The 57,671-nt window shown below is 50.4% G+C and carries 49 protein-coding genes and 2 pseudogenes (2 of these 51 running past the window's edge); 35 read left to right on the top strand and 16 right to left on the bottom strand.

Annotated elements, in window-relative coordinates; genetic code table 11:
* Window positions 1–643 carry the 5' portion of a DeoR/GlpR family DNA-binding transcription regulator gene (locus R70723_RS18155; protein WP_039874007.1) on the bottom strand. It extends 113 nt beyond the left edge of the window, so 643 of the gene's 756 nt are visible here — the first part of the coding sequence; it begins with the start codon at window positions 641–643; its stop codon lies beyond the left edge, outside the window.
* Window positions 644–677: 34 nt separating this feature from the next.
* Window positions 678–1,511 (bottom strand): 5-dehydro-4-deoxy-D-glucuronate isomerase, encoded by an 834-nt coding sequence (gene kduI, locus R70723_RS18150; protein ID WP_039874006.1) that lies wholly within the window; start codon window positions 1,509–1,511, stop codon window positions 678–680.
* Window positions 1,512–1,700: 189 nt separating this feature from the next.
* On the opposite strand from kduI, the gene R70723_RS18145 reads away from it, so the two are divergent.
* The 4 genes and pseudogenes from R70723_RS18145 to R70723_RS18130 all read left to right on the top strand — a co-directional run bounded on the left by R70723_RS18145 (window position 1,701) and on the right by R70723_RS18130 (window position 6,673).
* A complete protein-coding gene (locus tag R70723_RS18145) occupies window positions 1,701–3,389 on the top strand; it encodes a hypothetical protein (RefSeq protein ID WP_039874004.1) in 1,689 nt (562 codons plus the stop codon).
* 227 nt (window positions 3,390–3,616) lie between these two features.
* Complete coding sequence (locus tag R70723_RS34085; RefSeq protein WP_052421376.1) at window positions 3,617–3,868, top strand: SRPBCC family protein; 252 nt, start codon at window positions 3,617–3,619, stop codon at window positions 3,866–3,868.
* Window positions 3,869–5,034: 1,166 nt separating this feature from the next.
* A pseudogene (locus R70723_RS32160) lies at window positions 5,035–6,204 on the top strand (right-handed parallel beta-helix repeat-containing protein); the annotation flags it as partial.
* Window positions 6,205–6,421: 217 nt separating this feature from the next.
* On the top strand, window positions 6,422–6,673 hold the full coding sequence (locus R70723_RS18130; protein WP_039878962.1) for a YolD-like family protein: 252 nt from the start codon (window positions 6,422–6,424) through the stop codon (window positions 6,671–6,673).
* An 85-nt stretch (window positions 6,674–6,758) separates the two neighbouring features.
* Here R70723_RS18130 and R70723_RS18125 read toward each other — a convergent pair whose 3' ends face one another.
* The gene (locus R70723_RS18125) at window positions 6,759–7,505 is read right to left on the bottom strand and encodes an amidohydrolase family protein (protein ID WP_039874003.1); all 747 of its coding nucleotides are present in this window, start codon (window positions 7,503–7,505) and stop codon (window positions 6,759–6,761) included.
* 83 nt (window positions 7,506–7,588) lie between these two features.
* Between R70723_RS18125 and ybaK the strand changes: the two genes are divergently transcribed.
* Window positions 7,589–8,062, top strand: a complete 474-nt coding sequence (gene ybaK, locus R70723_RS18120) for a Cys-tRNA(Pro) deacylase (protein ID WP_039874002.1) — start codon at window positions 7,589–7,591, stop codon at window positions 8,060–8,062.
* 72 nt (window positions 8,063–8,134) lie between these two features.
* On the opposite strand, the gene R70723_RS18115 is transcribed toward ybaK, so the two are convergent.
* A complete protein-coding gene (locus R70723_RS18115) occupies window positions 8,135–8,881 on the bottom strand; it encodes a YdcF family protein (RefSeq protein ID WP_039878960.1) in 747 nt (248 codons plus the stop codon).
* Between the two features lie 219 nt (window positions 8,882–9,100).
* Between R70723_RS18115 and R70723_RS18110 the strand changes: the two genes are divergently transcribed.
* The 9 genes from R70723_RS18110 (at window position 9,101) to R70723_RS18070 (ending at window position 21,252) form a co-directional block, all read left to right on the top strand.
* The gene (locus tag R70723_RS18110) at window positions 9,101–10,705 is read left to right on the top strand and encodes a response regulator (protein ID WP_039874001.1); all 1,605 of its coding nucleotides are present in this window, start codon (window positions 9,101–9,103) and stop codon (window positions 10,703–10,705) included.
* A gap of 35 nt (window positions 10,706–10,740) precedes the next feature.
* Window positions 10,741–12,498: a cache domain-containing sensor histidine kinase gene (locus tag R70723_RS18105; RefSeq protein ID WP_144027043.1), complete on the top strand. Its 1,758-nt coding sequence runs from the start codon at window positions 10,741–10,743 to the stop codon at window positions 12,496–12,498.
* 27 nt (window positions 12,499–12,525) lie between these two features.
* Complete coding sequence (locus R70723_RS18100; RefSeq protein ID WP_039873998.1) at window positions 12,526–13,845, top strand: ABC transporter substrate-binding protein; 1,320 nt, start codon at window positions 12,526–12,528, stop codon at window positions 13,843–13,845.
* Between the two features lie 212 nt (window positions 13,846–14,057).
* The gene (locus R70723_RS18095) at window positions 14,058–15,410 is read left to right on the top strand and encodes an ABC transporter substrate-binding protein (RefSeq protein ID WP_039873997.1); all 1,353 of its coding nucleotides are present in this window, start codon (window positions 14,058–14,060) and stop codon (window positions 15,408–15,410) included.
* A 106-nt stretch (window positions 15,411–15,516) separates the two neighbouring features.
* On the top strand, window positions 15,517–16,449 hold the full coding sequence (locus tag R70723_RS18090) for a carbohydrate ABC transporter permease (RefSeq protein WP_039873996.1): 933 nt from the start codon (window positions 15,517–15,519) through the stop codon (window positions 16,447–16,449).
* A 1-nt stretch (window position 16,450) separates the two neighbouring features.
* Window positions 16,451–17,287, top strand: coding sequence for a carbohydrate ABC transporter permease (locus R70723_RS18085; RefSeq protein ID WP_179088021.1), 837 nt, complete (start codon window positions 16,451–16,453; stop codon window positions 17,285–17,287).
* Window positions 17,288–17,392: 105 nt separating this feature from the next.
* Window positions 17,393–18,244, top strand: coding sequence for an RCC1 domain-containing protein (locus R70723_RS18080; protein WP_039873995.1), 852 nt, complete (start codon window positions 17,393–17,395; stop codon window positions 18,242–18,244).
* Between the two features lie 108 nt (window positions 18,245–18,352).
* Window positions 18,353–19,267: a PadR family transcriptional regulator gene (locus R70723_RS18075; RefSeq protein ID WP_039873994.1), complete on the top strand. Its 915-nt coding sequence runs from the start codon at window positions 18,353–18,355 to the stop codon at window positions 19,265–19,267.
* A 779-nt stretch (window positions 19,268–20,046) separates the two neighbouring features.
* Window positions 20,047–21,252, top strand: coding sequence for a chromate transporter (locus R70723_RS18070; RefSeq protein ID WP_047171159.1), 1,206 nt, complete (start codon window positions 20,047–20,049; stop codon window positions 21,250–21,252).
* A 24-nt stretch (window positions 21,253–21,276) separates the two neighbouring features.
* On the opposite strand, the gene R70723_RS18065 is transcribed toward R70723_RS18070, so the two are convergent.
* Entirely contained in the window at window positions 21,277–21,816 is a 540-nt protein-coding gene (locus tag R70723_RS18065) for a GNAT family N-acetyltransferase (protein ID WP_039873991.1), read from the bottom strand.
* An 86-nt stretch (window positions 21,817–21,902) separates the two neighbouring features.
* Between R70723_RS18065 and R70723_RS18060 the strand changes: the two genes are divergently transcribed.
* Together R70723_RS18060 and R70723_RS18055 are read left to right on the top strand one after the other, a co-directional pair.
* Window positions 21,903–23,501, top strand: a complete 1,599-nt coding sequence (locus tag R70723_RS18060) for a S8 family serine peptidase (RefSeq protein WP_039873988.1) — start codon at window positions 21,903–21,905, stop codon at window positions 23,499–23,501.
* Between the two features lie 83 nt (window positions 23,502–23,584).
* Window positions 23,585–24,040 carry a VOC family protein gene (locus tag R70723_RS18055; protein WP_039873987.1) on the top strand — a complete coding sequence of 152 codons (456 nt, stop codon included), beginning with the start codon at window positions 23,585–23,587 and terminating at the stop codon, window positions 24,038–24,040.
* Window positions 24,041–24,168: 128 nt separating this feature from the next.
* On the opposite strand, the gene R70723_RS18050 is transcribed toward R70723_RS18055, so the two are convergent.
* Both R70723_RS18050 and R70723_RS18045 read right to left on the bottom strand, forming a co-directional pair.
* On the bottom strand, window positions 24,169–24,429 hold the full coding sequence (locus R70723_RS18050; RefSeq protein WP_442950337.1) for a LysR family transcriptional regulator substrate-binding protein: 261 nt from the start codon (window positions 24,427–24,429) through the stop codon (window positions 24,169–24,171).
* A 566-nt stretch (window positions 24,430–24,995) separates the two neighbouring features.
* On the bottom strand, window positions 24,996–25,715 hold the full coding sequence (locus R70723_RS18045) for a sensor domain-containing protein (RefSeq protein ID WP_052421375.1): 720 nt from the start codon (window positions 25,713–25,715) through the stop codon (window positions 24,996–24,998).
* Window positions 25,716–26,518: 803 nt separating this feature from the next.
* On the opposite strand from R70723_RS18045, the pseudogene R70723_RS34080 reads away from it, so the two are divergent.
* Both R70723_RS34080 and R70723_RS33475 read left to right on the top strand, forming a co-directional pair.
* Window positions 26,519–26,602 (top strand): annotated as a pseudogene (locus R70723_RS34080) (2-oxoglutarate dehydrogenase E1); the annotation flags it as partial.
* A 199-nt stretch (window positions 26,603–26,801) separates the two neighbouring features.
* Window positions 26,802–26,972: a hypothetical protein gene (locus tag R70723_RS33475; protein WP_156123829.1), complete on the top strand. Its 171-nt coding sequence runs from the start codon at window positions 26,802–26,804 to the stop codon at window positions 26,970–26,972.
* Between the two features lie 136 nt (window positions 26,973–27,108).
* Here R70723_RS33475 and R70723_RS18035 read toward each other — a convergent pair whose 3' ends face one another.
* The 3 genes from R70723_RS18035 to R70723_RS18025 form a co-directional block, all read right to left on the bottom strand.
* The gene (locus R70723_RS18035; protein WP_039873980.1) at window positions 27,109–27,627 is read right to left on the bottom strand and encodes a GNAT family N-acetyltransferase; all 519 of its coding nucleotides are present in this window, start codon (window positions 27,625–27,627) and stop codon (window positions 27,109–27,111) included.
* 366 nt (window positions 27,628–27,993) lie between these two features.
* Window positions 27,994–28,509: a GNAT family N-acetyltransferase gene (locus tag R70723_RS18030; RefSeq protein ID WP_039873978.1), complete on the bottom strand. Its 516-nt coding sequence runs from the start codon at window positions 28,507–28,509 to the stop codon at window positions 27,994–27,996.
* A gap of 118 nt (window positions 28,510–28,627) precedes the next feature.
* On the bottom strand, window positions 28,628–29,011 hold the full coding sequence (locus R70723_RS18025; protein WP_039873975.1) for a nuclear transport factor 2 family protein: 384 nt from the start codon (window positions 29,009–29,011) through the stop codon (window positions 28,628–28,630).
* Window positions 29,012–29,298: 287 nt separating this feature from the next.
* Between R70723_RS18025 and R70723_RS18020 the strand changes: the two genes are divergently transcribed.
* Together R70723_RS18020 and R70723_RS18015 are read left to right on the top strand one after the other, a co-directional pair.
* Entirely contained in the window at window positions 29,299–30,072 is a 774-nt protein-coding gene (locus tag R70723_RS18020) for a nucleotidyltransferase domain-containing protein (protein ID WP_039873972.1), read from the top strand.
* 96 nt (window positions 30,073–30,168) lie between these two features.
* On the top strand, window positions 30,169–30,588 hold the full coding sequence (locus R70723_RS18015; RefSeq protein WP_039873969.1) for a GNAT family N-acetyltransferase: 420 nt from the start codon (window positions 30,169–30,171) through the stop codon (window positions 30,586–30,588).
* 68 nt (window positions 30,589–30,656) lie between these two features.
* On the opposite strand, the gene R70723_RS18010 is transcribed toward R70723_RS18015, so the two are convergent.
* Window positions 30,657–32,009 carry an MATE family efflux transporter gene (locus tag R70723_RS18010; protein ID WP_039873967.1) on the bottom strand — a complete coding sequence of 451 codons (1,353 nt, stop codon included), beginning with the start codon at window positions 32,007–32,009 and terminating at the stop codon, window positions 30,657–30,659.
* Between the two features lie 132 nt (window positions 32,010–32,141).
* Here R70723_RS18010 and R70723_RS18005 point away from each other — a divergent pair, with 132 nt between their 5' ends.
* On the top strand, window positions 32,142–32,825 hold the full coding sequence (locus R70723_RS18005) for a TetR/AcrR family transcriptional regulator (protein WP_039878956.1): 684 nt from the start codon (window positions 32,142–32,144) through the stop codon (window positions 32,823–32,825).
* Between the two features lie 337 nt (window positions 32,826–33,162).
* On the top strand, window positions 33,163–37,947 hold the full coding sequence (locus R70723_RS32155) for a LamG-like jellyroll fold domain-containing protein (RefSeq protein ID WP_052421374.1): 4,785 nt from the start codon (window positions 33,163–33,165) through the stop codon (window positions 37,945–37,947).
* A gap of 116 nt (window positions 37,948–38,063) precedes the next feature.
* Here R70723_RS32155 and R70723_RS34405 read toward each other — a convergent pair whose 3' ends face one another.
* Together R70723_RS34405 and R70723_RS17985 are read right to left on the bottom strand one after the other, a co-directional pair.
* Window positions 38,064–38,480, bottom strand: coding sequence for a DUF1720 domain-containing protein (locus R70723_RS34405; protein WP_076418291.1), 417 nt, complete (start codon window positions 38,478–38,480; stop codon window positions 38,064–38,066).
* Between the two features lie 123 nt (window positions 38,481–38,603).
* Complete coding sequence (locus tag R70723_RS17985) at window positions 38,604–38,918, bottom strand: winged helix-turn-helix transcriptional regulator (protein ID WP_039873962.1); 315 nt, start codon at window positions 38,916–38,918, stop codon at window positions 38,604–38,606.
* A 198-nt stretch (window positions 38,919–39,116) separates the two neighbouring features.
* On the opposite strand from R70723_RS17985, the gene zwf reads away from it, so the two are divergent.
* The 4 genes from zwf (at window position 39,117) to R70723_RS17965 (ending at window position 43,850) form a co-directional block, all read left to right on the top strand.
* Window positions 39,117–40,655 carry a glucose-6-phosphate dehydrogenase gene (gene zwf, locus R70723_RS17980; protein WP_039873959.1) on the top strand — a complete coding sequence of 513 codons (1,539 nt, stop codon included), beginning with the start codon at window positions 39,117–39,119 and terminating at the stop codon, window positions 40,653–40,655.
* A 63-nt stretch (window positions 40,656–40,718) separates the two neighbouring features.
* The gene (gene gnd / locus R70723_RS17975) at window positions 40,719–41,612 is read left to right on the top strand and encodes a phosphogluconate dehydrogenase (NAD(+)-dependent, decarboxylating) (protein ID WP_039873957.1); all 894 of its coding nucleotides are present in this window, start codon (window positions 40,719–40,721) and stop codon (window positions 41,610–41,612) included.
* Between the two features lie 168 nt (window positions 41,613–41,780).
* The gene (locus R70723_RS17970) at window positions 41,781–42,455 is read left to right on the top strand and encodes a response regulator transcription factor (protein ID WP_039873955.1); all 675 of its coding nucleotides are present in this window, start codon (window positions 41,781–41,783) and stop codon (window positions 42,453–42,455) included.
* A gap of 114 nt (window positions 42,456–42,569) precedes the next feature.
* The gene (locus tag R70723_RS17965; RefSeq protein ID WP_039873953.1) at window positions 42,570–43,850 is read left to right on the top strand and encodes an L-cysteine desulfidase family protein; all 1,281 of its coding nucleotides are present in this window, start codon (window positions 42,570–42,572) and stop codon (window positions 43,848–43,850) included.
* A 102-nt stretch (window positions 43,851–43,952) separates the two neighbouring features.
* Here R70723_RS17965 and R70723_RS17960 read toward each other — a convergent pair whose 3' ends face one another.
* The gene (locus tag R70723_RS17960; protein WP_039873952.1) at window positions 43,953–44,708 is read right to left on the bottom strand and encodes a DeoR/GlpR family DNA-binding transcription regulator; all 756 of its coding nucleotides are present in this window, start codon (window positions 44,706–44,708) and stop codon (window positions 43,953–43,955) included.
* Between the two features lie 387 nt (window positions 44,709–45,095).
* Between R70723_RS17960 and R70723_RS17955 the strand changes: the two genes are divergently transcribed.
* From R70723_RS17955 to rhaD, 4 genes are all read left to right on the top strand, one after another.
* On the top strand, window positions 45,096–46,247 hold the full coding sequence (locus tag R70723_RS17955) for an iron-containing alcohol dehydrogenase (protein WP_039873951.1): 1,152 nt from the start codon (window positions 45,096–45,098) through the stop codon (window positions 46,245–46,247).
* Between the two features lie 30 nt (window positions 46,248–46,277).
* Window positions 46,278–47,750 (top strand): rhamnulokinase, encoded by a 1,473-nt coding sequence (gene rhaB / locus R70723_RS17950; RefSeq protein ID WP_039873949.1) that lies wholly within the window; start codon window positions 46,278–46,280, stop codon window positions 47,748–47,750.
* A gap of 115 nt (window positions 47,751–47,865) precedes the next feature.
* Complete coding sequence (gene rhaA / locus R70723_RS17945; RefSeq protein WP_039873946.1) at window positions 47,866–49,122, top strand: L-rhamnose isomerase; 1,257 nt, start codon at window positions 47,866–47,868, stop codon at window positions 49,120–49,122.
* A 91-nt stretch (window positions 49,123–49,213) separates the two neighbouring features.
* On the top strand, window positions 49,214–50,059 hold the full coding sequence (gene rhaD / locus R70723_RS17940) for a rhamnulose-1-phosphate aldolase (protein WP_039873943.1): 846 nt from the start codon (window positions 49,214–49,216) through the stop codon (window positions 50,057–50,059).
* 40 nt (window positions 50,060–50,099) lie between these two features.
* On the opposite strand, the gene R70723_RS17935 is transcribed toward rhaD, so the two are convergent.
* On the bottom strand, window positions 50,100–50,624 hold the full coding sequence (locus R70723_RS17935; protein ID WP_144026994.1) for a hypothetical protein: 525 nt from the start codon (window positions 50,622–50,624) through the stop codon (window positions 50,100–50,102).
* 147 nt (window positions 50,625–50,771) lie between these two features.
* Here R70723_RS17935 and R70723_RS17930 point away from each other — a divergent pair, with 147 nt between their 5' ends.
* Window positions 50,772–51,848 carry an NADH:flavin oxidoreductase gene (locus R70723_RS17930; protein ID WP_179087994.1) on the top strand — a complete coding sequence of 359 codons (1,077 nt, stop codon included), beginning with the start codon at window positions 50,772–50,774 and terminating at the stop codon, window positions 51,846–51,848.
* 188 nt (window positions 51,849–52,036) lie between these two features.
* Window positions 52,037–53,233, top strand: a complete 1,197-nt coding sequence (locus tag R70723_RS17925; protein WP_039873938.1) for a beta-ketoacyl-[acyl-carrier-protein] synthase family protein — start codon at window positions 52,037–52,039, stop codon at window positions 53,231–53,233.
* Window positions 53,234–53,267: 34 nt separating this feature from the next.
* Here the strand turns inward: R70723_RS17925 and R70723_RS17920 are convergent, their stop codons facing one another.
* On the bottom strand, window positions 53,268–54,881 hold the full coding sequence (locus R70723_RS17920; RefSeq protein ID WP_039873936.1) for an alpha/beta fold hydrolase: 1,614 nt from the start codon (window positions 54,879–54,881) through the stop codon (window positions 53,268–53,270).
* 435 nt (window positions 54,882–55,316) lie between these two features.
* On the opposite strand from R70723_RS17920, the gene miaB reads away from it, so the two are divergent.
* From miaB to R70723_RS17905, 3 genes are all read left to right on the top strand, one after another.
* The gene (gene miaB, locus R70723_RS17915; RefSeq protein WP_039873934.1) at window positions 55,317–56,924 is read left to right on the top strand and encodes a tRNA (N6-isopentenyl adenosine(37)-C2)-methylthiotransferase MiaB; all 1,608 of its coding nucleotides are present in this window, start codon (window positions 55,317–55,319) and stop codon (window positions 56,922–56,924) included.
* Window positions 56,925–56,942: 18 nt separating this feature from the next.
* Window positions 56,943–57,401, top strand: coding sequence for a YlbF/YmcA family competence regulator (locus tag R70723_RS17910; RefSeq protein WP_039873931.1), 459 nt, complete (start codon window positions 56,943–56,945; stop codon window positions 57,399–57,401).
* 138 nt (window positions 57,402–57,539) lie between these two features.
* On the top strand, window positions 57,540–57,671 hold the 5' portion of the coding sequence (locus R70723_RS17905) for an NUDIX domain-containing protein (RefSeq protein WP_039873930.1). 639 nt of this gene lie beyond the right edge of the window; 132 of the gene's 771 nt are visible here — the first part of the coding sequence; its start codon is at window positions 57,540–57,542; the stop codon falls past the right edge of the window.

Genomic DNA, 57,671 nt, shown 5'->3' with positions numbered 1-57,671 from the left:
GCGCGGTCTGTCCGAACTTGTGATGGTCGCAGGCGGCGAATACCTTGCGGGCGGTGGATACCAGCGCCTGCTTGAAATCAATCAAATCACCGGTGTAGATAGACAATCCGTGCTCGATGTGCACGGCTGTAGCCGACAGGAAAGCTTTCTGTATATTTAGCTTTTGGACATAGGCAACGGCTTCAGGACCGGCCAGCATGTTGCGGACACGGTACCCCCCGGGAACGACCAGACGGATGTTTTCTTTTGGAACGAGCTCGCTGATGATGTACACATCATTGGTAACAACCGTCAGGGACATATTGTCCAGACGCCGGGCAATTTCAAGCGTCGTGCTTCCGCCGTCCAGGGCAATGATGTCGTCCTTCTCGATATGGGTAATGGCGCGCAGGGCAATCTCCGTCTTATCATCGGCATATTTATCCAGCGGGTTCTTGAGCGGGAGGATGCCGAACTGATCGCTTTGGGCCAGCACAGCACCGCCGTGCACCCGCATAATCAGCCCCTGCTCCTCCAGCTTGCTGAGGTCCTCGCGAATGGTTTTGCCGCTAACCTGGAGTTTGTCACTAAGCTCATTAACCGTAACATCCTTCTGATTCAGCATAACTTCCATAATCATCTCGTGCCGCCGTATCGGGTTCATCCGCCTGCCTCGTCTTTCCGAAATTGGTTATGTTCTATTTCAGCTCTTTCATGCTTACAGGGTCCATGTCATCATAGCGCTTGTTGTCTCCGGCCATGCTCCAGATGAAGGTATAGTTGTGAGTACCTACTCCGCTGTGAATAGACCAGCTTGGAGAAATAACAGCCTGCTCGTTGTGCATTACGATATGGCGGGTTTCCGTCGGTTCGCCCATCAGGTGGAACGCGATCGAATCGTCCGGCAGATCGAAGTAGAAGTAGGCTTCCATCCGGCGCGGGTGAGTGTGGGACGGCATTGTATTCCACATGCTGCCCGGCTTCAGCTGGGTCATACCCATAACGAGCTGAGCGCTCTGTACGCCGTTGGTATGGATGAAGCGGTGGATCGTACGCTCGTTGGAATTTTCCAGTCCGCCGAGTGCGCCGGATTCGGATTCTTCCAGTGTAGTTTTAGTAGTAGGGTAGGACTGGTGTGCAGGAGCCGAGTTCAGATAGAATTTGGCTGGCTTTGCGCTGTCAGCGCTTTTGAATACAACATCCTTGGCGCCTTGTCCCACATAGAGACATTCTTTGTAATCGATCTCATATTCAGTACCGTCTACTACGATAGAACCCTTACCGCCTACGTTGATTACACCCAGCTCACGGCGCTCCAGGAAGTAAGTAACCCCAAGCTCCTTCAAATCAGTTGTAAGTACAACATCCTCGTTCACCGGATTAGCTCCGCCGACGATCATGCGGTCTTCATGGGTCAGGACAAGCTTCAGTTCATCCGGAGCAAAAATAACCGGGATGTGGAACTCCTTGCGCAGGCGCTCTGTGTCAAACTGCTTCACTTCATTCGGATGCGATGCAAAACGTCTTTCCATTTCGTATTCATTCCCCTTCGCTAACGTATTTTCGTTCGTATAGGTACAATTTAATCCATTTACGTTCATTTGGCAAGAGATAATCTTTTTTAGTACGTTTATTTTAGTTTATTTAATGGTTTTTGTGATTGCTAAATGAACAGAAAGCGTGCACAATAGGATGGAAATAATACCCTGGGAGGGGAAGAGATGACGGCTCGATTAAGCTTCAAATTAGATAATCCCTATGCGCTAAGACAGCGGGAGATCATACAAAAGGTGGCAGCAGAGGCATTGGAGCTGCCGCTGAAGGATAGCGGCCTGTGGTTTCACAATGATGTTCGCAACAACTTCTATTATGCATGCTACCTGTTCGCAGCTGCGGTAGATGATTCACTGCTTCCGGAGGCCGTGCGGGAGCAGGCCCGGCAGAAGGCGGAGACGGTCCTGCTGGAAACAGTGCTGCTGCAGAACCGGCAGCCGGGCACACATCTGTACGGCCACTGGCCGCTCGGGCTTGATCCGCTGCCGCGGGAAGCCGCTCCGCATGAGCTTCCTGTAGAAATTATGGGCAGCCTGCTGATCTGGTTCTGCAAGCATTACAATAGCCAGTTCAGTGCAGCGCTTAGGGTTGCTGTCCATACGGCAGCCGGACATATTTACCGCAGCGGCTTTTTCCGTAAAGAGGTTGTACATTACGGTCACCACGAAGCCAAGTATACGGCCGCCAAGCTGATCTTCGGCCAGCTGTTCGGGGATGAGGAGCTTCGCGCTGACGGGCTGGAGAGCCTGGAGCAGACACTTCAGTATATACGGGCGCAGGGCATGCCGGAATACGGCAGTCTGCCGTGGTTCTGGCACTGGATACAGGCATTCACCTGTGCCTGGGAACTCGAGGAGGACAGCGCAGTACAGGCTGTGCTAAGCGAGATGCTTGACTATCTGTGGCATGAGCGGGCTGCTTTCTATTTACGCGGGGCATGGGTTGGCGCACATTCCCGCGGCTGGCCGCATGATGTGCCGGCTGACCGCAATGTGCTGCATGATTATGTGCAGTTCGGCGACTTTCCGCTTAGCGGTGACATGCCGCGTACAGAGTACGCCGGCTTCCTGTTCTATGAAGCTCCTGCCGGGGCAAGAGAGCTTGCGCTGGACCGCCGTAATGCTATAGAAGTAAAGAGGCTTACACAAAAGGTTGCCCCGGGAGACCCGCAGCCCCAGCCGCTCCTGCATTCCTACGCTTATATTACAGAAGGCTATGCGGCAGGCGGCCTATGGGAGCGGGTAGAGGAATTCGACAATGAACAGCTCCGCTGGGCCTATTCCCTGCCGGTCAGCGGGGAAGGGGAGGTCAACCGGCTGTACTTCTTCCATCCGGGCGAGGGCTACCGTGCAGGCGATCCGCGCCACCAGAGTCCTTACATGGAAGTGCTCTACCATAAAGGCACGGTGCTGTCTTTGTTCCCTGTACCCGAAGGAACGGATAACACGATTGCCGGAGTGCTCCCTGAGGGAGAATGGCAGCAGCAGGAACAGGCAGTTTACGGCCTGGTGAAGGAGGTTTATTTTGCCGTTTGGCTGTCGCATACGTATCAGCTGGCGAGCCGTGACGGTTATCTGGAGGTAACGGCGGCAGGTAAGCACGGCGCTGTGGCGGTTGAAGCCGTTACGGCAAAGGAAGCCGCGGCTGCAGGCTTGAACAGCCTCACGGAGTTCGCCGCTGCTATGGCAGCACGTAAGCCTGTATTTGCGGCAGAGGGCGTTGGCGCGGAGGCGGCACTCTCTATCACACACACTACCTTTACCGGTGACCTGCTGCGGCTTGAAGCAGGTAAGGATAACGGCACGGTGACTGCGGTTAACGGCAGTCCGGTTAGCTTCGCGGAATATAAGGTATAGTATCCGCAGCTTACTTGATAACGTGTTGTACGGCTGCTATTCTTTTTGGTAGGACGGCCTGGATATCATATAATTAGTATGGCCCGGCTGCATTAGTTGGATTTTCGCCACCTAATTTCCGAATTTTGTAACGTTTAGGACGTTTAGCTGGAAAAAGGATACTTAATTCGGGTCGTAATGCCCTTTTTGGAGTAAGTAAGCGAATTTAAGATACCTATTTCCACCTAATGCCGTTATTACCGGCAGTTCTTTATGAATTAGGTGGCGCAATTCCACTTAATCTGCACAGCCGACTGCTGCTTATCGAAACCATCGGCACATTCACTGACCATACCCCCAAAGATTTGGCCGGGTGGCATGTCTGTCTGGATGTTATAGAGGCTCTGCTGGACGGAAATGTGCCGGTTAACCGTAAGCCTGCTTGGGAAGAGCAATACAGGAAGTATTCAGTGCTGGTTGAGCAGTATCTCAATAGCTGAACATTTATAAGCTGCCCGGTTGGGTAGCTTTTTTTTGCGCTGTGCAGGGGAAAAGGCCCAACTGTCGACTATCTTTGGGGAGCGAGATATGTAATGAAATACTGAAAATCCATGTAAATATATACATTTCACATATATGTAATAAAATACATAAAAACCATCTGTACAATTCCAAAAATTTACTTATAGTGGAGATTAGATTGGTTACTGCGAAAAATTCATTTTTGCAGCAATCTGCATATTGCCTGGTAAAGGGGAGATGCGATGAATATTAAATACAGCCATCAGTAGAAACAGCCAAGAACGACAGTGTAATGCAACAGCTGCAACTGGTTCTGAAAAAATATATTATTCTGGAGGTAAATGTTAACGTGAAAATAAAAAAGAGATTTGCTTTCACTGCATGTATTGCGCTTTCAGCTATGCTCGCTTTTGGCGGCCTGCAGTGGGGTGTCCCGTCAGTTCATGCGGCAAGCCTCTTCAGTGAGGATTTTGAGTCCGGCAGCGCCGGTAACTGGACCAGCACGACAGGCACCTGGTCTGTAGTACAGGATGGCGGCTCTTATGTGTATTACCAATCAGGGAGCTCAGAGGGGCGCACCTCGGCAGGCAGCAGCGCCTGGACCGATTATAGCGTCAAGGCTGATGTGAAAATCGATAATTTTAACGGCAACAATCGTACGTATGTGTGCGGCCGGTACCAGGACGGGAATAATTATTATGCCGCTTCCATATCCAATTCAAACGGAGGCACACTGGAGATCCGCAAGAAATCCGGCGGCGAAAGCACGACACTGGCCTCGAAAACTGGCTTTGCCATTACCACAGGGACTGTGTATAACATCCGGCTGGAGCTAAGCGGTGACTCGATCAGCATGTATGTAAACAATGTGCTGCAATTAAATGCACACGATAACATTATTGCTTCAGGCGGGGTTGGACTGATTGCTTACAAGACGGCGGCCAAGTTCGATAATGTTATTGTAAGCGATACCACGGCTGTCCCTACCTCCACACCTGGAGCAACAGCAGCACCCACCAGCAGTCCGACAGCAACTCCGACGGTAGCGCCAACAGCAGCACCTACGCCTACTGCAACTGCGACTGTAGCTCCTACGGCTGCACCTACCGCTGTGCCTACCGCTGTCCCGACTGCAACTCCGGTTTCCGGTGCGCTTTATGTTGCAGCTAACGGTGCTGCAGGCAATGCAGGTACCATTGGAAGTCCCACTACGCTGCAATCTGCCTTGACCCGGGTTGCTGCCGGCGGCACGATTTACCTGCGCGGCGGCACTTATTCCTTCTCTTCGCCGGTAACCATCGAGCGTGACAACAGCGGCACCTCCGGTGCGCGCAAGAGTATTGTCGCCTATGGCAGTGAAAAGCCGGTCCTTGATTTCTCTGCACAAGCCTTTGCATCCACGGAGCGGGGATTACAGATTTTCGGCCATTACTGGCATGTTAAGGGTCTGGAAGTCAAAGGAGCCGGGGACAACGGAATCTTTATCGGCGGCAATTACAACATTATTGAGAATGTGGAGACTCACCATAACCGGGACTCCGGACTGCAGATCAGCCGTTATGCCTCTTCTGCCTCCAGCATGAGCGAGTGGCCGAGCTACAATCAGATTATCGGCGTATACTCCCATGATAACTTTGACCCGGACAACGGGGAGGATGCCGACGGCTTTGCCGCCAAGCTGACCATTGGTCCCGGCAATGTATTCGACAATTGTATTGCAGCCTGGAACACGGATGACGGCTGGGATCTGTACACGAAGACGGATACCGGTCCAATCGGGGTTGTAACCATTAAGAACAGCATTGCTTACAAAAACGGCCAAACCTCTGACGGGAACTCAACCTCCAACAGTGACGGCAACGGCTTTAAACTGGGCGGGGAATCCATTTCCGTAAACCATATTGTGACCAACAGCATTGCCTTCCAGAACAAAAAGCACGGCTTCACCTATAACAGCAATCCCGGCTCCATCAAAATGACCAACAATACCTCGTGGAGCAATGGCGGAAGCAACTTTGCTTTTGATGCAGGCACCCATGTCTTCACGAATAACCTGAGCTTTGCCGGAGCATCGAGCGATAAGACCAGCGGAACGGATGTTTCAAGCACAAATGTATGGTGGAAAAATAAAGCCAGCACCAATGCGAAGGGCCTCGTGGCCAGCAGCGCCGATTTCGTGAGCCTGACCCCTTCGGTGGTGCGGAATGCGGCCGGCTCGATCAGCCTCGGCAACTTCCTCAAGCTGGCTTCGGGAAGTGATCTGATCGGTTCGGGTACGCCAAGCGGCACTAACATCGGCGCTACCATTCAATAGAAGCCGTTACTTCCCGAAAAGACATACCCAATGTGTAATCCTGCTGTAACGGGAGGAGCCGGCAATGCCGGCTCCTTTTTGCTGTGTGCAGCGTGCCCGGAGGGGAGAAAATAACCGGCTGTGCGGTTTAATGACAGGGGCGTACATGTTATACTATTCAGGAGCATTCATAGGATGGTATAACCGTATTTTCAGGATGGCTTACTGGAGGAATAGCGTGGCAAAAGCAAAGGTGGCTAAACGGCCGACAAGAGATGAATTTGTGCTGGAGGAGCTTGGCAACCAGCTGACGGAAGCGATGCAGGAGGAGTCCATTATCCTGCTGACCGTATGGGGCAAGGAAGAAGAGGTGCGCGGGCAGATTACCGGTATGGATTCACGGACCGGCAAGGTGCATGTAAGCTCGAACGAGGAGCTGCTCAAGGTTCCTTTCATGGATATTATGGCCATAAATTATCCGCGCGATTAGACCGGCCTGGCCGATATGTCTAATGACGGTACAATAACTGAACCCTTGGGTATCCCAAGGGTTTTTGTTATGGCCGGATAACTGCTCATTTCAGGTACCAGTCTGATGCGTTCCTAAAAAGCACCTTGTCAGCGAGCTCCTCACCCAGTGTGTCGTAAATGAGCTCAATATCGGAAGGCTGGTAAGGGCGGCGTGCCCTGGTGGACGGGAGGTCGGTCCCGAACATTAACGCATCCGGGTTAACGGCGGCGATTGCACGCAGCGCCTGCGGTACATCAAGCTCGACGCGGCCGAAGCCGGTGGCTTTTACACGGACTCCTGTATCAACAAGGTCAAGAAGATGGTGAAAACCGCTCTGCGACAGGCCTAGATGATCTATTGATACAGCTGGGAGGGCAGCCAGTACCGGTGCAATGTCAGGCAGATTCACAGAGTCGATATAGAGCTCCGTATGCCATCCGGCTATTTCATGGACTCTTCTGGCCATGTAATCAAGCTGCGACAAGTCTTCTGACCCGCCGCGCCTGACGTTGAAACGGACAGCCCTTACGCCATAACTGTGCAGCCTAAGCAGTTCTTCGTCTGTTGTATCATGGGGCAGCTGCGTTACGCCGACAAAGCCGGGACCCAGTGACTGCAGGGCGTCTATTAGATAAGTCTGGTCAAACCCCTGGAACGACCCGGAGACAACGGCGCCGCCGATCAGCTTGAGCTCCCGGACAGTGTCCAGATAATTCCGGCAGGTAAAAGCGTCAGGTAGATAGCCTTGGTTCTCGATCAGCGGAAAACGGGGGTCAATGATATGCATATGGGCATCAAATGCAGTGCGCATGTAAATCTCCTTCCTTCAAGCGGGAATAGAATGCGTGTATAATAGCTTTTAATACATAAACGGGCTGGAAAGGTTGGAGCAGGATGCAGATCAGCAAAACCAATGCACTGCGCATGCTGGATGCCAAGGGCATCAGCTATGAGGTGCACTTGTATGACAATGAGGATGGGGCTATACACGGAACGGCAGTGGCTGAGAAGATCGGCCTGGATCCGGATACTGTGTTTAAGACCCTGGTGGCGCACGGCGGACCCAACCTGTATGTGTTCATCATTCCGGTAGGCGAAGAGCTGGATTTGAAAAGTGCGGCCAAGGCCTCCGGTGAAAAAAAGATCGAGATGCTGCCGCTGAAGGATCTGCTGAAATGGACAGGCTATGTACGGGGCGGCTGCTCTCCGGTCGGGATGAAAAAGCTGTATCCGACCTTTATTGAGGAGACCGCACAGCTGTACGACACCATTGCAGTCAGTGCAGGCAAAATCGGCATGCAGATGGAGCTTGATCCGCAGGAGCTGGCCGGGATGACCAGCGCCGTGTTCTGCGGGCTGGTGAAATAAGCTGCCGGCTATAGAAAGCAGTGGCTGGGGGTTCCCGGGACCACTGCTTTTATTTAATCCCGGCACGGCCTTCTATAACCTGGCTGCCAGCAGGCCCAGGTATTCTTTAAAGGCAACACCGGTGGACTGCATGGCACCGGGTGAAGGGAACAGCTTGGAGAGGTAGAAGGAGCCTCCCCGGCTGACAGTATAATCACTCGGGTATGCCTGGGGGGAAAAACCGGCCTTGCGGAATTCCTCCATCCCGCGCGCGATATGAAAGCCGGAGGTGACCAGCACCGGCCGGCTGAGCCCGCGCTCCTTCATCAGCGCTGCGGTAAACTCAGCGTTCTGTTCGGTATTGAGCGACTGGTTCTCGGTCAGTATATCCTCCGCCGGTATCCCGAGGCCGAGCAGCTGGCGCCTGGCGATATCCGCTTCATTGCCGCTGTCGGTATATACCTGACCTCCGGTGAAGAGCAGAGGCAGTCCGGTCTCCCTGTACAGCCGCGCTGCTGTCAGCAGCCGGTTGGCTGCAGCGCCGGACAGATTGCCCTCGCCGTCCATATCCGGCGTGCCGCTCGTCGCTCCGCCGCCCAGGACAACAATAACATCGCCATCAATCCGGGACGGCTGTGCATATTTACGTTCCAGGCCGCCCATCAGCAGCTCGGCTGTCAGCGGTATCATGGACAGGTAGAGCAGAACGGTAATAATTAATACCAATACCGGGGGGCGGCGGTACCGGCGCCACATCCAGGCTGCGGCTGCTGCAAGCAGCAGAACGAACAGTCCCGGCGGCAGAATAAAGCTGTAGAGGAACTTGATGAAGTAAATCAGGGAAACGACCGCCTTTCCTTTTTTGTACAAGTATACAAGCTGCCGCGTGATTATTCCATGCGGCTACCGGGAGCATAGAGGTTCCATATCGGACGGCATGCTTAAAAAACTGCGGTTTTCCATTAAAAGGCTGCATCTGCCAGCCCGGTCTTCTGTGGTACAGTAGTGGTGGGAAAATCCCCGGGAACGGCTGCATGACATATACACGGAGGGACAAGAATGAACAGAAGCATACGTGTTGTATTGGCCGATGATGAGCCGGTGATTCTGCGCGGACTCAAAAAGCTGATCGCCTGGGATTCGCTCGGCCTGGAAATTGTCGGGGAAGCCAGGGACGGAATCGAGCTGAAGGCTCTGATCGACAGCTGCGCCCCCGACCTGATTATCAGCGATATCAGCATGCCGGGCTACTCCGGCATTGACATCATACGCGGCATCCATGAATCAGGCCGCTCGATCAAGGTGGTATTTATCAGTGCTTACCAGGAGTTTGCCTATGCCCGGCAGGCCCTGCAGTATGGTGCACTGGATTATCTGCTTAAGCCGGTCAATACCGGCCAGCTGGAGCAGGCGGCAGTCAAGGCAGCCGCGCTGATCCGCCAGGAGTCGGAGGAGGAGCGGAACAAGGAGATGCTGAAATCCTATGAACGCAAAAATGTCACCGGCACGATCGAAGAGCTGCTGGAGCAGCTGACGGACGGCAATAAGGGGGCAGCTGCTGCTCTGGCCCGGATAGGGAACACGTCGATAACCAGATATGCTACGGTATGTGCAGTTGAGACCGATGAATACAGCGGCGGCCCTTCCCGCTGGGAGGAGCATGAGCGGAAGCTCGTAGAGTTTGCCCTGTCGAACATTATCAAAGAAACGGTGGAAAGCAGCGGCGGCGGTTATGTATTCCGCAAGGGGGAGCGGCTCTGCATTCTCCTGCAGCATGAGCAGCCGGACATGCCGCAGGAGCTGATGGCAGATTTGCACCAGAAGATCAACGGCTTTCTTAAGCTGCAGGTGACCATTGGGGTCGGACGGCCTGCCGGCGGGATTGAGGAGGCTGATGAATCGTACCGCAGCGCTTTGAAAGCGCTCAAATTCAAATATTTCTCCGGCCTCAACCGGGTCATTGCTGATCATAACGGGGCTCAGGCCGTGTATGAGCCGTCATCAACCGCCGGGCTGGCAGAAGTTCAGCTGGCGCTGATAGAAGCGCTGAAGATGCTTGAGAAGGAGGAGTGCATGCTGCGCTCCGGAGAGCTGCTTGCCGCGGTAGAGCAGCTTTCCGCCGGCAGCCCGGCTCAGGCGGTAACACATCTTTACAATACGGTGCTGCAGCTGGAGCAGGAGCTTGCCGAATACAGCGCAGATGCCGCGGCCCAGCAAGGACCGAGTCCGCTGCTGCTGGAGCAGTTCACCGCCGCTCCAACCTATGCTGCGCTGGGGGCTGCCTTCTGCAGCACTGTTCAGCAGCTGCTCGGTCAGCTGGCTGGCAGGCTGAGCGGCAAGGAGATGCCGCAGCTGCTGCAGGTTAAAGCCTATGTCGAGGAGCACTACGCCGAGAATATTACGCTGGAATCAATGGCGGCCATGCTGTATATGAACCCTTATTATTTCAGCAGCTTTTTCAAGAAGCATACTGGCCAGAACTTCAAGCACTATTTAACAGAGGTCCGGATGAATCACGCCCGCAGGCTGCTGCTCCAGAGCAGTCTCATGATCTATGAGATTGCCGAGCAGGTCGGCTATAACAATGCCCGCCATTTCAGCGATATGTTCAAGAAGAAATTCGGCAAGCTGCCGCAGGAGTACAAGCAGTCCTGGAAGCCGTGACCGCACACACCTGTTAATGATGAGGAGGAATAACCGTGCTGAACCGGGGGCGGAGAAGCAGCAGCATTTTTGTCAAGTTTTCGGCGTCCTTTCTGCTGGTGGGGCTGATTCCGCTGCTGGCGCTCAGTTTTTTTTCCGTGCAGACCTTTTCCGGCTATGTGGAGCGCTACACGACCAGTAATCTGCAGCAGATGGTGCTGTATATGGGCTATAATCTGAATTCAGCCTTTAACCAGTACAATGAAATATCCAAGCTGATGTATACCGGCCGTTACGACGGCTATATCGACAGCTACAGCCGCAACCAGACGGCTAATGTCAATGACCAGGGCCAGATCAATGCGATCCCGATCGACAGCTTCCTCAAAACGCTGCTGTTCAGTGACTCTTATATTACCGGAGTGCAGTTTGTGCGCAGCTCGGACGGCAGGGTATACTCGCAGCAGAAGGAGAACCGCTCGCTGGTAGCAGATACATTCGCCCGGCCGGAATGGCTGGCGGCTATGGCTGCAGATCCCGCCAAGGTGGCGGTGTTCCCGGCACATACGGACGATTATTTTTTTGATTCCCGCAAAACGGTGTTCACCATCGGGCGTACCCTGATCGATACCTCGGGCCGGGTTACGCGTGAGCCTAAGGTTGTAGGCACCCTATTTCTGGACATTGACACGTCGCTGTTCCGGCAGTTCAGCGAGGAGCTGAGTCTCGGACCCAAGGATGAACTCTATTTGCTCGACGGCCAGAACCGGGTGTATTTCAGCAATCAGGATGCGGCTCCAGGCACAGTGGTGAACCCCGTCCTTGATGACGAGGAGCGGATTACACTCAGTCAGGACATCCCTTTTCTGGAGGGGCAGGTTATCGCCAGGATTCACCGCGGCAGTCTGTTCGAGCAGCTGCTGTCGGCCAGGACCACCGTATATATCGCGATTGCCATTTGCGCAGTTGTAATGATTGTAATGGGGGCGTGGTTTTCCCGGCGGCTGGCCGCACCGATCCGTGAGCTGATCAGGCAGATGACCGTTGTGGAGTCCGGCAATCTGGACACCCAGGTTACGGTGAACAGCAATGACGAGATGGGCAGGCTGGCGCACGGCTTCAACCGGATGGTGGAGCGCCTCCGAATCTATATTGACGAAGCCTATGTCGCCCAGATTAAGCAGAAGCAGACCGAGCTGAACGCTCTAAAGAGCCAGATCAGGCCCCATTATCTGTACAACACGCTTGAAGTCATCCGGATGAATGCCGTGGACAAGGAGGCGGGGGAAGTGGCCGATATGATTCTTGCCCTCTCCGATCAGCTGAAATATGTTATTGATTACGGGGAGGACCGCGTCAGCCTGGGCAGCGAGCTTGCGCATCTGCATAATTATTTCTATATTATTTCAGTCCGCTATGAAAACCGTTATATGCTGCAGCAGGACATTCCGCCGGAGATCGACCTGAGCTGGCCGGTGCTGAAGCTGTCACTGCAGCCGATTGTTGAGAATGCTGTGCAGCACGGCCTGCGCCAGAAGGGCAGGGGAACCGTCGGCATCACGGTAGAGCGGAGGGAGGACAGGCTTGCGGTCACGGTGTATGATGACGGGATCGGCATGAGCAGGGAGACCCTGTCGCAGATTCAAAGGAACCTGGAGGACCCGGGTGCCCCAAGCAAAAATGTCGGGCTGAAAAATGTCCATGAGCGCATCCGCACAAGCTTCGGGGAAGAGTACGGCCTTACGGTCAGCAGCCGGGAGCATATCGGAACCTCCGTTACCCTGGTGTTTCCGGTGATTGAACAAGGAGCTTAGATTAGAGTAAGGGAGCGCAAGCGAGGTATGTACAAGAATAGCGGAATTCAAACAGCAGCCGGTATGCTCGTTATTGCGGCTCTCCTTGCAGCCTGCGGCAGCAGCCGTTCACAGGACAAGGCCGGCGGTGAGGTGCCGGAGCTGCAGCCGGTTAGTTTTTCCATTGCCTATGCAGCCGGTGATATGGCGACTACCCAGGCGCTGAAGGCGGTCATTGCCGCTTATATGCAGGCACATCCCAATGTGAAGATTAAAGATATCAGTGAAATTTCCTCCAGTGCCTATCTTGACTGGCTGAAAATAAAGGATGCGGTCGGTGAGTTTCCCGATCTGCTGGAGATGCGTGATACCGAAGCCTTTGCCGCTGCAGGTAAAATCGCCCCGCTCCCGCCTGAGCTGGTAGAGCTGCTGGACCAGCCGGTGGAGGTATTCGGCCGGGTGTGGAACGCTCCGCTGTATGAAACCCCGCCGCAAGGCATCATTTACAGTAAAAAGGCTTATGCGGCTGCCGGAATTACCAGGCTTCCCGCAACCTATGATGAATTTCTGGCGGCACAGGAGAAGCTTAAGGCCTCCGGCATTACGCCGCTGGTGGCCGGCGGGAAGGATCTTTTCCATCTGGGCTTCTGGATCAACAAGTTCTGGATTGATAATGTCTATGCCGAGGACCCGGACTGGAATGCCCGTAAAACAGCCGGGGCAGCCAGCTTTACCGATGCCGGGGTGCTTCAGGCGGTGAGTGATTTCAAAACGCTGTTCACCCGTTATGTGGACCCGGGCTGGCAGAACATCGGCGACAACCAGACGGTCTCGTACCTCGTTACCGGCAAGGCGGCACAGCTCTATTCGGGGCCGTGGATGTTCTCGCCGATTGAGGCCGCTGATCCGGCCTTTGAATTCGGCTTCTATGCGGTGCCGGACCGTAAAGGACAGGTGAATGTGACCGGACTCCCTTCGCTCGCGGGCTGGTCCTTCTCGGCGGAAGCCGTCCGTGATCCGGTGAAGTGTGCGGCGATTACTGATTTCTTGCAGTTCTTTTTCGAGCCCGCCCAGTACAGCCGGTTTCTGTCAGCCATTAACGGCATTCCGGCGACCAAAGCCAAGGCGGCTTACCCGGCAGGCGAGGCAATGAATGAAGTGCTGCGCATCCTCAAGGCTCCGCAGACGGTGAAGTCCAGGATGATGAACAACTGGTGGGGGGCCAATACCCTTCCCCAGCAATTCCGCAACTGGTATTATAAGCTGCTGGAGGAGCTGGTTGTTAAGGATGGCGATGTGCTCAGCGCGATGCAGGAGGCGGACCGGGAATATGACCGGCAGGCGCTGGAAGAAGGCATAGGGAAATAGCGAGGCATACGGGGAGATCTGCGGATCTCCTTTTTAGTTGCCCGGATTCACTTAAAATTACCGCATACGGAGCTTAAAAAACTGCATTCAACCCTGGAGGGCAGAATGCTATCCTGTAATCACAAGGAAACGCTTTCTAAGATGATGCGCACATCGGTTGCTGTTTCCGGCTCTTTCACTCAATCATGAGAATTATAGGGGGTCTTGTTCATATGTTGAAAAAATCAGTAACCGCGTTGTCCGCAACGCTGCTGGCAGCAACAGCGCTTCTGTCGGGCTGCGGCAGCAATAATAATGCTTCGGATGCTTCTAACAACGGGAATGCAGCTTCTTCATCCAATGCACCGGCGGCAACGACTGAAGCGAAAAAGGAAGTGCAGTTCTCCATCGGCTATGCATCCGGTGACCCGGCGACCAAAGCGGCGATTGCAGAGGCCGTCAAAGCATTCATGGAAGCCAATCCAAATGTCAAAATCAAGGATATCAGCGAAACCTCCTCTGCAGCCTATCTGGACTGGCTCAAGACGAAGGATGCGGTCGGCGAATTCCCTGATCTTGTAGAAATCCGTGACACCCAGGTATTTGCGGATGCCGGCAAAATCGTCGAGCTGCCGTCAGACTTGCTGGAGCTGTTCGACAATCCGCCGCAGGTAGACGGCAAGGTATGGAACGCACCGATGTCGGTCAACGTGCCGCAGGGCATTATCTACAGTAAAAAAGCGTATGCGGATGCCGGAATCACCGAGCTCCCAAAAACCTATGACGAGTTTCTTGCGATCCAGGAAAAGCTGAAGACCAGCGGGATTACTCCGCTCGTGGTCGGCGGCAAGGATATTTTCCACATGGGCTTCTGGGTGAACAAGTTCCTGATCGATGATGTGTATTCGAAGGACCCGGACTGGAACTCCAAGAGGACGGCCAAGACCGTAAGCTTCACCGATGCCAACGTTGTACAGGCCATTACTGACTTCAAAGACCTGTTCACTAACTATGTGGATAAAGGCTGGCTCAGCACCGGGGACAACCAGACGGCGTCCATTCTCGTAGCGGGTAAAGCAGCCCAGCTCTTCTCCGGCACCTGGATGTTCACACAGATTCAGGAGGCGGATCCAAGCTTCGAATTCGGCTTCTATGCGATTCCTGACCGTGAGGGCAAAGTGAACGTAATCGGTCTGCCGTCACCGGCCGGCTGGTCGCTTTCTGCCGAAGCAGCCAAGGATGCGGACAAAACAGAGGCGATCAAGGATTTTATCCGCTTCTTCTTTGCCCCTGAGCAATACGCCAAGTACCTGTCGAGCATCAATGCTATTCCTTCCACCAAAGAGAAGGTTACCTATGAAACCGGGGAGCAGATGCAGGTAGCGCTTGACCTGATTGCAGATGACAATGTTACCAAATCACTGGCGATCAACAACTGGTGGGGCGATAATCTCATTCCTCCGCAGTTCCGCAACTGGTTCTACAAGCTGCTGCAGGATCTGGTCGTGAAGGATGAGAACGTCAGCGATTACATGAAGCAGGCGGATACCGAATATGACGCACAGGTAAAAGCAAACCAGCAATAACAGTATTAGTATTTGTCAAAAAGAAAAAGCTCCCCGGGGGAGGGACCTGCTGCCCAGCAGGTTCAAGCCCTCTTGCCGGGAAGCATCTCCGGGAGGGAGAGCATCCATGGCTACAGCAATTCAGCAAGCAGACAAGCCGCTAACGGGGCTAAAGCCCAAGAAAAAGAAGCGGTTCCAGTCGTATGCGCTAATGTTTATTTTACCTTCATTTCTGATCTATACGCTGTTTGTCATCGTGCCGACGGCAGGCAGCATTTATCTCAGCTTCACCTCATGGGACGGAATCAGTGACGATATGCGGTATATCGGATTTGCCAATTTCGTGGAAATCTGGCACAGCCCCCGTGTGCACAACGCGCTTAAGAATACGCTGGTGATGACCATCAGCCTCGTCATTCTGGAAAATATCGCAGCGATTGCCATGGCCATTCTTGTCGATAAGGTCCGGTGGTTCCGCAACCTGTTCAGAAGCATCTTTTATTTCCCGACGCTGCTCAGCGGAATTGTAATGGGCTTTGTCTGGGCGATGATCCTGAATTATAACTTCGGCGTATTCAATCAGATTCTGGACGCGATCGGACTGGGCAGCTGGGTGGTTGACTGGCTGGGCAATCCGAAGTACGCCATGCTTTCGATTATTTTGTCCACGGTCTGGAAGGGCGCAGGCTATTACATGATTATTTATCTGGCCGGGCTGCAGGGCATTCCGCCTGAGCTGAATGAAGCGGCAAGCATAGACGGGGCAAACGGCTTCCAGCAGTTCCGCCATATCACCTTCCCGCTGCTTGCGGGTTCAATGACAGTATGTATGGTACTGGCGATGATCAGCGCGCTGAAGATTTTTGACCAGATTGCCGTCATGACGGACGGCGGGCCTGGCTTTGAGACCGAGACATTAACCTATATTATTTATAAAGTCGGCTTCGGGGAGCTGCGGCAGGGCTTTGGTACGGCGCTGGCGATGGTGCTGTTCCTGATCATTATGCTGATAACGGTCATACAAGTAAAATTCCTCCGGAAACGGGAGGTGCAGATGTAGCATGACACTGCAAACGAAAAGAAGAATCGCTGAAATCTCCATGTTCATCGTTACCTTGCTGCTGGCTATTATTTTCTTTTTCCCGATCTTCTTCAATCTGATGTCAGCCTTCAAAAGCAATGCCGAGATTATGCGGGATGCTATCGCCTTCCCTAAGGGTCTCTATCTGGACAGCTTTAAGTATCTGCTGACCGAGACGGAATTCCCGCGTGCCATTCTGAACAGCCTGATCCTGACGCTGGTGTCCATTGTAGCCCAGGTGCTGATCATTCCGATGGCCGGCTACGCGATTGAACGGCGGAACACCCGCTGGACACGGTTCATGTTCCTGTACTTCCTGGCCGGGATGATGATTCCGTTCCAGGCTTACATGATCCCGCTGTTCAAGGAGCTGAGAATGTTCGGCTTATACGGCAGTCTGGCCGGTCCGATCCTCGTGTATGTCGCCGGTGCCGTCGGCTTCGGCTGTCTGCTCTATACCAGCTTCGTCAAAGGCATTCCGCAGGAAATTGAAGAGGCGGCGGAAATTGACGGCTGCTCACGCTACGGAATCTTCTGGCGGATTGTATTCCCGCTGATGGGTCCGGTTACGGCCAGTATGGTCGTGCTGAACGGGCTCGGGATCTGGAACGACTTCCTGATGCCGATGCTGGTGCTGCCTTCGGGCGAGCCGAAGACGATGGTGGTCGAAATCTACCGGTATATCGGTGAGTTCTCCTCGCGCTGGGATATGATTTTTGCCGGAACCGCTATGTCGGTTGTACCGGTGCTTATCGTGTTTGTTGCCCTGCAGAAATACTTCGTTAAGGGCATTGCTGCCGGGGCTACCAAAGGGTAAAGACGTTTAGGGAACCGCTCCTGATCAGGCAGACCTGCAGCAAATAACCGTTCATTGTGGTTAAATGGAGAGGAAGCAGCTAACCTTGATGAAGGAGCGGGATTTATGATTATCAGGCAAGCCTGGCCTTCCCTGGCGGCGGGTTATCGTCATTCGGCCGGACTGAAGGCCGACGGAACGGTGATTGCTGCCGGAGATAATAAATACGGCCAATGTAATGTGGGCGGCTGGCGCGATATTGTAGCGGTAGCCGCAGGCAATGCGCATACCGGCAATGCCCATACCGTCGGGCTAAGGGCAGACGGCACTGTTACGGCCGCAGGCTGGAACAAGCACGGCCAATGCGAGGTGAGCGGCTGGAGCGGAATCGTTGCGGTAGCCGCAGGCTGGCGCCGTACGCTCGGCCTGAAGGCGGATGGCACCGTGGTAGCTGCGGGCCGGAATCTGGAAGGCGAATGCAATGTGGACAGCTGGCAGGATATCGTGGCTGTGGCGGCAGGAGATTGGCATTCAGCCGGACTGAAGGCTGGCGGCAGCTTAATCATGACAGGCAATAACCGGTATGGCCAATGTAATGTGAGCAGCTGGAGCGGCGTCGTAGCAGTAGCTGCAGGATATCTTCATACCGCAGGGCTACTGTCTGACGGCACGGTGGTAGCCGCAGGACGGAATAAAGAGGGCCAATGCGAGGTGGGCAGCTGGCGCGGGGCCGTGGCGGTCTCGGCAGGCAGTCATCATACTGTCGGTCTTAACAAGGACGGCACTGTAACCGCTGCGGGCTGGAATAAGCATGGCGAGTGCGAGGTAAGCGGCTGGTACGATATAGTAGCTGTAGCCGCAGGCTGCGCCCACACCCTTGGCCTTAAGTCAGACGGAACACTGGTTACTGCTGGCAGTAATGAATATGGACAAGGTGAAGTAAGCGGGTGGTACGGTATCCGGCTGCCCGGCCATTAAGAGCTCGACAGCCATGCGCCGTTTCCGGTGCATGGCTTATTTTATGTTTGTGTGATTGAAGTAACCTATGTTACTATTAACATAGGTTACTGATATGGAGTGAGTGAAATGTCGATTAATTATGCCATTCTGGGACTGCTAAGCAGCCAGTCCCTGACCGGATATGATATGAAGAAGATCATTCAGGATTCTTCGTTCATGTACTGGTCAGGCAACAACAATCAGATTTATAAAGCGCTGGTGGAGCTTTTGAAGGATGGATATGTCACCAGCGAAGTACAGCATCAGGAAAGCTCGCCCTCCAAGAAAATGTACACGATAACTCCGGAAGGACGCGCGGAGCTGAAGTACTGGGTACAGTCGGCCCCTGAGCAGCCGGAATCCAGAAAAACCTTTCTCATTCAGCTTGCCTGGAGCGATCAGTTGGAAACTGCTGAAATTCTAGCCATGCTGGATGCTTATGAGCAGGAGATCATGAGTCTGATCCATCTCGAACAGGGCCGCGCGGATAAGGGACAGTATGCCCCGGACCGCAGTCCGCGTGAAGCAATGATCTGGAGACTGATCGAGGCGAACCAGCTGTCGGCGTATACCAGTGAACTGAAATGGATCGGAGAGGTGCGCCAGGCCATTACCAGGGAAACGGAAGTGAAGAGTATGAACATTGAAGTCATAACCAGAGAAGGACAACGGTACCTAGAATTACGGTCTGCAGACAGCAGACTGGGTACAGAACAGGATATTCTGGATCTGATCGGCGCCTGCATGGGCCATGATGTCTACAACGTTCTGCTGCATGAAGCGGCCCTGCCGGAGGAATTTTACAATCTGCGTACAGGTCTAGCGGGAACAGCGCTGCAGAAATTCATGAATTACCATGTGAGATGCGCGGCGGTCATTACCGGCACTCAAGCGGATAAAGGCAGATTCAAGGAGCTTCTCACGGAGCTGAATAAGGGTACTGCCTTCCGGGCGTTTAGTAATGAGGAGGAAGCAGTGGCGTGGCTGCTGCAGACGGTTTAGGTAACTGTAAAGCTTTAAAGGGGAGGGCCGTCTGTTTGACGGTCTTTTTTTTGAAATATAAGAATTAATATGTTCTACACTATCAATAATCCTTATATTTCTCGCAGAAACGGTTGCCGCCTTCCCTGAAAGACGGCGAAGCCGTTTCTACTTGCTGGAAATGTATTAGAAATGTTAGGGCAATGTCATTTTTCAGTTAATCCGTTGTGGGAACGCCTGCGTACAGGTAACATCCTATATAAGCAAAAGCTATATGGAACGTCATTGATAGACTAACTAACCGTCTCTTGTTCCTGCCTTAGGTAAAGCGTTGAGCAGCGGATGGATCTCCCTTGCCAAAGCGCTAACCTTAGTCAGTCGGTTTGGAGCCAAATGAGTTTTAAGTGTAGTTTGTGCAATTAAAACAGGGGAATTCAGTCATTTTAAGGAGATAACTGTATTCTATACATCTATTTTTTGAGAAAAAGCCGGTTCGGGGCGTTTTCGGCAAATATAAATGTATAGAGTGCAGTTAAAACCTGCAGCGAAGCTAATTAGCCTAGTTTAGTTGCAGAAAGTACAGTTATTTCAACCCGGTTCATTCATGATGCCGTGCAATTACCTACCGAGTTACAGCTGTTTCGCAAGGAGTATCCGTATTTGCAGCTTGTTTTTCTATCATCTTACAACCCAAACCGGAACCCTGCTGATAAAGGACTTTAGCTGTGGAAGCGATAGATTGTCTCCATGTGAGGTTATATAGGTAATTGCGGTTTATATAGACAGATTGCGGAGGGAGAATGAAGGTGAACAAGCCGGCAGTGAATGAACAAGGTTTATTGAAATCCTTACTCGAAATTTTAATAGTATCCGGGAAGCTGGGGTTTACCTCCTTTGGCGGCCCAATTGCCCACCTGGGTTATTTTCATGAAGAATATATCCGCAAAAGAAAATGGATGGACGAAAAAAGCTATGCTGACTTAGTAGCCTTGTGCCAATTTTTGCCGGGTCCGGCCAGCAGCCAGGTGGGCATTGGAATGGGGATTATGCGGGCTGGTGTGCTTGGAGGAATAATCTCCTTTCTCGGCTTTACGCTGCCTTCTGTCTTTGTCTTAATGCTGTTAGCCTTGATGCTTCAGGGTTTGGATATAGGGAACGCAGGCTGGATTCACGGCTTGAAAATAGTAGCTGCCGCCGTTGTAGCCCACGCGGTGATCGGCATGGCCCAGAAGCTGACTCCCGATCTAAAAAGAAAAGCGATAGCGTTATTGGCAATGGCGATTACCTTATTATGGCAAACGGTGTATACTCAGGTTGGAATGATTATGATATCTGCACTGGTGGGATTTCTGATCTACAGCAAAGAAGCGGCTGATTCAGACAGCAGGGTCCGTTTTCCGGTTAAGCGCAGCTTGGGAGCAGTATGCTTGGCAGTATTCTTCGGGCTGCTCCTTCTTCTTCCGGTCTTAAGAGAAGCGACGCAGGTCCGCTGGATTGCCATGTTTGACAGCTTCTACCGCTCAGGCGCTCTGGTGTTTGGCGGAGGGCATGTTGTCCTGCCGTTGCTGGAACGGGAATTTGTGTCGGCCGGCTGGGTGAGCGAAGAGGCCTTTCTCGCAGGATACGGGGCAACACAAGCTGTTCCGGGACCGTTGTTTACCTTTGCCTCCTATCTGGGTGCTGTAATGAATGGATGGGGCGGGGGGCTGCTTGCGACAGCGGCTATTTTCCTGCCGGCCTTTTTGTTAGTATTGGGAACCCTGCCTTTTTGGGATAGTGTGCGCCGGAATCCAAAAGCCAAGGGTGCCTTAATGGGCGTGAACGCAGCCGTAGTAGGCATATTAATCTCTGCCTTTTACCAGCCGATTTGGACAAGCTCCATTCTGGCGCCTGCTGATTTTGCTTTTGCCGCGGTATTGTTCAGTATGCTGGTCTATTGGAAGCTGCCGCCTTGGATCGTTGTGTTAACGGGGGCGTTGGGAGGGACTGTTATGGCTTGGCTGTAGACATAGGGACTAGATTTAGTACCCTTAATCATTAGGATTAATAATAGCTAACATCTGATGATCTTCCCAAATCCCATTGATTTTAACATTTTTTACGGATATTCCTTCCTTGTGAAAACCAGCTTTTTCTAGAACTCTCATAGAACCAATGTTGTGCGGCTTTACTCCGGCTTCAATTCTATGCAAGTGGAGAGTATTAAAAGCATAATTAACAATTAACTTAACGGATTCTGTGGCAAAACCCTTGCCGTTTTGTTCTTGATCTAAGAAGTATCCGATGAAAGCGCTTTGAATATCTCCGCGCACAACCTGGAATAAACTGATGGTGCCAATGAGCTTATGAGCGTTATTGTCATAGATGCCAAAATAGTATTCAATATCTTTTTGTTTATTTTGCTCCCTTTTTTCTATTAATGCCTGCTGTGCTTCTAAAGACCAGTAGTTAGCAGAACGGGTAGTGGAATAATTTGAAAAAAAAGAGCGGTTTTTATTTTGCAAAAGTAGTAGTTCCTCAGCATCTGGGAGAATAAGTGGTCTAAGAAAAATATTATCACCTTTAAGCATCTAATCTACCTTTCATTTTTTAATACTTGCCATTATATCAGAAAGTATGCTGAAAGTAGTATATCTCATTGTTTGGAGTTGAAATTATGGAATGGGCATCAATTAGAAATTTTCTGGGTATTCCAGCGCATCTCACAGGAAAAGGCGTCGCTATTGCGGTGGTTGATGGATACTTTCCGCCTCATCCGGATATAACGGCTAATGATCGAAGACATACATATTTTGTGAATGCTGTATCGGCCGATACTAAACCATTATTATTTCAAACGGGCAAAGCGCCGTGGAAAAGCTGCCATGGGCTAATGACGTCAGCAGCCGCTGCGGGTTCGGGATCACTATCCTCGGGATTTTTCTCCGGCGCAGCACCCGAGGCTGATTTATTCTTAATTGAGACCGGGCCATTGCCTACAGTGGAGGAGACAGAAAAGAAATTTGTCATGGCTTTGCGCTGGCTGTCAAATAATTGGCGGAAATATAATATTCGCGGGGTCGTCCTAACGATTGCCTATACGATAGATACAGGGCTCTTGCCTTGGCAGGCAGATCCGATAAAAGTTCATTGTGAGCAGCTGGCTAAGGAGGGGCTGCTCATTGTTGTCGCTTCAGGTAATACGAAGGAGCTGACATGCAGCGGACCAGCATCTTCACCCTCTGTTTTATCCGTTGGTGGAGTGATTGTTCCTCATTGTACAGATGAGATTAGTTCTTATCACGGCTGCCATGGGATCACATTCGAAGGAAAAAGAATCCCTGAGATTCTGGCTCCAGCTGAAAACATTGTACTTCCCACTCCTTTTCAATCCGCTGAAGAGTATGAGAATCACTACACTGTTCAATTCGATAATCTTCCTGACGGCTATTCCAGAACAGAGGGAACCTCTTATGCCGCACCGGTTATCCTTGGCTGTGCAGCATGTATCTGGCAAGCAAATCCGGAGTGGACAGCAAGCCAGGTGGAGACAGCAATGATCCAGACGGCGAAATATAAAGCGGAGTGGTTTGAAGCAGGAGCCGGGCTGGTGGACTTACAGGCGGCGTCTAAATATCCAGGCAAATCTTTTACAACGGCTGATAAATTCCAGAGATTTGATCAGTCAGCCTCAGTTCAGAGTGATATTAAGATAGTTTCAAGTATTCTTTCCTCATACGGTGAAGCAATTTCTGCAGAGTCAATAGACCAATTGAAGGCTCTCATTATGCATGCACAGTCTCCTAAAGTTCGTGCTGCTGCTCTATGTAGATTAGCTGCTGCATCGGATCTTACATATACGGAAATACGTTTTTCTCTTAATGATCAGAGCAGTTATGTTAAGATGGCCGCATTGTTTTGCCTGCGCAATAGAGAGGATATGTGGGAGGGTGTGACCAGTCGCGTAATCGATCTTTTTAATGATGAAGATCTCAATATTCAGTATTGTGCAATTAAGCTGGCTTCAACAATAAAGCATCCGTCCTTCATAAAACCGCTAATTTATGGCATGCTCAATGATGCCCGGAAGCTGAAGGTATCCACTTTTGGTGCCAGATGTGAGGCCCTTCAGCGTTTAACCGGCATCGCCTATGAACCCGTACCGGAATTTCGTGAAGGCCAATGCTTTTATTCAGAGCTAAGCACCAAATCTCGGATAGATATTGCATTAAAATGGCAACAGTACCTTGCAAAAGGAAACGTGAAATCTATTTAAAAGCAGATTTCCTTCTATGTAATATTTTTCCTGAAATATGACTATGTTTAACATTTAAAGATCAACCCTTTGGAGGGATGTATATGCATTTAGGTTCTGTTTATTTAATAGTAAGGGATTTTAACAAGTCCATTAGCTTCTATGAGAAATTATTAGAAATGCCGGTAAGTTCTCAAAATATGGAGCGATTTGCTCAGTTTGAGTTTGACGGGAAGAATATATCTATTATGAATGGTTATTTTGATGCAAGAAATCCAAATTTAACGGTTAGAAAAGGGAAGTATATAGAGGAGTTTGATAATTTAGTTGCAATAGTTGAAGCTGAGAATACACATAAGTTTGTACTGAATCTCTGGACAGAAAATTTGGAACAAGAAAGAGACCGGATAAAACAGTTGAATCTTAGTGAGCAATTGACCAGTATCAAGTATATTAATAACGTTAGTCCGTATTATTACTTTCAACTGACAGACCCTGATGGAAATGTTATTGAAATCACGGGTCCTTATTCACCCCGCAGAGGAGAATTTGATAAATAATATCTCTCACTTCATTAATATCGCTAGCTCAATAATGCCTCCCAGAAGAGCAGCTGATCAATGTGATCGGCTGCTTTTGTTCAACTACAGGGCAGATTAGTTGACCTGCTCTTATGTTGTTAGCCACATCACGACAAAGAAGATCTGGCTTTAAAAAAGTCAATCATCCATTCTGACAGCTGCTGCTGGGCTTTACTGATGAACCGATCCACATAGTATGTCAGCTCCAGGTGGCGGATAGGCGCTGGCGCAGCAATCGGAATGGATACAATATCGGACCAGCCCGAATGTTGTTTCAGCAGCTCTCTTGGCTGTATGGTGGCACCAATGCCGGCCGAAACCAGCTGCAGCAGGGAAGAAGCAGAACCCACCTCCATGACAGTAGTCAGTTCTAAAATCTATACTCAGAGTCAGCATAATCTATCTTTGGCCTTGTCCTGCCGGGCTATTCCGGGCGTTATTGCTCGAATCTTCTGGATGGCGCTTAATCGAAAAAGTTAATTTTCCGGCTCTCAGATTACCGCTGGGTAACAAAAGAGCGATTCTATTCACCTTGTTTTTGGCTTCATGGCCAGCATTTTCTACAGCTTGACGGCTTGGATTTCACCAATCGCCCGTAACTTTGGATACAGTTCAGAGTACGCAGCCATGCTGCTTACCCTAATCACACTAATTCAAATACCTGTCGCGCTGCCCGTTCCGAATTGCAGCGGATAAGGGATTTCGGAAAAGGAACAGGGGCTTGGAGATACTCACCGGATTATTCAATACGTTGAACTATAGAGCTCTTGAGTAAAAAAATTAAGTGGAGGTTTATGTCGCTTTGAGGCAAACTGTGAAAATACCTTCCCATTCGGGACATTAATGCAAGATAGCACTCATAATGGGCGCACTAAAAAAATGAGCTGTCCCAGATAACCATTTCATGGTTTAGGGACAACCCTCTTCATTACTATTAATACTGTTGTGCTGCTTCCTCGTAAGGTACAAGCAGCATTCTACGCTGTACATCCATAAGCAACCGAATCGCCCAAGATGCGATCACGGCAGCGACCAATCCAGCTACAACATAAGAAATGTACTGTTGAGGTAATGTCCAGTGGATATTAAACAAAGCGAACACATTATTCTCAAGAATGTTCAAATCCATCGTTTGCAGAAAAATCTGATGAAGTACAGGTAGTGTAATCAGACTTAATGCGGTCGCTACCATCGCTACCGTAAGTGAAAAGAAGACAATACTCGAAACAAACCGCATCATAATCACCATAATGTTACGAGCAAAATCCGCACCATGAAAACCCAACTTTATTCGTTGAAGGAAGCCTGCTGCCTCCTTCTGCATATCTGATCTGTGTTCCTCGGTCAATCTAGGAATATCCAGCAATGATCTTACTAGCTCTTGTTCAAATTTTACGATGTAATCTAATCCCTTAGCTACTGCAAAAAACAAGGGAATGCCGATGAAAATTGGTGTTAATCCAATGGATAACGCTAGCCCTGTCACCATAAACACGAAATAGACAATCGTGATTGGCAATGATATTAAGAAATACAAAATACTCCGATAGGTCTTGGGACTTCCTCCACGTTTGCGTGGTTTAGATTGTGATTGTAGAGGAACTTGTATGGAATCCAGCACTCCAATCGGCCTACTATACACTTTATCATTCATTTTCCCTGTCCTTCCTCTCACGTTTTTCAATTACTTTCATTATACGTAGTGAAGAGAAGGCTCAAAACAGTCTATGGAATGGAGTTGTACCAGACCTAAGGCTAGGATTTGTTTCTCCGAGCAGCAGTTAACATAGCGGGGCTTAAATCGGCGGAGATATTGTGTGCAGCAGATGCGGCATGGAATGGGCCGATGCCCGAATCATGGTCGAGGATGAAGAATATGACGATGATGACTGCCGGATTTTGAAGACGAAGATTTCCCCGATGAAGATCAAGACCTCGGCTGTGTAGAATGTGAGGATGAAATATACACCGGGCATGATGAGGCTGGGAGTTATTGCGAGTCCTGCTGGTACCGGCCATCACCAATATCTGAATTGTAAAAGGGGAAGGTTAGCGCCCCTCCCCTTCCCAAAAACTATTTTTTGCGCTTGTTGTTGACCAGAGCCAGAGAGATGGCCCCAACTAAAAGTATAAAGATTACTATCCAATAACTACTATCCAAAGTCTACACCCCCAATTTTTGCATTATACCATTTGCTAGATTTAAGCGCACCCTAAAGGAGCTGATAAGCAATTGAGCAAAGAGATCATATTCCGCGGTAAAGACATTGCTGCAGAAAGGCCATTACATCTCCAACGCCGCAGGCTTGCCGTTTGCTTACCAAGTTGGCCAGACGGGGTTATAGCTTACTCTGAACAGACGTGTGGCTTTTACATCCAGCAGGGTGAGGACAGCGGCTGAAGCATTAGGAAATCTTCGATTTTGGTTTTAGAAGATGATTAGGAGGCGGTTCAGTCATGAAGGCTATAACCATAAAGCAGCCTTGGGCAACGATGATAGTGATTGGCGAGAAACGTTTTGAGACCCGGGGCTGGCTGACGTTAAGCAGCTTCCGCAGCCGATCTTGGCAGAGGGAGAGCAAGGTTTGTGGAATTAGGTGGATGGCAGCCGTGAGTGACATCCTTATGCCCTGGTTGCGGATGGCACATGGTTCCTCAGTGGGGCAGGGACGAAGGTCCGGATTCCTGTTGGGGAGAGTGCCAGAATCCAAAATGTGATTTTGAGGAAGGAGTCCAATAAATGAGAGTTACCATCAGAAAAGTAACGGAACAAACATATTGGTATGCAGATTGTATTGGCGATTCGTTCGACGTTTGTGGAATTCAAGATGATCACAAACGAGGACTATATACAGTCTCTGATGGTGAGTACAACAGGATTATCTTAAAAGAGATTGCTGGTGAGTGGTAGGCGCAACAGCGCAGCAAGGAGGGGATAGGAAGGTGAGAAAAGTCAACCTATTATCCTGTATAGGTTGACTGGATCAGCGGGTCATTAGACTGGAACAGTGTTATTGAACTAACGTGTCCTGTTTGCGGAATGAATTTCAATTAAAGAAATGACTCTGGAACCTAAACTCACCCTTAATTGTTGTTTTTATATTTCCTTCAGTTAATTCAAGGACCATAAAAACGTCATCAGACACGTCAAATTGCTTTAGTTCAAATCCATAGTTTCTCGCTTGCTTAAATCCAAATTTCGGATAATAAGTCGGATGTCCTATTAAAAATACAAATGTATAACCTAGTTCTACACATCTTTTTAAGCCTTCTTGAATCAGTTTACCACCAATCCCTCTTTTTTGATTGCTTGGCAATACTGCAAGAGGGGCAAGAACAATAACCTCATGACAATTTTCTTCATCAACAATTTCAGCTTTGCTAAATAAAGCATGACCTACTATTTGTTCATTTTCTTCCGCTACAAGTGATAATTCAGGGATAAAACCCTCAGATAATCTAATGCTTTCAATTAATTTAGATTCATCTTCCCTATTTCCAAAAGCCAAATAATTCAATTTAAATACTTCACCATAATCACTTAATTGTTCTGACCTTATTATCAATAAAAATCCCATCCTTTGATTTTTGATATAAATAATATTACTTCAATTTCATCCTCAAGATTAGGAAAGTACTATTATAGTTAAACTTTACTGCCTATTATCCATACATGTAGCACTAGCGCCGCACCATAAATTATGGAATTAAGTACGTTCTTCCATGGGAGCTTAATGATCTCTTTTCTCATCAAGATTCATAGTGACTGTTACGCAGTACGGAAATAACAGCAGTAGACGCATACTGCGCATTAAGGGAGGGAAAGTACGGGGAGAAAACTCAGCCTATCGCGGCAGCTCAGAAGGAGAAACAAAGACATAGGCTATTGCTGTGTTATTTAACTAACTTTTCTCGTTAGTTAAATAAACAACTTACTTTTTCTTGCATTCCATTAACCAAAATTCCCCTGAAATAACCTTCTTTTTCACAAAACTACACTTCTCATAACAACTTATTGCTCTAGTATTTAAGATGTGTGGGTCCATAACAATTATGGAACCATTTAATTTCTTTTGTATATACTCGGTTAAAGATTTAACCATTTTTGTTCCTATACCTTTACCAAGAAAATTGGATTCTCCAATGAATTGATCCATCCCAAATACATGTTCATTAGTGTTGTATCCGTATTCTTTTAATTTCGATGGATTCAATTCATAAAATTGCATAAATCCAATTGGAGTTTCTTCATACTGCACAATACATGGCTTTACCATATGAAGTCCCTTAACTCTAGGTTCATATTTTTCAATGACTCGAGCTAAATCAAATGGGTCATTTGAATTACCATAAAATTCAATAACATCCTTATTATTAAGCCACGATGTTAATTGTTCATAATCTGTTTCATTCATTCTTCGAATGATTAATTCATCGGTTTTTAACATAATCTTTTCCTCGCTTTAACAATTTACTAACGACTTACTTAATTTTTGCTATGAGGAAGATTAATCTCTGTATTCATTAAGCGAACCTGCCCGTTAGCTTAAAAAACGTGTGGTGTACTCAACTATAATCTTCAATCAACGATATTTTCCCTTCATTAATCTTGAATGTTGTCTTGCCTTTTAATTGCAACTTATCTCCACTCTTTAATCCATTAGGAAAATCCACGGCAAGAATACCTTCATAATCGATTCCGACCTCTACTTTGTCATTTATAACACTGTAATCGGTAATTGTCTGGCGACGACTAGAGAACATCGTTGACGACTGTTCTGCCAATTCCCTAAATGCTTGTATTCCTCTGGTCTCCGTTGTAGTTTCTCCATTGGAAATATTCCTGAATTTTATGTCACTATCTAAGAGTTCAACCATTCTTTCAGTTTCAAATGAATTGTATGCTTCAAGATAATTTTCAATTATGTCCCTTATTTCTTTACTAACCATAACCCTACTCCTCTCATTTATTTAAAAGATGACACCCTTGTTACCTAGGCAACTTATTCTCAATGTAATATTACCATATATTTCAACTATTCTGCCCGTTAGCTTAATACACCTTTTTTCATCGAGGGTCATAGTGATTGCTGCACAGCACGAAGATATTGTCTAATAAAAGAAAGTGTGCTTATTCAACCCTTTCAAATAAAATTACCATAAAAGTATAAAATTAGTTTAATATAAACATGGGGGATCGCACAGTACGAACGAAGAAGTTCTTAGGAGGAGTCTATATGATATTAGAAAAGGTTATAAATAGAGTTGTAATACAAAGTGAATATAAGGATTTTGTTGATAAGTATATAGATAATATACTTACTGAATTTGAAGGTAAGATTCATAGCATTTATATGTGTGGCTCAATTCCAAAAGGAACTGCTAAACCTTTTAAGTCAGATGCAGACTTTACTATTGTATGTGCAAATCCCAAAGATATTGATTACGAAAGATTGTCAAATATTAAAAACAGACTATTGGAAGAATATCCGGTAGTAACTAAGATTGATACGATAGTTTGCCCGATTGACGATGTATTAAGTAAACCGAATGAGTGGGGTTTTTGGATAAAGATCATTTGTGTTTGCATATATGGTCAGGACGTTGGTGAAAAAGTACCACCGATAATGATTTCTCCAGCGTTCATTTTAGACTTAAATATAGAGACTAAGGAGGAAGTAGATCGTATACATAGTTTACTTTCTAATGCCAGTGATAACACAATGGAAATCAGATATATTAAAGGTTACTCTAAAAGATTAATTCGTGCATTATACTCTTTGGTTCTAGAAGATACAGGTACAGGTGTATGGCAAGATGACATTATTGAGATGAAGAATGCCATATTAAACTATTGTGAGATTGACTCCGCTTTAGTTGATTATCTGTATGCTTGTTACTTGGATAGTAATGTACCTGTTGAAGAGTTTCTGGGAATTGCAGATGAAGTATATAGCTATTTTGAGAACGCCTTAAATGCAATGGCTGCTTCCAGAACTTCCTTTGGCTAACGCTATATCGACCCTCAGGTTAAGAGCTCCGCAACAAATTTTGGTAATCCTAGTCTAACTATATGGAACTTATAACTAAATAAAAGGGGCAAAATAATGCACATCGCTTTCGCAACAGAAGCTGACTATGAATACATAAGAGACCGTGACCGGCATATCCCCGCAGACCTGATACCGGCTAAAATGAACGGAAATGAAATCTATATCCTGCGGCACGAGGATGGGAGTAACATCGGCTGGATGAGGTATGGCTACTTTTGGGACAACATCCCGTTCATGAACCTGCTTTGGATCGATGAGCCGTTTCGGGGCCAGGGGACAGGGGCGAAGGTTGTCCGGTTCTGGGAGGAACAGATGAAGCAAAAGGGCTTCAACATGGTGATGACCTCTACCCAGGCGGACGAAGGAGCCCAGCATTTTTACAGAAAATTAGGCTATACAGATGCAGGCTGTCTGATCCTTGATTCGCAGCCGCTCGAAATTCTGCTTACCAGGAAGCTCGACCTTACCATTTGAAAAGAGAAAGCCCGTATTCGCCAAGCATCTGGCTGAAGCGGGCTTTTTTTTACCTGAACAAGCATCCCTCACTGTGCCAGGCTCTCCAGATCCGGCTGCAATTTATTCCGCAGAATATACAGCATCCCGGCTCCGACAAGGAACGCGGCAGCATCTGCAATAACAAGTGACCAGACCACGCCGTGAAAGCCATTCATCCGGTTGGCGATGTAGAGCACGGGAATGAGCGTAGCGCCTTGGATAATTGACATAATAAATGCGGCAGTCCCTTGCGCTGTTGCCTGGAAGATCCCCGTGAACAACGCTGTCGTGCCAGAAATGAACAGGGACAGGAAGGTCACGTGGAGAATGTAGCTGCCCATCTCAATTAACTGCGGGTCATTAGTGAACAAGCCGATTAAATGGCCGGAGATCAGATAGACGATAAGGCCGAAGGCGACTGCGAGCATGACAATGCTTTTGACTGTGAATCCGATGGTCTGCTTCATCCGCAATCTGTTGGCCGTAAAAGAAAAAGCGATAAGCGGCACAACTCCCTCACATAACCCCATAATAATAAACTCCGGAAATTGCAGCAGACGGGATGAAATGCCGTAAGCGGCTACGGCAGCATCGCCATATTCCACAAGATAATGGTTGAGAATAAGCGACATTGCCCCCATGAAGACACTCATAATGAAGACGGGAACGCCGATTTTAATAACATTGCTGACAATTTCTCTGGAAGCCTTAAACCACCGTATCGAGACTGTTAAAAAAGGGCTCTTGAATCTCATATGGTAAGCGTAATATATACTCGCCACGAGGTTGGAGATCACTGTCGCTGATGCAACGCCGATCACATCCCAATGGAATACAAAGATAACCAGCGCATCGAGAATAATATTAACAGCAACGCTGAGAATCATGCCAACCATGGACTTAACGGCTGCGCCTTCTGAGCGCACAATGTTTTCCAGTGTGAAGCATAATACGAGGAAGGGTGAACCGATCAGCATAACGGTGACATAGTCCTTGGTGAAGCCGAAGGATTCTGGCGTTGCCCCCAGGCTATGGACAATGGAATGGATGAACGGGAGACCGGCGGCAATGACGATAAGGCCGAGTGCCAGGCTGCTGTAAAAAGCGAATGAGGACACATGCTTTACGTCATTGTATTTTTTCTCACCCAGCAGACGCGAGATGAAGGTACCGCTGCCCATGCCGATAAAGTTCCCCAGCGCCATAAGGATAGCGAACAGCGGCAGGGTTAGTGCAAGTGCAGTTAACATCGCAGTATTGTGGAGTGTTCCGATAAAATAAGCATTCAGGATGGAGTAGATGACACTCATCGACATACCCAGCATCATGGGTACGGCGAAATGGGCCACGGCTTTTGCGACAGGGGCTTTCTCGAAATAATGGAGGTTTTCAGCATCCATTTGGATCACTACCTTCTTGTTTTGATTTTTGCCTAACAGTGTTAGATTGAACCTTACAGTGTTAGATGATATCATGGGCTTATGGACTTGTAAAGCATAAACTTACACTGTTAGATAAAAGGGCGGATAATGATGAAAAAGCAGCAGCCTCAGATTTCCGAGGACCGGATTTTGGAAGCGTCATGGGAGCTTCTTGGAGAAGATGGCATCGAAAAATTCAGCATGAGACGGTTGGCGGACAGAGTGGGAATTCAGGCACCCTCCCTGTACTGGTACTTCAAGAGCAAACAGAATCTGTACCAAAGCCTGGCCAATCAGATTTCCAAAATCATTTTGGGGGAATACCGCTCTGAAGGGGATTGGAAAGGGCAGCTGGCGGGACTCGCCGTAACGGTACGCAGCGTGCTTAGCCGGTATCCCTGCTCCACCCAGCTGATGATGATGACACTGCCGCATGAGCCGGATCTGATCCGGTTCACCAACCGGATGCTGCTCTGCGTCGAAGAGACGCCGCTTGAGCCTGAGCAAAAAATGCAGGCAGCTACCACGATGATGAACTATGTGTTCTTTTTCGTTCTGGACAGCTATCAGCACGAGCGCAATGTCTCCGCTATGATTAAGGATCATGAAGCGCTCCCGGGTGAAGAGATGCTTCAGCTGCTGGACACAATGACTGATAAGGATGCGGGGCTGTTCCGGAGGATGTTTACGACCGGGCTGTTCGAGCTGATGGGAACCGATCAGGCGTTTGAGTTCGGCCTGAAGATCATTCTGCTGGGGATCGAGCAGGTGATACAGGAGCAGGCGAAGCAGTAAGAAGCGGTACACATTCAGCTAAAGGTTAAAAGAAAAAAACAGACGAATAGAGCAGCGCTTCTCCCAATTATCCGGGCGGGCCGCTGCTCTTTTTCATGAATTTATAATTAATAAATAAAAGTATAAAAAGATTCATATTATTTAAAAATTTGAATTGACTAATATAGCATGTACGCTATAGAATAAAAGCGGTTACAGAGTTTCTTGCGGGTTTTTGTTTATTATTATTTAAAATAAAACAAAGACTAAACAGAAACTTTTTTTAAAATACCTCTTGTAAGCGTTTTTATTCGTAATGGCTGAGTAAGGCCAATTTTAGTAATGGAGGGATATGCTTTTGAAAAAACGCACTGGCAGATTAACAGCTTCTCTTCTTGCTCTGCTCCTGCTCGTTCCTTCCCCTGCATTGGGGGCTACGGGAACCGGGAAGGACAATAATTCCGCCGGACAGCAGCAGGCGGCAACAGCTCCTGACTATGCAGAACACTGGGCTGCCGGTGATTTGCAGACTTGGGTGGACAAGGGGCTGCTGACGGGTTACGGAAAAGGTGTGTTTAAGCCGGATCAAAGCATCACCCGGGCGGAATGGGTTACCCTTGTTAACCGGGTATTTAATCTGCAGACTATGGCAGCTGCAGACGGCTTTCGTGATGTGGAGCAGGGCGGGGCGTATTACAGCGAAATAATGAAGGCGGTAACTGCAGGATATGTATCGGGCTATAGTGACGGTACCTTCCGTCCGCTGCAGACGGTCAGCCGCCAGGAAGCGGCAGTCATGCTGTACCGGCTGTTCCGGCTTGATGCCGCTGCTGCAGCTGCGGCACCGCAGGATGCCGGAACACTACCCGAGTGGAGCAGAGAAGCAGTTAACACACTGCTGAGCGGGGGATTCCTCAGCGGCTATGAGGACGGCAGCTTTAAAGGCGGACGTCCGGTAACACGGGCAGAAGCTGTGCGGATGATCGGGAAGCTGTCCGGTGAGATGATTCTGCAAAGCGGCAGCTATACTCAGCGGACGGCGAAGAATATGGTGATCAGTACAGCGGGTGTGACACTTAAGGATACTGAAATTACAGGCAATTTGTATCTTACGGAAGGGATTGCGGCAGGCGACATCCTGCTCGACAATGTGAAGGTTGCCGGCAAAATAATCGTCAGCGGCGGAGGAGAAAACAGTGTGGTGCTGAACAATACCTCAGCAGCGTCGCTAATTGCAGACAAGCCGGATGGCAAGCTGCGGATTGTACTCAAGGGCAGCAGCGCCGTGCCGGATGTAACAGCTGAGTCCGGCGTCAGACTGGAAGAAGATACGGCACTGAGCGGAGCTGGCTTTAACCGGGTGAAGCTTGAGACCGCCCTGCCTGCGGGGTCGCGTATCGAGCTTAGCGGCAGCTTCGATTCTGTTGTAATCAATGCATCGGGCGGGCCGGAGCTTGTGCTGGTAAGGGGCTTGATCGCGGAATTGACGCTTAACCGGATGGCAGCGCTGCGTGCGGAGGCTGGAAGCGAGATCAGGAATCTGATCCCTAATCTGAGCGGACAGATCACGGTTCAGGGCACCGGTAAGGTAAGCTATGATCCGAAATTCAGCGGGTTAATCAGGCTGGAATCAACGGTGCCGACAGCTGCAGCTACTCCAGCTCCGGTAATTGACGGCGGAAGCACCGGATCACCGGCGCCGTCGCCAGGTCCCGAAGCTTCGCCAACGCCGGCAGCTACCCCGGTACCAACGCCGGCAGCTACCCCGGTACCAACGCCGGCGGCTACTCCGGTACCTACCCCGGTACCCGCTGCACCGGTGTTCAGCAACGTATCCGTACATGATCCTTCGGTAGTGAGGGACGGAGGGACTTATTATGTTTTCGGCTCGCATATTGAGGCAGCCAAGTCGCAGGATCTTCTGAACTGGAGTACGTTCACCAACGGCTACAAGACACCGGATAATGCGCTTTACGGTGATCTGTCTGCCAATCTGGCGGAATCCTTTGCCTGGGCCGGAGAAAATGACGCTGACAGCAAGGGCGGCTTCTCTGTCTGGGCACCGGATGTGTTCTGGAATGCGGAATATGTCAACGGGGATGGCACGAAGGGTGCCTACATGATCTATTACAGCGCCTCCTCCACCTATATCCGTTCTGCAATCGGATTTGCCGTCTCGCAGAACATTGAAGGCCCGTATGTTTACGGCGGAACAGTAATCTACTCCGGCTTCACACTCGATGAGCAGTATGATGCCGACAGTACAGTCAATAAAAAGTGGACTAATACCAACATCCAGGCACTGATACGCAATGGAACGCTGGAAGACATGAATCCGGCGTGGTTCAATGCAAACGGCTCGTACAACAACAAGCAATTTACCAATGCGATTGACGCGACGCTGTTCTATGACAAGGAAGGCAAGCTGTGGATGACCTACGGCTCCTGGTCTGGCGGAATATTCGTGCTGGAGGTTAATCCGGCTACCGGACAGCCGGTATACCCTGGCAAGGATGGAACTACGGCAGACGGCAGAATGATCGACCGTTATTTCGGAACCAAGATATCCGGCGGTAATTATAAATCCGGCGAAGGGCCTTATATCGTCTATGACAGCATAACCGGATATTACTATCTGTATGTAACCTACGGGGGGCTGGCTGCTGACGGCGGCTACAATATGCGGCTGTTCCGCTCAGTGAACCCGGACGGGCCCTACATGGATGCTGCGGGGCAGAATGCTGTACTGGCGACGGATGGGGATCATTCGGGCATCGGCAACAAGCTGATCGGAAATTTCCTGTTCAGTAATCTGAACGGCGAGACGGACTTCCCGGCATATGGTTATGTGTCCTCCGGCCATAATTCGGTGTTTTATGATGAAGGGCTGGGCAAGCTGTTCAACTTCTTCCATACCAGGTTCCCGATGCGCGGGGAGACCCATGAGGTCCGGGTGCACCAGATGTTCATGAATGAGGATGCCTGGCCGGTTGTGGCTCCGCACCGTTATTCCGGCGAGACACTAGCCAAGTTTCAACGGGCAGATGTCGTCGGTGCGTACCAGTTCGTTAATCACGGCAAGGATACCTCAGGTACAATCAAACCGACTGTAAATGTCCAACTGCTAGAGGACGGCACGCTGGCAGGGGCGGTAAGCGGAACCTGGGAGCTGACAGGCGATTATTATGCCCATCTGCTGATTAACGAAACAGAGAACGGCCGTACGGTGCAGCGTCTGTACAAAGGGGTATTCGTAAAGCAGTGGGATTCCACCCGGAACGAACAGGTTATTGTCTTTACGGCGATGTCCGGCCAGGGCGTATCCGTCTGGGGCAGTGCCATCAGGCAGCTTAGTAATGAAGAGCTGGTGGACAATATTGCCCGCGGCCTGACGCTTGGTGATACCAGCAAGGTCTATAAAGACCTGAAGCTGCCGGTGTCCGGTGTGCAAGGGGCTCTCATTACCTGGACATCCTCAAATCCTGCTGTTGTTGCGGCAGACGGTAAGGTTACCCGGCCGCAGGCAGGCAGCGGCAATGCCGAGGTGCAGCTGACTGCAACCCTGAGGCTTGGCGATTCTTCAGTCACGAAGACGTTCACTGCAGTGGTTATTCAGCTGGGCGGGACGCTGCTTGAGGACGGGCTTGTGGCTGCATATGATTTTGAAGACAGTCTGGCGGAGAGCGCTGGCAGGCAGGCTGACGGCACCGTAACCGGCAAGCTGCTGAACACGACAGATGGAACGGTTGCGTATGCAGCCGGCCAGGACGGGCAGTCGCTCAAGCTTGAAGGCAATTCCGGTGTCCGGCTGCCAGACGGGCTGATTAACGGCAGCGCCTATACATTCAGCCTGTGGCTGAATCCGCAGGAGCTGACCGCTTTTACACCGGCGTTCTTCGGAGCCAAAAGCCCTGCCAGCTGGATGAGCCTGCTGCCTTACGGCAACGGCGGGGCGACCACCCGGGTCTGGTTCGGCAGTGAAACCTGGCTGGATGCTGATGCCGGGCTGCAGGTTCCGGTTGGCCAGTGGTCGCATATCGCCTTCACCTATGATGCAGGAACCGTTAAGCTTTACCTGAACGGAATGCTGAAATATACAGGTGCGAACTATACCGACCTGTTTGCAGGTAATGATAGTGTCTTTGCCCTTGGGGTCAACTATTGGGATATCCCATACAAAGGACAGATCGATAAGCTCCGCATATATGAAAAAGCGCTGACACCCGAAGCCGTAGGCTGGCTGGTGAACGGTGAGCCGGATGCCAATGTGAAGGTGAGCGAGATCACCTTTGCTGATGTGCAGAAAAGTATCGCTGTCGGCAATACCTATACTCCTGCCGTCGCTATTCTTCCGCTCAATGCCGGTAACCGGTCTCTGTCCTGGACCTCAAGTTCACCTGCAATCGCTGCAGTTGATGCAGCTACCGGAGCAGTGACCGCCAAGTCAACAGGTGAAGCAGTCATTACCGCTGTTTCCGCAGACGGCGGCCATGTAACCGCAAGCTATACGGTAAAGGTTACGGACGGCCGGGTCGCAGTGTATTCTTTTGACGGAGACCTAAAGGATTCGCTCCAGCTTGCAGGTGAAGGCAGGGTAACGGGGGCGCTGGTTGGCAATGCTACTGTCGGCAGTATTACTTACGGAGAAGGGGTAATCGGCCAGGCTGCCCAATTTGACGGAGCTTCCGGAATCAGGCTGCCGGACGGGCTGATTAACAGCAACACATATTCAGTCTCGCTGTGGCTAAACCCGGACGAGCTAACGGCCTTTACAACGGCTTTCTTCGGGGCAAGCTCGAGCAGCAGCTGGATCAGTCTGGTGCCGAAGGGTCCTTCGGAAGCTACTATGCTTTGGTCAAATGCGGCCTACGAGGCAACTGCAGGCTACATCATTCCTGCGGGAACCTGGACGCATGTCACTTTCACGGTCAACATCGGGACGGTCAAGCTGTATATTAACGGGGAGGAGAAGTTCTCGGGCAGCGGATTCCCGGATATTTTTAAGAGCAGCAACGGGGTTTTCACGCTAGGGGTTAATTATTGGGATGTACCGTTCAAGGGCCTGATCGACGAGCTGAAGCTGTATAATAATGTGCTTACACCGGAAGCGGTGCTGGCTGACTACCATTCGGCTGATCTTTAGCAGGCTGGCTTGTGAAAAGAAAGAGAAGGAGCGGTATGCGATGTCCTGCTCCTTATTTTTTATTAGGTCTATGCACCCTGCACTCACAGCAGAATGAGTGAGCAGTTTACGAGTAGTTACGGTAAAAATCCCGTTGTTGGCGGCTGAACCGAGCAATGTGCTGAAAATAACGGTAAAAATCCCGTTGTTAGCGGCCGAACTGAACAATGTGCTGAAAATAACGGTAAAAATCCCGTTGTTAGCGGCTGAGTTGAACAATATGCTGAAAATAACGGTAAAAGTCCCGTTGTTAGCGGCTGAACCGAGCAATATGCTGGAAATAACGATAAAAATCCCGTTGTTAGCGGCTGAACCGAGCAATGTGCTGAAAATAACGGTAAAAATCCCGTTGTTAGCGGCTGAAGCGAGCAATATGCTGAAAATAACGGTAAAAATCCCGTTGTTGGCGGCTGAGCCGAACAAAGATCTATATTGAAAAGAGGTAGTCCGGGGACATTATGTATGTCTCTGGCTGCCTCTTTTTTAACGATCATACCAGGGGTTGTTCATCCGCATCAATTCAGGCTACCCGGAAATAGTGAAGTGTATTCACGGTTCCTCTGGTTCCTCCCCTGTAAGTTTCCCATCCCCGGCACATGCCTAATAAGTCCACCAGCTTACAGCCATTTAACCGCCCACTTCTCCACATGACTGAGCGCTGCCCCAAGCTCCCGGCCCTTCGCGGTCAGCGAATATTCCGTCCGCACCGGCCGGTCCGGTATGACGGTCCGGGTAAGCAGCCCGCAGCCCTCCAGCTCCTTCAGCCGTTCGTTCAATATGCGTTTGCTCAGATCCGGAATGAGAGTATGCAGCTCGCTGAACCGTTTGGGGCCTTCCATCAGTACATGAAGGATGAAATTGACCCATTTTTTCCCGACTATATGATAGGCATGCTCCACTTTGGCAAGTAGCGGCCTGATTTCCTGATCCATCGCACATCCGTCCTTAGGAGTTATTAATAATATCCTGCTAACTATAACATAGTTAAAACTTCGTGAAAATAAGTACTTTTCGTAAATGTCGATCTGAGGTTGACGAATGGATTTTGCAGGCGTATGATGAGTTTTGTTAAGTTTATGAGTAATTAATAGTAACCTAATATAATTTATATAATAACGGGAGGAATGAAAGTGGAATCATCTACCTTTGTACTGTTTGGCGCTACCGGGGATCTGGCGAAACGCAAAATCTATCCGGCGCTCTATAATCTGTTTGCCGATGGCAAGCTTTCCGGTCCTCTCTCCGTAATTGGCCTGGGCAGAAGAGAGCTTAGCAACGAAACGTTCCAGGCGCAGGTGCTGGATTCGCTGCGTACCTTTTCCCGCCGTCCTGTAAAGGATTCGGTGGAGCTGCAGCGTTTTTTGCTGGCTTTTGAATATAGCGTGCTGGACGTTGGACGTCCGGAGGATTACACAAAGCTGCTGGCCCACGTGCAGCGGCGGGAAGCGAAGCTTGGACTTTCAGGCAACCGGATGTTCTATTTGTCGGTGGGTCCGGAATTTTTCGGACCGATTGCCGCTAATATTCACGACAGCGGTCTGGGAGATACCACAGGCTGGAAACGTCTGATTATCGAGAAGCCGTTCGGCCGGGATCTGCAGTCCGCACGGGAGCTTAATGAGAGTCTGAATGCGGCTTTCCGTGAAGAAGAAATCTTCCGGATCGACCATTTCCTCGGCAAGCCGATGGTCCAGAACCTCGAAGTGCTCAAGTACTCTAACCCGGTGCTCCGGGCGTTGTGGCAGAACCGATACATCGCTAACGTCCAGATCACGGCTGCCGAGACTGTCGGAGTGGAGGAGCGGGCAGGCTATTATGACAAATCCGGTGCGCTGCGCGACATGTTCCAGAACCATATGCTACAGCTGCTGATGATGATGGCGATGCAGCTGCCCAAGGACAGCAGTCCCGACGATGTCCGCAGTAAAAAACGCCATGTTATCCGCTCCGTACGTCCGCTGCTGAAAGACGAGCTGGCACAGAATGTGGTGCGCGGGCAATACGGTGCAGGGCAAATTAAAGGTAAGCCGGTGCCAGCCTACCTTAGCGAGCCGGGCATTGAGTCCTCCTCACAGAATGATACGTATATTGCCGCACGGCTGTGGATTGATGATCCGATGTGGAGTGAAGTACCATTTTATATCCGCACCGGCAAAAGGCTGAAGGAGAAATCGACCAGAATCGTTATTGAATTCAAGGAACCGTTTAATGATTCTCATAACGTTAACAGAGGCAAGCTTCCGCTTGAGCCGAATCTGCTGATCATTGAAATCGGCCCCGGTGAAGGTATTTCACTGCAGCTGAATACCAAAAATCCGCGCCAGCACGGAGCGCTTGAGCCGGTAAGCATAAGACATGATTCGGCCAATCCCGATCTGCCCGAAGCCTATGAGAACCTTATCTATGATGCGCTGCTTGGAGATGCGACCTTCTTTGCGCACTGGGAAGAGGTGGAGCTGAGCTGGCAGTGGGTGCAGCCGATTATTGAGGCCGTAGAGGAAGGCACGCTTCCGCTCCATACGTATGCTGCGGGTTCATACGGTCCGGCTGCAGCGGATGAGCTGCTGGGCGAAGACCACTGGTGGCTGGATGAGCCTGAAGGTGAAACGGACGGGAGTGCTGAAGCATCCGGCAGAGTGGATGAGCAGGCGATCCGCGCCGGGGCGTAAGATAGCTGGAGTTAAGGATGGACTGACAATAATCAATTAAGAATATAACCGGAGGGATATCGTATGAAAGTCGGATTAATCGGACTGGGTAAAATGGGCTTGAATCTTGGCCAGAACCTGCTGGAGCATGGACATGAGGTTGTGGCGTACGATGTAAACGCTGATGCGGTAGCCGAGCTTGGCGGCAAAGGGGCGGCTGGAGCAGCAAGCCTGGCTGAGCTTGTAAATAAACTGGATGCACCGCGGATTGCCTGGATTATGGTGCCGCACCAGTTTGTCGATTCTGTAATCGCTGACCTGACCCCGCTTTTGTCCAAAGGGGACATTATTATAGAAGCGGGCAATTCACACTACAAGGAATCGATCCGCCGCCACGATGAGCTGGAACAATCCGGGATCTACTATCTGGATGCAGGCACCTCGGGCGGTATGGAGGGAGCCCGCAACGGTGCCTGCTATATGATCGGCGGAGACGAGGAGGCCTGGGCAGTTGCCGAGCCGCTGTTCCGTGACACTTCTGTGGAGAACGGCTACCTGTATGCGGGCAAGTCCGGCAGCGGCCATTTTTTGAAGATGGTCCATAACGGGATTGAATACGGCATGATGGCCGCCATCGGCGAGGGCTTTGAGGTTCTGGAGAAAAGCGGCTACGACTTTGACTTCGAGCAGGTAGCCCGCGTATGGAATAACGGATCGGTCATCCGTTCCTGGCTGATGGAGCTGGTAGAGCGCGCCTTCTCGAAGGATGCCAAGCTGGATGACATTAAGGGTGTTATGCATTCCTCCGGCGAAGGCAGATGGACGCTGGAGACAGCGTTTGACCTGCAGGCAGCCACACCGGTTATTGCGATGTCGCTGCTGATGCGCTACCGGTCGCTTGAGACGGACACTTTTACCGGCAAGGTGGTTGCTGCGCTGCGTAATGAGTTCGGCGGGCATGCAGTTGAAAAGAATTAAGCATCCAGGTCCGGCCTGTACGATGCAAAAGCGTCAAGTCTCCAAGCCCTGAGCGGGAATGGGGATTTGGCGCTTTTTGATGATCCGGCAGTCAGAATACATGAAAGGTAAGCTCTTGTATAGTATAATAATTACTTTGAAATAAGCCCGGTAAAGAGGAGGATTCAGATGGCTACCATACTGGTTGCAGACGACGATGCGAACATACGCGAGCTTGTCTGTCTGTTTCTGCGCAATGACGGATTTACTGCTGTAGAGGCTGCCGACGGAAGGGAGGCGCTGGATGTATATGCTTCAATGCCGGTTGATCTGGTCGTATTGGATATAATGATGCCGGTGATGGACGGGTGGACCTTATGCAAAGAGCTGAGAAAAGCCAGCCCGGACCTTCCGCTGCTGATGCTGACGGCCAGAGGGGAGACCTGGGAGAAGGTGAAGGGCTTCGAGCTCGGTACAGATGATTATCTGACAAAGCCCTTTGATCCGCTTGAGCTGACTGTCCGGGTAAGGGCGTTGCTGAAGCGTTATAAAATCGGCTCCACACAAACCGTTTCACTTGGTGATATTGTACTTGACCGTCTGACCTATAAGGTAATCCGGGGTACAGAAGCGCTGACACTGCCGTTAAAAGAGTTCGAACTGCTGTACAAGCTGGCCTCCACTCCCGGACAAGTGTTCACGCGCGGACAACTGATTGAGCAGATCTGGGGAATGGATTACTCCGGGGATGACCGTACGGTGGATGTACATATTAAGCGTCTGCGTGAGCGGTTCGCCGAATCGGCCGGGTTCCGGATTGAGACTGTCCGCGGGCTTGGTTACCGGCTTGAGGCGGGCAGATAAGGGAATTAAGCACACAGTAACTTCCAGCCTGCCGGACGAATAAACGGTTCCCTCAGCCCCCGGTCTGATGTAGTATATAGAGATAGTTCAGACAGAGAAAAGGAGGGATCCTATATGGTTAGCTTACTTGATGTATTGAAAAAAGAAATCGTTCCGGCGGAAGGCTGTACGGAGCCGATTGCGGTAGCCTATGCGGTCTCTTTGGCGGCAGAGCTGCTTCAGGAGGAGATTACAGGGATTCAGCTGTTCCTTAGCGGCAATATTGTTAAAAACGCTATGGGTGTGGGCATTCCCGGAACAGGTCAGACCGGGCTGCCGATTGCGGCTGCGCTTGGTGCTGTAATCCACCGCTCTCACAGAAAATTGGAGATTCTCTCAGGGCTGACGGCTGATGAGCTTAGTCAGGCTAATGCAATTATAGACCGTAAGCTGCTCTCGGTGGAGTTGAAGGATACTCCGGAGAAGCTGTATATAGAAGCCAGGGTACAGAGCGCGAATCACCGGGCAACAGCGGTGGTTGCCAAGGAGCATACGAATATCGTTCTGCTGGAGAAGGATGGAGTTCCTATAGATATCCAGAAGGATAAGGGAGATTGCGGGGAGGACGAGCAGCTAAGTCCCGAAGACTACGCCGTTTCTCTGGAAGGGATTTATGAGTTTGTCTGTAATACAGATTTCGCGGAGCTGGAGTTTCTGCTGGAAGGCGCCAGAATGAATAAGGCGATTTCGGATGAGGGCCTGCGGGGGGATTACGGTCTTCAGGTCGGCAAAAAAATGAGCCAGCGCTCCACCGTTAATCTGTTCGGCAACGATGTGGCCAATTCCGTAATCGCCGCAACAGCTGCGGCTTCCGATGCGCGGATGGACGGCAGCGCGATGCCGGTCATGACGACGGCGGGCAGCGGGAATCAGGGGATCGCAGCTACACTGCCTGTTATTAAGCTGGCCGAGCTTATGGGTAAAAGTGATGAGCTGCTGGCCCGGGCCATTGCGCTGAGCAATCTGGTTACCGTTCATGTGAAGCATTACATCGGCCGGCTCTCGCCGCTGTGCGGCTCAGGGATTGCCGGCGGAGTAGGAGCGAACAGCGGGATCATCTACCTGATGGGCGGCAGCCTGGAGCAGATCAAGCATGGCATCCAGAATACGATTGCTTCCTTGTCCGGCATGATTTGTGACGGGGCCAAATCCACCTGTGCGCTCAAAATCTCCACCGCCACCAATGCCGCAATCCAGGCGGCGACACTGGCAATGAATAATATATCACCGACAGACAATGACGGGGTTATTTTTGAAAAGGTAGAGGACACCATCCGCAACATGGAACGGCTCGTCCAGGAGGGTCTTGCCGCCACGGATGAGACGATACTCAATATTATGCTGTCCAAAGCTTAATAGCAGCTTAGGCGGCTGCACTTAAAAGGACATTTCCCGGGAAGAGGGAGATGTCCTTTTTTTGGATGCACATATTATATAGAAGAAACACGTTTACTTACATTAGCACAGAACCTCAATATTCTCCTCAGCCAGCCGCTTGAGCCAAGCGTCCGACGGCTTGCGGTCGGTAATCAGCACATCAATCCGGTTCAGCTCCACCAGCTTTGTAAAAGCGGTCTTGTCAAACTTCGTATGGTCCGCCAGCAGCACAACCTTCTCCGCCTGCCGCAGCATATATTTCTTGAGCTCGCATTCCGGCTCGTTGGAATCGGTAATCCCCCGGTCCATATCAATCCCCTTACAGCTGATTACGGCCGTATCCACATTGTAGCGCTGGATCGTATCATGGGCGACCGGGCCAACCAGCGAGAGAGAGCGGTGGCGCAGGGAACCGCCGGTGGAAATAATGTTCATTCCGGAATTCGCGAACTCCTGCAAAATATTAATTGAGTTCGTAATGAGTGTAAGATTGTTTTTATTGCCCAGCAGTTTCAGGAATTCAAAAGAGGTCGAGCTGGGGTCTACCATCAGGGTATCCCCGTCATTAATCAGATCGAGCGCCTTGAGCGCGATGTTGCGCTTGATGTCCGTATTGAGCGCATTACGGGTTACAAAAGGAAGGTCCTCGTTGGTGTGCCTGTTAAGCATGGCTCCCCCGTAAGTCCGGCTGACAATTCCGTCCTTTTCGAGCTTCTCCAGATCCCTGCGGATCGTTTCTTCCGTTACTTCGAACATGCGGCTCAGGTCGGAAACCAGCACTCTTTTATCCTGATGGACAAGATCTATAATTCTGTTGCGTCTTTCGGCAGCCAGCATTTGTAATCACCTTTCCGGAGCTATACTCTGAATCCCAATCGTTATCTATAAATATAGACCTGAATATCTGTGTTTTGCAATAAATTAGACGAAAACCACACAAAAATCATTATTATATTCATTATAATCTGCGTTTTGCAAACAGTAAACAAATAAAAACAACATAAATAATATTTTATTTGTTGACAACACAGAATTATAGAGCTACGATAAGAGTGTTCATTTTCTCTTTGAAAGCGCATGCTTCATTAGATTAAGCGCCTGAGCAAGGTCCGCTGCGAATCCTACAGAGACCAGCCTGAGGTGCCGCAGCCGGGATAACCTTTTATAGAGAAGAAGATAACCAGGTATTATGTAACACAACATTATCAGGAGGCTGGTCAATCAATGAGTACCCGTGTATATTATGTTCCTTCTATTAACATTATGGGCAAAGGCTGTCTGCAGGAAATCGCTCCATACATTCAAGAGCTGAATCTGAAGAAAGCGCTGGTAGTAACCGATAAGTTCCTGGTGAAGAGCGGAATTGCCGGTAAGCTGCTGTCCGTGCTGGATGCAGCCGGAATTGAGTATGTGGTATATGATGAAGTGAAACCGAATCCGACCTGTAAAAATGTTCATGACGGCGTGGATTTCCTTAAATCGCATGAATGTGATTATCTGATCTCGATCGGCGGAGGTTCACCGCAGGATACGGCCAAAGCGATCGGAATCGTGGCTACCAATGGCGGACATATCGCCGAGTATGAAGGTGTACACAAATCCAAGAACAAATCACTGCCGATTGTTGCGGTTAATACAACTGCCGGAACCTCAAGTGAAGTTACAATTAACTACGTTATTACTGACGAAGAGCGCAAGGTAAAGATGGTAATGGTCGATAAGAACAGCATCGCCACCATTTCCGTTAATGACCCTGAGCTGATGGTCGACAAGCCTGCTGCACTGACTGCCGCAACCGGTATGGATGCATTGACTCATGCGATTGAAGCACTGGTAACTCCGGGCGCTTATCCTGTCACGGATGCTACTGCACTGGCGGCTGTTGAGCTGATCTTCGGCAACCTGGCAAAAACGGTAAAGAACGGCCATGATATTGAAGCACGTGAACAGATGGTTTATGCGATTTTCCTGGGCGGACTGGCGTTCAACAATGCCGGACTCGGTTATGTGCATGCAATGGCGCATCAGCTCGGCGGTGTATATGATCTGCCGCACGGCGTGTGTAACGCGATGCTGCTCCCTTATGTAGAAGAAGAGAATGCCAAATATGTACCTGAGAAATTCCGGGCTATCGCTAAGGCAATCGGCCTTCAGGTAGAAGGCAAATCCGATAAAGAATGTGCAGACTTCGTTATTGAGTCGATTAAGGAGCTGTCCAAGGAAGTCGGTATTCCGGCAAAGCTGTCTGAGCTCGGCGTTGACGAAGTGGATCTTGATCTGCTGGCTGAAAATGCCATGAAGGACGCCTGTGCACCTGGCAATCCGTTCATTCCGACCAAAGAAGAAGTTATCGCGCTGTTCCGTAAAATTCTCTAGATTATTATTTTTTAGATGAGGAGATTCCCTATGAACTATCATATCGCCGTCGATATCGGCGCCTCCAGCGGGCGGCTTGTGCTCGGCACCATTGCAGACGGAATTCTCTCGCTGGAGGAAATTCACCGTTTCAGCAACGGTTTTACCGAACGGGACGGTTCCTGCTTCTGGGATATTGATTACTTGTTTGAGGAAATTCTGCGCGGCCTGCAGAAGGCCAAGGCAGCCGGCATTACCAAATGTACCCTGGGTATTGATACCTGGGCTGTGGATTATGTACTGCTGGATGCTGAGGGCAACCGGCTGCAGGAGGTATATGCCTACCGTGACCGCCGTACTGACGGTGTAATGGAGGAAGTAGCCAAGCTGATTTCGCCGGAACAGGTGTATGCCAAGACCGGGATTCAGCAGTTAACCTTTAATACGTTATATCAGCTGTACGCCCATGACGCTACAGAGCTGGCTGCAGCGGACCAGATTCTGCTTGTTCCGGATTATCTCTACTATAGATTATCCGGCCGGAAGATTAACGAAGTTACAAATGCTTCGACAACACAGCTGCTCAATCTCGCTGATCGTGAGTATGATGCAGACTTGCTGTCCTTGCTGCATCTTAAGAGAGAGCAGTTTGCTCCGCTTACTGAGCCCGGCGAAGTGCTCGGCAGCCTCAGGGATGACCTGAAGCAGCAGTATGATCTGCCGGACTGCGAGCTTATCTGCGCGGCTACACATGATACGGCCTCGGCTGTATTAGGCGTGCCTGTGCAGGATGACCGTACTGCTGCTTACATCAGCAGCGGAACATGGTCGCTGCTCGGTGTTGAGCTGGATCATCCGGTCAATACAGAGGCGGCAATGCAGGCGAATTACACAAATGAGTGGGGCGCTTTTGGAACCTACCGTTTCCTCAAGAATATTATGGGACTTTGGCTGATCCAGGAGGTACGCAGACTGGACGGAGAGCGTTACAGCTTCGCTGAACTGGCTGAGCTTGCCGCAGAAGCTGAGGGCTACCGCAGCCTGATTCCGTGCAACGATCCGCGGTTCCTGAATCCGGACAACATGATTGAAGAGATCCGCCTTGCCTGTGCAGAGAGCGGCCAGCCTGTCCCGCAAACGCCGGGCGAGCTTGCCCGCTGCATCTTTGACAGCCTGGCGCTCTCGTACCGCAGTTATCTGGGCGAGCTGGAGCAGCTGACCGGCAGACCGGTAGAGGTGCTGCAGATCGTCGGCGGTGGTGCGAACAACACGCTGCTGTGCCAGCTGACTGCCGATATAATCGGCCGGGAAGTACTGGCTGGCCCTACGGAATCGACAGCGCTCGGCAATCTGGCCATCCAGCTGATCCATACCGGAGAAGTTGCGGATATCCGTGAAGCCCGCACGATCATTGGCAAGTCCTTTAAGATACAGTCTTACCTGCCGCGCCCGCTTCCGCAGCTTGAGGCCCTGCTGGCCCGCTGGGAAGCGCTGCATGCAGTTTCTGCAGGCGGCAGCCAATAAATAAGAAGTATGTAGCAGATGTTCACAAAACTAAGCATATGCTTCCGAAGTCAGTTTTGTCCGAAGTAAATTAGATGGAGCAGATGCTCACAAAACTTTTAGGAGGAACCCCAACATGGATCAGAGCATCATCAACAGCTATAACGAAGCGAAGAAATTATACGCAGCCCACGGCATCAACGTGGATGAAGTATTGGAAAAGCTGGCGGAGATCAAGATTTCCCTTCACTGCTGGCAGGGGGACGATGTACAGGGCTTCCTGTTCAAGGACAAGGAGCTGAGCGGCGGTATTGCTGTAACCGGCAGCTACCCTGGACGCGCGGGTACACCGGATGAGCTCCGCAAGGATCTGGAGAAGGCATTGTCGCTGATTCCGGGTAAACACAAGGTCAACCTGCACGCCATCTATGCAGACACAGATGAGAAGGTGGATCTGGATGAGCTGGAGCCACGCCATTTCGCTAACTGGGTAGAGTGGGCTAAGGAACAGGGACTGGGACTTGATTTCAACCCGACCTGCTTCTCCCATCCAAAAGCGGCAGACGGCTTCACACTGAGCCATGCTGACGAGGAGATCCGCAATTTCTGGATCAAGCACTGTAAAGCTTCCCGCAAAATCGCTGAATCGTTCGGCCGCGAGCTGGGACAGCCATGTGTGACTAACTTCTGGGTACCGGACGGCTACAAGGATACTCCGGTTGACCGCCTGGCTCCGCGTGCACGCCTGCGTGATTCGCTGGATGAAGTGTTCAGTGAAGAGATTGACCCGCAATACAACATCGATGCAGTTGAGAGTAAGCTGTTCGGCATTGGCTCCGAGAGCTATGTTGTCGGATCGCATGAATTCTATATGGGCTATGGAATGACCCGCGGCAAAGCCATCTGCCTTGACGCCGGACACTTCCATCCGACTGAAGTTATTTCAAACAAACTGTCCTCGATCCTGATGTTCAGTGAGCAGCTGCTGCTGCATGTGAGCAGACCGGTACGCTGGGACAGTGACCACGTAGTAACTATGGATGATGAGCTGCTGGAAATCGCCCGTGAGCTGGTCCGCGGAGATCTGCTGCCGCGTACGAACATCGGCCTGGACTTCTTCGACGGCAGCATCAACCACGTTGCTGCTTGGGTAATCGGAACACGCAACACAATTAAAGCCCTGCTGCGTGCAATGCTTGAGCCGATTGCTGAGCTGAAGAAGATTGAACTCGAAGGAGACTATACTTCCCGCCTGGCATTGGTAGAGGAATTCAAGTCCTATCCGTTCGGCGCTATCTGGGATTACTACTGTGCTTCCCAGAACACACCGGTCCGCGAAGGCTGGCTGGCTGATGTGAAGGCTTATGAGAAGGAGGTTTTGTCTGCCAGATAAGGCTATTTATATAACAAACAATAATGAATTGATTTTTGAATGGTCCTCATTTCTACTACCAACAGATCTGCATTCAAAGGAGAGATAATATATGAGCACGTCCGTTATTGAAACTAAAGGCTATATCGCCGGTACGGAAGCCCCTTTTATCCAGGAAATGTCCGAAATCACCCATCACATGTGGTCCCTGGGCTGGGATGAGCTGAACGGCGGTAACATCAGCTATCTGCTGGACGAAGAAGAAGTAGCTAAGTACATTAATATCCGTGAGCCGCTGCGCACTATTCAGCTTACTTTTCCTGTAACTGAGCTTGCAGGCAAATACTTTATCGTAACAGGCTCCGGCAAATACTTCCGCAACGTGATCAAAGACCCGGAAGCCAACCTCGGCGTATTGCGCGTATCCGCTACAGGTGAGAGCGTTGAAGTGCTGTGGGGTCTGCGCAACAATGCTGTACCTACAAGCGAGCTGGCTTCCCACTTCATGAGCCACATTGAACGCCTGAAGGTTGATCCTGGACACCGTATTGTTCTTCACACTCACGCTACTAACGTTATTGCTATGACATTCACGCACGATCTGGATGAGCTGAAATTCACCAAAACCCTCTGGGAAATGTGCACAGAATGTCTGGTTGTCTTCCCTGACGGCATCGGCGTTATCCCTTGGATGGTTCCGGGCAGCAGCGATATCGGCCGGGCAACAGCCGCTAAGATGAAGGACTACCGCGTAGTTATCTGGCCGCAGCACGGTATTTTTGTAACAGGCTCTACTATGGATGCAACCTTTGGTCTGGTAGAAACCATTGAAAAAGCTGCGATCATTTACAACCTGATCGGCGGCAGAGAAATCAAGCAGTCAATCACTGATCAGCAGCTGGCTGATCTGGCTGCAGCCTTCCGCGTAACGCCTAAAGCAGGCGTGCTGAACCTGTAGAATCGGATTTATTATCATATCCAAATCGGACATCAGCAGTTTACTGCGGGTGTCCGGTTTTTTTGTCCGTTTGCATGGCCCGTGAAGGGGCAAAAATGCTCTTGATTCGCGTCCAGGCGGCTGAATCGGCTAAATGAAGGGCAAAAATGCCTCTGATTCCAGCCCGGATTGCTGGATCGGCCAAATGAAGGGCAAAAATGCCTCTGATTTCAGTCCGGATGGCTGGATCGGGCAAATGAAAGGCAAAAATGCTCTTGATTCCAGCCCGGATGGCTGAATCGGCTAAATGAAGGGCAAAAATGCCTCTGATTCCAGCCCGGACGGCTGAATCGTGCAAATGAAGGGCAAAAATGCCTCTGATTTCAGCCCGGATGGCTGGATCGGGCAAATGAAAGGCAAAAATGCTCTTGATTCCTGCCCGGATGGCTGAATCGGGCAAATGAAAGGCAAAAATGCCTCTGATTCCTGCCCGGATGGCTGAATCGGCCAAATGAAAGGCAAAAATGCCTCTGATTCCAGCCTGGACGGCTGAATCAGCCAAACCAAAGCCAAAAATGCCCCTCAAACCAGCTAATCCCGGCGGGCACGCCGCCTGAGCATTCTATTATAAGCACCTTAAGCCCGGGCTAAGACTATACCATTTGCTTTTGATCCCTCCAGCCATCATAATATACTTACTTTAAGTAATTATATTATGCAATGGAGGCCCGATATGAACACAAACCTGTTGTTTACCCCGTTTCAGGCTGGTTCGCTTTCGCTTCCGAACCGGATCGTTATGGCTCCGATGACCCGTGCTTTTTCACCGGAGGGTGTGGCAGGCCCTGATGTGGCCGCTTATTACCGCAGACGTGCAGAAGGCGGAGTAGGCCTGATTATCACCGAGGGAACCGCAATTAATCATCCGGCGGCCGTCAGCCATCCTAGCATCCCGAATATTCACGGTGAAGCCGCACTGGAAGGCTGGGAGAATGTAGTTAAAGAGGTGCATGCTGCAGGCGGGAAGATCGTCCCGCAGCTGTGGCATGTCGGGATGGCCCGCTCTATCGGCGATCTGCCAAATGCCAATGCCCTGCCAATAGGGCCTTCGGGGCTTAACCTAGCCGGAGAACCGGTAACAGAGCCGATGACCAAGCAGCAGATTGACGGGATTGTTGCGGCCTTCGCCCGGGCAGCAAAGGATGCCCAGAAGATTGGCTTTGACGGGATTGAGCTGCACGGCGCCCATGGCTATCTGATCGACCAGTTTTTCTGGGAGAAAACCAACCGGCGCACAGACGAATACGGCGGTGATCTGGAAGCGCGTACGACCTTTGCCGTCGAGATTATTGATGCCTGCCGGCGTGCGGTCGGTCCGGATTTCCCGATTATTCTGCGGTTCTCACAGTGGAAGAGCGGGGACTATACAGCCAAGCTGGCCCGCACACCGGACGAGCTGGCCCGTTTCCTGACACCGCTTAGCAATGCTGGCGTTGATATCTTCCACTGCTCTACCCGCCGCTTCTGGCTGCCTGAATTTGAAGGCTCTGAGCTGAATCTGGCCGGCTGGACGAAGCGCATTACCGGCAAGCCTGTAATTACGGTCGGCTCGGTCGGCTTGAATAGCGAGTTCACAGGTGGAGCTGCCGAGCATCATGATGAGGACAACCTCGACCGTCTGCTGGACAGATTGGAGAAGTCGGAATTTGATCTGGTGGCTGTAGGCAGAGCGCTGCTCAGCGATCCGGAATGGCCGGCCAAGGTAGAGGGCGGATCCTTCCCTTTACTCCCGCAGCGGCTCAGACATTGAGCTGATTGTCCTAAAGCCTTACTGTAATGTTCTGCACTTCACAAGTGATTAAATATCGGCCTCATTAAAGAGGGCTTCTAACGTTTGGATTGAGAATCTGGCCTGCAGATCCTGAATAGACAAGCGGAAGAGGCCCTTTTTAAATATAACCAGGTATCATTCTAATTCGTTTGAAGAGGTGGATGAGGATGAAGCAGCGTATAGCGGTTACCGGATTTGGAGTAAAGGTCCCCAACGGCGGGGATTGCAGTGAGCTGCTGCAGAATCTGCTCAGCGGCAGGTACAGGTTTACAACCAAGGATGAGCTTACTCCCGGCGGAGAGCTGCTGGTGGTAGGGGAGGTTACGGGGGGACTCGGCATTCTCGATGAGAAGGAGCATAGGACGCTGCCAAGAATTGCAAAGCTGGCGATCTGCACTGTCTCGGAAGCGCTGGAAATGTCCGGACTGGAGCTGGATGACCAGGAAATAGCTATACATACAGGGGTTTTTATGGGAACAACGATGGGCGGGATGACCCCGCTGGAGGAGATGATCGGGCTAACGGCAGCAGGCCGGTTTAAAGACATGCCGGTCTACTGCTGCGGACTGGTTCATTATCATAGTCTGGCATCGGCGGTCACGAGCTACTTTTCACTGAACGGGATCACCAAAACGGTAACCACCGGCTGCACTGCAGGTATCGAGGCTATTGAGGATGCTGTGATGTACCTGCAGAACGGCAGAATCCGTACAGCGATAGTCGGCGCAGCGGACAGCAGCAACAATAAGGCAACAGTTTATGGTTTTGGAAAAATGAGAGCGCTACCATTTGGCCAGGCGGAAGCTGCTGCAGGCTCTCCATTTAGCAAAAACAGCAAAGGCTTTGTTCTGGCTGAAGGGGCAGCATGCCTGATTCTTGAAACGGAAGAGCATGCCAAGGCACGGCATGCAGTAATCTACGGGTATATTGATGCGATAGCGACCAATAATGACGGTGAATCCGTCAACGGGCATGATCCGGCAGGCAGGATGATGAAGCAGGCAGTCAGCCGTGTGACAGGAGGGAGAGTACCGGACTATTATAACAGCCAGGCGATGGGGTATGCCGCCAATGACCGCATTGAGGAGATCGTGTCCCGGGAGCTGTTCAGGCACAGCGTGCCCCTGACCTCGATCAAAGGGCTGACCGGGCATCCGTTCAGCGCCAGCGGGCCGGCACAGATCATATCCTCACTGCTCGGCTTCCGTCATCAGTTCATCCCCGGAACCATCCGTACGGACCGCTCGGGATACGAGCATCTTCCGCTGGTCACTGAGACATTGCTGCAGCCGTCTGCTGAGGTGCTGATCACCAGCCACGGGTATGGCGGCAACAATGCCTGTGTATATCTGACGAGAGAATGAAAATGGGCCATCTCTGCTGTATCTGTTATCTAGCTTACAGACCATTAGGCAGGCTATGGCGCTTGACTGTAGGCTCCTTGTCCGGCTGCAGCCCGGCCAGCTTAACGCGCCATGCCTTGGCTTCGCGCTTCTGCTTATTCCGCTCATACAGGCCGGCAATCCGCTCATAGGCATCATACTCTTCCGGATTAAACAGAATTACATACTTCAGAAAAGCTATCGCGCTCGTATACTTACCCTGCTCTGCAAGCACATCGGCCTGATTGTAGGCCAGAGTCACCAGCTGGATTTCCAGGCGCATGCGCAGATTCAAATTCCAGTCCTGATCGAGATTGTTGAACAGCTCCTCCCGGATATGGGGGACAATTTGTTGAATCAGCCTGTCCTTTTGCACAATCTCCTTCTCTTTGAGCGCGAGCGTTATATTCTCCTGCAGAGTAAGCAGGTCACAATCCGCTGAAGCCTGGAGAGAGATTTGCCGGTTATCGCTGCGGATCAGCTTCGTTACCTCATTGTTAATCAGCTGCTTGAGATGATTGAGACAGACCCGCAGCAGATTGCGGGCTTTGGACTTATCCAGGTCCTTCCACAGGTCCCCGCACAGCTGATCTCTTGTGACCACCGGATTGAGCAGCAGATAGATCAGCAGCTCCCTGGCGTTTCTTCTTCCCCAGCCGCTCAGGAGCTGCTCATCATCGATAAAGACCTGAAAGGGCGATAGCAGTGTTACTTTAAGACGCGCAGGAGGAGGCTCAGCCTGTACACCGGCATTGACCAGTCCGATAAAGTCGGCATGCAGATCCAGCAGATAAGGATCAGGAGGCGGACGGTAACCGGCAGTTTCGGTATCAAAAAACACGCGGATCTGCTTATACGTATCCCCCGGCTGGTCATAGAACAGCATATTGGACGCATTATAAATGGTCGTAAACCGGCAATACGGATTGGCGGAAGCAATCAGGCCGGACAGATACGGGGGATACATCGGATCACGCTCACCTGTCAGCAGCAGCAGCGGACCGGTATGCTGCCTGAACATTTCCAATATTTCTGCATGCGCACCGGCAAAGAAATCAAGCAGCTCGATATAGCGGTCAAAGCTTACTTTGCTGAACGCCTCATACAGTCTCGCCATTTCGGGAGATCCCGGCTGAAACAGCGTAACGTTAGGAATAACATGATCCGCCATAGCGCTCATCGACTGGTGGTTCATCAGATTTTTGCGGTAATCGGCATATTTGCCGGCTGTGCTGCTCGAATGAAACAATGGCAGGGACAGCAGCACATTGCTATGTACTTTAGACGGGTACTTTTTAGTATAGTAGAGGCCGATAATACAGCCCGCGCCGTGGGAGACGATATGAAAATCCCCAATCCCGAGCTGCTGCACGAGACTGTTCAAATGCTCAACATAGGACTGGGCCAGCCTGGACGGATCAATGCTGTCTGTACCGCTTAGCCCGTGTCCGCGGAAATCGTACCGGAGCAGATGAAAATCTTCCTGCATATAGGGAATGATCCGGTCCCAGCAGGTGAGATCGAAGCCCATACCGTGAATCAGGACAAGCGTCCGGGTATTAGCCTTCGCCTGCCTGGCCTGCTGATAGTTGTAATTTAGCTCTAAACCGTTCTCCAGAACATGCTTCATATCGTTGCTCCTCTGTCTGACCGTGTAATCCAGGTATCTGCATAATTAATTCTAGCGGAAAAAGCTGTTATTTTATCATAATATGCAGTTTAGTGTAGAAAAGTGTAACGTTACTGTAACGGTATACTGTTAGACTGGAGTAAAGCTGTATACACGGGGAGATGAATTGCTGAAATGAAGCTGTTTTTTATCTGTGTCAAAAAGTCTAAGCTTGAGATGGTATACCTGCGAATGTACATCCGCCGCCCCAAATGATGTCCTGCCCATAAATAGATAACTCACAGCCTTCCTGCTGACTCCGGCGGGGAGGTTTATTTGTATGCCGTCACTGCCGGATGGATTAGCCTCCATTATTTATGCTATAATTTTTTATTGGCGATAATACAATTAACCGATTTGACTACTGAAGCTTTCATTCATAAAGGACGTGAAAACATGACAATGGGGAATAACTCACCGGACTTAAAATCCGGCCAGGGCGGTTCGAAGGATTACTCGAAATATTTTGATTTTTCTGACGCCAAAGTCATCAGTGAAGAAGAGGGCAAAACCACTTACAGAATCAAAGGCCGGACCGTACAGATCAACTCCAACCCGGATTATAAGGAAGGGAAGCGCCGCGGCAAGCAGGAGATCGAGGTCATTAACTTTGAGGATGCTGAAACGATCCGTATTATGGAGCAATTCCGTGAAATGAACAGCCTGAAGCAGCAGTACTATTTTATAGCCACCTACGGCTGTCAGATGAATGAGCATGATACCGAGACGATGAAGGGCATGCTGGAGGAAATGGGCTATCAGCCGGTGGAGGACCGGAATGAGGCGGATATTATTCTGCTTAACACCTGCGCAATCCGGGAAAATGCCGAGGATAAAGTATTCGGCGAGCTGGGTCACCTCAAAACGCTGAAGCTGGAGAAGCCGGGCCTGCTGCTGGGTGTCTGCGGCTGCATGTCCCAGGAGGAAGGCGTCGTGAACCGGATTATGGCGAAGCACGGCTTCGTGGACATGATTTTTGGTACACATAATATTCACCGTCTGCCGCAGATCATCAAGGAATCGCTGTTCAGCAAGGAGCTGGTTGTCGAGGTGTGGTCCAAGGAAGGCGACATTATTGAGAATCTTCCCAAGAAGCGGGAAGGCATGCGCGCCTGGGTTAACATCATGTACGGCTGTGACAAGTTCTGCACCTACTGCATTGTACCGTTCACCCGGGGTAAAGAGCGCAGCCGCCGTCCGGAGGACGTTATTACCGAAGTTCGCGAGCTGGCCCGTCTGGGTTTCAAGGAAGTAACGCTGCTCGGGCAGAATGTGAACGCATACGGCAAGGATTTTACAGATATGGACTATACATTCGGGGATCTGATGGACGATATGCGTAAGATCGATATTCCGCGCATCCGTTTCATGACATCGCATCCGCGTGATTTTGACGATAGATTAATAGAAGTACTGGGCAAGGGCGGCAATCTGACGGAGCATATCCATCTGCCGGTGCAGTCGGGAAGCAGTGCTGTACTTAAGAAAATGAGCCGCAAATATACGCGCGAAGCCTATCTGGAGCTGGTCTATAAGCTGAAGGCCAGTGTGCCGGAGGCTGTGCTGACCACGGATATTATTGTCGGCTTCCCCGGCGAAACCGAGGAGCAGTTTGAAGAGACGCTGTCCCTGGTCCGTGAAGTAGGTTATGATATGGCATATACCTTTATTTACTCGCCGCGTGAGGGTACACCGGCTGCAGCAATGGAGGATAATGTTCCAATTGAGGTCAAGAACGAGCGGCTGAAGCGCCTGAATGACCTTATCAAGGAGCAGAGCCGGGTCAGCAACGACCGGATGCTCGGTGAGCTGGTGGAGGTGCTGGTCGAAGGGGAGAGCAAGAATAATGCAAGTGTGCTCTCCGGACGATCCCGTGCCAACAAGCTGGTTCATTTTGAAGGTCCGAAGGAGCTGATCGGCAGCTTTGTGCAGGTCAGAATTACAGATACCAAAACCTGGTACATTAAAGGGGATTATGTGGCGGAAGCTGCAGCAGTCCTCTAATTATAGTGAAATGGGGCGATGAGTGTGAGCCAGGACAGTCCGAATGTAAATAAATACGGCATGCAGAGCTTCGATACCCGTGATCTGATTGTGCGTGAGGATATTATGGGCAAAGCGAAGGAGCTTGCAGCACTGATCTCCACCAGTGAGGAAGTGCAGCATTTCCAGCAGGCGGAGCTCAAAATCCAGAATCATGAACGCGTGCAGGGGCTGATTGCCACTATTAAGAAGAAGCAGAAGGAGATCGTCGCCTTTGAAAGCTTCGGCAATAAGGCAATGGTAGCGAAGATTGAACAGGAGATCGAAGCGCTTCAGGATGAGATTGACGGCATTCCGGTTGTGAATGAGTTCCAGCAGAGCCAGAGTGATATCAATTACCTGCTGCAGCTGGTCATTTCAGTTATCAGGGATACCGTTTCTGATAAAATCAATGTGGAGGCCGGCACGGATGCGCCGCCGTCCACCTGCGGAGATTAAACCTGGTGAGGGGGCGGATGCAGATCCGTCCCTTTATTCACATCAAAATGTGGCAGATTTGTTGCTTTTAGAAGAGCAGGTTTGGTACATTAAAAGCTACGAACGGTTAACAAAGCCAGCGGCAAAGGATGATCTAAAGTGAGCGAGAACGTGGAACAAACCTATAACGCCAAAAAATACCGCACTCCGGACGGCGTTCCGGCTGATATAGTAATGTTCACCTTGACGAAGCGGGAACGGAAGACGGTCACCAAGACGCTCCCCCTGCGT

The sequence above is a fragment of the Paenibacillus sp. FSL R7-0273 genome, from assembly GCF_000758625.1.
In the GTDB taxonomy this organism is placed as follows: Bacteria; Bacillota; Bacilli; order Paenibacillales; family Paenibacillaceae; genus Paenibacillus_AQ.
The sequence above is the reverse complement of the archived record's forward strand: the minus strand, read 5'-3'. Positions and strand labels throughout refer to the sequence as shown.

Coding starts and splice junctions, on each gene's coding strand:
- kduI (WP_039874006.1), bottom strand. CDS start 1,511: ATGGAAAGACGTTTTGCATCGCATCCGAATGAAGTGAAGCAGTTTGAC.
- R70723_RS18145 (WP_039874004.1), top strand. CDS start 1,701: ATGACGGCTCGATTAAGCTTCAAATTAGATAATCCCTATGCGCTAAGA.
- R70723_RS34085 (WP_052421376.1), top strand. CDS start 3,617: ATGCCGTTATTACCGGCAGTTCTTTATGAATTAGGTGGCGCAATTCCA.
- R70723_RS18125 (WP_039874003.1), bottom strand. CDS start 7,505: ATGCGCACTGCATTTGATGCCCATATGCATATCATTGACCCCCGTTTT.
- ybaK (WP_039874002.1), top strand. CDS start 7,589: ATGCAGATCAGCAAAACCAATGCACTGCGCATGCTGGATGCCAAGGGC.
- R70723_RS18110 (WP_039874001.1), top strand. CDS start 9,101: ATGAACAGAAGCATACGTGTTGTATTGGCCGATGATGAGCCGGTGATT.
- R70723_RS18100 (WP_039873998.1), top strand. CDS start 12,526: ATGTACAAGAATAGCGGAATTCAAACAGCAGCCGGTATGCTCGTTATT.
- R70723_RS18095 (WP_039873997.1), top strand. CDS start 14,058: ATGTTGAAAAAATCAGTAACCGCGTTGTCCGCAACGCTGCTGGCAGCA.
- R70723_RS18090 (WP_039873996.1), top strand. CDS start 15,517: ATGGCTACAGCAATTCAGCAAGCAGACAAGCCGCTAACGGGGCTAAAG.
- R70723_RS18085 (WP_179088021.1), top strand. CDS start 16,451: ATGACACTGCAAACGAAAAGAAGAATCGCTGAAATCTCCATGTTCATC.
- R70723_RS18080 (WP_039873995.1), top strand. CDS start 17,393: ATGATTATCAGGCAAGCCTGGCCTTCCCTGGCGGCGGGTTATCGTCAT.
- R70723_RS18075 (WP_039873994.1), top strand. CDS start 18,353: ATGTCGATTAATTATGCCATTCTGGGACTGCTAAGCAGCCAGTCCCTG.
- R70723_RS18070 (WP_047171159.1), top strand. CDS start 20,047: ATGAAGGTGAACAAGCCGGCAGTGAATGAACAAGGTTTATTGAAATCC.
- R70723_RS18065 (WP_039873991.1), bottom strand. CDS start 21,816: ATGCTTAAAGGTGATAATATTTTTCTTAGACCACTTATTCTCCCAGAT.
- R70723_RS18060 (WP_039873988.1), top strand. CDS start 21,903: ATGGAATGGGCATCAATTAGAAATTTTCTGGGTATTCCAGCGCATCTC.
- R70723_RS18055 (WP_039873987.1), top strand. CDS start 23,585: ATGCATTTAGGTTCTGTTTATTTAATAGTAAGGGATTTTAACAAGTCC.
- R70723_RS18045 (WP_052421375.1), bottom strand. CDS start 25,715: ATGAATGATAAAGTGTATAGTAGGCCGATTGGAGTGCTGGATTCCATA.
- R70723_RS33475 (WP_156123829.1), top strand. CDS start 26,802: ATGAGAGTTACCATCAGAAAAGTAACGGAACAAACATATTGGTATGCA.
- R70723_RS18030 (WP_039873978.1), bottom strand. CDS start 28,509: ATGTTAAAAACCGATGAATTAATCATTCGAAGAATGAATGAAACAGAT.
- R70723_RS18025 (WP_039873975.1), bottom strand. CDS start 29,011: ATGGTTAGTAAAGAAATAAGGGACATAATTGAAAATTATCTTGAAGCA.
- R70723_RS18020 (WP_039873972.1), top strand. CDS start 29,299: ATGATATTAGAAAAGGTTATAAATAGAGTTGTAATACAAAGTGAATAT.
- R70723_RS18015 (WP_039873969.1), top strand. CDS start 30,169: ATGCACATCGCTTTCGCAACAGAAGCTGACTATGAATACATAAGAGAC.
- R70723_RS18010 (WP_039873967.1), bottom strand. CDS start 32,009: ATGGATGCTGAAAACCTCCATTATTTCGAGAAAGCCCCTGTCGCAAAA.
- R70723_RS18005 (WP_039878956.1), top strand. CDS start 32,142: ATGAAAAAGCAGCAGCCTCAGATTTCCGAGGACCGGATTTTGGAAGCG.
- R70723_RS34405 (WP_076418291.1), bottom strand. CDS start 38,480: ATGATCGTTAAAAAAGAGGCAGCCAGAGACATACATAATGTCCCCGGA.
- R70723_RS17985 (WP_039873962.1), bottom strand. CDS start 38,918: ATGGATCAGGAAATCAGGCCGCTACTTGCCAAAGTGGAGCATGCCTAT.
- gnd (WP_039873957.1), top strand. CDS start 40,719: ATGAAAGTCGGATTAATCGGACTGGGTAAAATGGGCTTGAATCTTGGC.
- R70723_RS17970 (WP_039873955.1), top strand. CDS start 41,781: ATGGCTACCATACTGGTTGCAGACGACGATGCGAACATACGCGAGCTT.
- R70723_RS17965 (WP_039873953.1), top strand. CDS start 42,570: ATGGTTAGCTTACTTGATGTATTGAAAAAAGAAATCGTTCCGGCGGAA.
- R70723_RS17960 (WP_039873952.1), bottom strand. CDS start 44,708: ATGCTGGCTGCCGAAAGACGCAACAGAATTATAGATCTTGTCCATCAG.
- R70723_RS17955 (WP_039873951.1), top strand. CDS start 45,096: ATGAGTACCCGTGTATATTATGTTCCTTCTATTAACATTATGGGCAAA.
- rhaB (WP_039873949.1), top strand. CDS start 46,278: ATGAACTATCATATCGCCGTCGATATCGGCGCCTCCAGCGGGCGGCTT.
- rhaA (WP_039873946.1), top strand. CDS start 47,866: ATGGATCAGAGCATCATCAACAGCTATAACGAAGCGAAGAAATTATAC.
- rhaD (WP_039873943.1), top strand. CDS start 49,214: ATGAGCACGTCCGTTATTGAAACTAAAGGCTATATCGCCGGTACGGAA.
- R70723_RS17930 (WP_179087994.1), top strand. CDS start 50,772: ATGAACACAAACCTGTTGTTTACCCCGTTTCAGGCTGGTTCGCTTTCG.
- R70723_RS17925 (WP_039873938.1), top strand. CDS start 52,037: ATGAAGCAGCGTATAGCGGTTACCGGATTTGGAGTAAAGGTCCCCAAC.
- R70723_RS17920 (WP_039873936.1), bottom strand. CDS start 54,881: ATGAAGCATGTTCTGGAGAACGGTTTAGAGCTAAATTACAACTATCAG.
- miaB (WP_039873934.1), top strand. CDS start 55,317: ATGACAATGGGGAATAACTCACCGGACTTAAAATCCGGCCAGGGCGGT.
- R70723_RS17910 (WP_039873931.1), top strand. CDS start 56,943: ATGAGTGTGAGCCAGGACAGTCCGAATGTAAATAAATACGGCATGCAG.